The organism is Gilliamella sp. Choc4-2 (assembly GCF_001690355.1).
Taxonomy (GTDB): domain Bacteria; phylum Pseudomonadota; class Gammaproteobacteria; order Enterobacterales; family Orbaceae; genus Gilliamella; species Gilliamella apicola_A.
This window is the reverse complement of sequence record NZ_LZHG01000004.1, coordinates 1-57,671: the sequence shown is the minus strand read 5'-3', so window position 1 is coordinate 57,671 and position 57,671 is coordinate 1. Positions and strand designations below refer to the sequence as shown.

Sequence of the window (57,671 nt, the reverse complement as noted above, 5' to 3'; positions counted from 1 at the left end):
TACTGTGAAACAAATAACAGAATTGAATATTGATCCAACTTTACGTGCTGAAAATCTTACTGTAGAGCAATACTGTCAGCTCGCTAATGCATGGATATAATCGTATGGCAAACCTACTTATCGGCGATATTCATGGATGTTATGATGAATTTATGCGATTACTTGAGAAAGTCAATTTTTCATCATCAGATGTATTATGGTTGACCGGAGACTTGGTAGCAAGAGGCCCTAAATCACTTGAAGTTTTACGATTTGTTAAACAAAATAATCAACAGATTCGTTTAGTATTAGGTAATCATGATCTACATTTACTATCCATTTATGCTGAAATTACGTATTCTAAAAAGAAAGATAATCTTAATGATGTAATTGCAGCTCCCGACTATGATGAATTGATGAATTGGCTGCGAAAACAACCTCTTCTTCAAATAGATGAAAACTTAAAGCTCATTATGACCCATGCAGGCGTTTCACCACAATGGGATCTTGAAACACTAAAAAAATGTGCCCATGACCTAAATGTTATGTTATCAAGTGATTCTTATCCTCTTTTTCTTGATAAAATGTATGGTAACTTCCCAAATGAATGGTCATTAAATTTAAAAGGGTTTGATCGATTACGTTACGCTAGCAACGCTTTAACACGTATGCGATTTTGTTATGAAGATGGCCAGCTTGATTTCTATTACAAAAAACATCCTGACCAAGCCCCTGCAAAACTGAAACCATGGTTTTTAATGCCAAGAAAAATTCCTGATGAATATCATATTGCTTTTGGACATTGGGCTGCATTGAATGGTAAAGGAACGCCTGAAAATATTTATGCTCTTGATACAGGATGTTGTTGGGGAGGAAAATTAACATGCTTACGGTTCGAAGATAAAAAATATTTCAAAAAAAGAAACATTGAAACGAAGAATTTAGATAAACTTCTATAAAAGGATCACATTTATTATGTCTTTTTTATCTGTCATTAAATCTATTTGGAAAGTAGTCAACTTTATTAGGGAAGTCTTTCTAAACCTAGTGTTCTTAATTATCCTTATTCTCATTTTTAGTGGTATTGCATTAATTAAAGAAATACAAAAAGAAGATACTACTCCCAAACACGGTACTTTAGTTTTAGATCTTGAAGGTATTATCGTAGATAGTACACTTTACAATGATAATATCTATGCTTTACAAAATAAAATTTATGGAAAAAAGGTAAATCTTGCTCGTGAAAATAGCTTGTTCGAATTAACACAAAAAATAGATCAAGCAGCCGCTGACCCCAATATTAAAAATATGGTATTGAAATTAGATCACTTTGTTGGTGCCGATCTTAGTTCGCTACAGTATGTAGGTAAATACTTAGCTAAATTTAAAGCAAATAAAAAGCCTATTTATGCTATTGGTACAAACTTTAATCAAAGCCAATATTATTTAGCAAGCTATGCCGATAAAATCGCTTTGACACCACAAGGAGCCGTTAATTTATATGGTTTTGCTGCAAATAATCTGTATTATAAAACATTACTGGATAATTTAAAAATTAATACTCATGTTTTCCGTGTCGGTACCTACAAATCAGCTATTGAGCCATTTATCCGAGATGATATGTCGGAAGAAGCAAAAAGTAACACTACCCATTGGTTGACACTTATGTGGAATAATTATCTAAATGATATATCTAAAGAACGAAAAAAAGCTACAACACAATTAGTTCCACCTTCTAATATTATGTTATCAGAATTAAAAGCAGTTAATGGCAGTATGAGCCAGTATGCTTTATCAAATGGCTTAGTCGATGTTGTAACATCAAATTATGAATTTGAGAAAAATTTCTTTGAATCCGTTATTCAAAAAGAAGATTTGCCTGAAATTAGTATTTATGATTACAAACTAAAAGCTGAAAACAAGCCAATTAATAAAAACATCACAAAACCACTTATATCTGTAGTCTTTGTCAATGGCGCTATTGCTGAAGGTGAAAATAATAGCAATATTGCAGGAAGCCAAGAAATAGTTACACAATTAAAAAATATTCGTGAAAACATTAATACTCAAAATATTCAAGCTGTTGTTCTGCGAGTAAATAGCCCCGGCGGAAGTGTTGATGCCTCTGAAGCTATACGTAGTGAGTTAGAATCATTACGTGATTATCAAGTTCCTGTTGTTGTTTCAATGGGCGGAATGGCGGCTTCCGGAGGATATTGGATTTCAACAGCTGCCGATTATATTGTTGCTAGTCCAAATACTATAACTGGCTCTATTGGTATTTTTGGTATTATTCCAACATTTGAAAATTCACTTTCGTACATTGGTGTTCATAGCGATGGTGTATCAACATCCCCATTAGCAAATAATAATTTTGCTAAAAATTTACCAGATGAAATGAAGCAACTTATTCAAATGAATATTGATAACGGTTATAGCACGTTTATCTCTTTGGTAGCAAAAGCACGAAACATGACAATAGAGCAAGTCGATAAAATAGGACAAGGCCAAGTATGGTTAGGCGCGGAAGCTTACAGAAATGGTTTAGTCGATAAATTAGGAGACTTTGATGATGCTATTGAAATGGCTGCGTCGCTAGCTAATCTTACTGATTACAGAATTGACTGGCAAAAACCTGAAACAAACTGGTTTAATGCTTTTTATTCAGACATGATTGCTATGTTACCTAAATCAACAGCAGAAGTTTTGTTTGAAAAATTACCTAGCGTTAAACAAATCCAACAAAAAGCATCTTTATGGGATAAATTTTCTGATAAGCAAAATCGTTATATTTATTGTTTAAACTGTGCAGATGTGCATTAATACTATTCAATTTTAGCCACCTTTTTGGTGGCTTAATTGATCTCTTTTTGCTATTTTGATAAAAATAACACATATTATTTATCAGATCATGGATGTATGGATAACACACTGTTTCGTCAATTTCATAATTATATGAGTCCATATAATGGTTAATACCCATACGATTAACAAGATAAATATTACTCAGTTCGAATAGCGTAAGAATTATAATTTGAAATCAATAACCAATTTCTATCTTTTATTGGGTTAAATAAAATAATCCCTTATATCATCTCCATAAACATATAATACTTCATTAATGATGGTATTACATCTTCATGATTTGTTAATTTATGGCGATTAACCTAAAGCTTTTTAGATTGTGCTCCCCACAATAATAAAAAGGCCTTTTTGTTTGTCAGTAATTACTATCTAAAATTTTAAAAAATAGCACATCTAGGTAAAATTCTAATAGAAAATTGGCAAAAAAAAAGCTCTATATAGAGCCTTTTAATATTATTAATATATGGTTATCGACGATCTGCAAAAACTCTTAATAACATAATGAATAAATTTATGAAATCAAGATAAAGTGTCAATGCACCCAAAATGACAAAACGTCTAAATACATTCTGATCGTCTTGAGGTAAATCTTGACCAAATTCTTTAAGTTTTTGAGTATCGTAAGCTGTCAAACCAGCAAAAACAAATACGCCAATATAAGTCACAGCCCACATTAATGGAGCGCTTTGCAAAAATATGTTAACTAAAGATGCAATAACAATACCGATTAGTCCCATAAATAAGAAACGCCCAAAACCTGATAAATCTCGTTTTGTGGTATAACCATAAAAAGCCAAAGCACCAAACATCCCTGCAGTAATAAAAAAGACGCTTGCAATTGAAGATGAAGTATAAACTATAAAGTAAATAGAAAAAGTACATCCATTTAAAACTGAATAAATCATAAATAATGTGGTTGCTGCAGCTCCCGACAAACGATTAATAAAACCAGAAATAACAAAAACTAATCCTAGTTCAGCAATCAACAGAACCCACATACCTCGATACAAAATTTCCAAAAGCTGTATACTATTAGATGCATACCATGCTACCAAGGCTGTTAAAAGTAAACCAACTGTCATCCAACCATAAACATGGCTCATATACGTTTGTACACGGCTATTAGATTGTTCAATAATTGAACCGTTAGGGGTGTAACTCGTCATTCCATACCTCTCGAATTAAATGTATAACAAAAACTATCACTATTATATATTAAATAATAATTAATACCATTTTTTCAATGATTCTATATCCGATTTTTTTGCATCAATCCATACGTCACCATTTTCTGTTCGTTCTTTCTTCCAAAATGGAGCTTGATTTTTTAATACGTCCATAATAAATTCAGCTGCTGCAAATGCATCAGATCGATGCGCACTACTCACACCAACAAATACAATTTGTTCATTAACACTGATCTCACCAATTCGATGAATAACGGCAATACGACTCAATTGCCATCTTTCTCTAGCTTGAGAAATAATATTAGTTAAAACTTTCTCTGTCATTCCTGCATAATGTTCTAAAAAAAGGCTCAACATATGTTTTTCAAAACAGCGAACTTTTCCCATAAAGGTTACCACGGCTCCATCTTGTGACAATTCAGAAAGCCAATCAATTAATTTTTCAGTATAAATCGGTTCATTACTAACTTTAATGATATCCATATCATCCGCCTGTTACTGGAGGAAAAAAAGCGATTTCATCACTAGATTGAATAATATAATCAAAATCAACAATACATTGATTTACAGCACATAATACTGTTCTTTCTTTTAATGCTAATGACCATTTATCACCAAGTTTACTTAACCGCTCAATCAGAAGGGAAACCGAGAGTTGATCTGCATCTAACGTAACTTTATCAATACCCACTAATTCTCTAATCTGAGCAAAAAAAATGACATTATTCATTTTATCTCTATACATTTATTCGGCGATAAAATCACCGGATTTACCACCTGTTTTGTTTAATAATCTTACTTGCTTAATTACTATATCTTTTTGAATTGCTTTGCACATATCATAAATAGTCAAAGCAGCAACAGATGCAGCAACTAAAGCCTCCATTTCAACGCCTGTTTGTCCATTTAAACGGCAAATTGACTGAATTATAACACATTGTTTAGTAATATCAGCTTGAATATTAACCTCAATTTTAGTCAATAATAATGGATGGCAAAGCGGAATAAGCTCCCAAGTTTTTTTGGCTGCCTGAATTCCAGCGATTCTTGCAGTTGCAAAAACGTCTCCTTTATGATGTTTTCCTTCAATAATCATATTAATTGTTTCAGCATTCATTATTACTAACGATTCAGCCCTTGCTTCTCTCGTAGTTATTTGTTTATCTGAAATATCAACCATATGAGCATCACCGCGCTGATTAATATGTGAAAATGACACTGGTATTTTGTTCCTTTTAAAATGATCATTCAATCCATACAATCAAGATAACAAATTTTACAAGTAGATACCACCTTTCTATTAATTAGAAATTTTCAACAAAGATTTAAAAAAGTTAATTGGGACAGCCACTTTGCGAGTTAAGCAAAAACTGCGTACAATATAGCTTTCTTTAGTTATATTGTGATAGTTTAATGTTTATCGCTCATATTGCTTTACCTTTACCACTTTACCAGCTTTTTGATTATCAATTAATGACACCTGCAGAAGTCGGAATGCGGGTAAAGGTTCCTTTTGGAAAACGAGATGCAATAGGCATTATTGTTAGTATTGACCAACACACTAATTTTGATATTAAAAATTTGAAAAAAATTACCGCTATTATTGATACTGTTCCTCTTTTTACACCTTCAATATGGCAGCTATTAAATTGGGCAGCAAGCTATTATCATTATCCTATCGGTGAAGTACTATTTCACGCTATGCCAACTTTATTGAGACAGGGGCGCCAAGCGGCTAAAGATGAAATCAAACATTGGCAATTAACCGAATTGGGACAACAATTTGATTTAGCGTTATTAAAACGTGCCCCCAAACAACAATTATTACTTTCATCCTTAAAAAATAATACTGTGCAGGAAAATCATTTTGGTGCAACTATTTATTATGAATTACATAAAAAAAAATTAATTCAACAAATCAGTTACCGACCTGATAGCGTTAAATGGCAAATTAATTTCTCAGTAAATTGTAGTCCAATTCAGTTAAACAAAGAGCAATCTTATGCAATTAATACAATCAATGAACAAACTGACCAATTTGGTGTTTTTTTATTAGAAGGAGTAACAGGCTCGGGAAAAACGGAAGTTTATTTAAATATCCTAGCTAATGTATTATCAACAGGCAAACAAGCATTAGTGCTCGTACCAGAAATTAGCCTAACACCACAAACGATTGAGCGTTTTAAACAACGTTTTAACGCACCTATAGACATTTTGCATTCTGGTTTAACTGACAAAGAAAGGCTTAGGGTCTGGCTACAAAGTAAAAATGATGAAAATGCAATTATAGTTGGTACTCGGTCTTCACTTTTTAGCCCATTCAAAAATTTGGGAATGATTATTATCGATGAAGAACATGATAGCTCTTATAAACAACAAGAAGGATGGCGTTATCATGCTCGAGATTTAGCTATCATGCGTGCTAAAATTGAAAATATTCCAATTTTATTAGGCTCAGCAACACCATCACTTGAAACACTAAAAAATGCTCAAAATCATAAATACCAATTATTACAACTTACTGAAAGAGCAGGTAATGCATCTCTTGCCAAGCAGTCAATTTTAGATATTCGCGGACTACCGCTTATAGCTGGGCTATCACAATCTTTAGTTGACCAAGTAAAAAAACATTTATCTAATAATAATCAAGTAATGTTATTTCTAAATCGTCGAGGGTTTTCACCACAATTACTTTGTCATGACTGTGGTTGGATTGCTGAATGCCCCCGTTGCGAACATCCTTATACTTATCATCAAAAGCAACATAAATTAAGTTGTCATCATTGTGATACCCCGAGATCAGTCCCTGAGCAATGCCCTAAATGTGGATCAACTCATTTAATACCAATAGGCGTAGGAACTGAACAACTTGAAAAACAGCTTGAAATTCTATTTCCTAATATCAAAATTAGCCGTATTGATCGTGACACAGTAAGTAAAAAAGGAGCTTTAAACAATTATTTGTATAATATTCAACAAGGTGGAGCTCATATTTTAGTGGGAACACAAATTTTAGCCAAAGGTCACCATTTTCCGGAAGTCACTTTAGTCGGAATTATTGATGTTGATGGCGCTCTATTTTCAAGTGATTTTCGAGCAACTGAACGATTTGCGCAACTCTACACTCAAGTTTCAGGAAGAGCCGGACGTGAAGCAAAAGCAGGAGAAGTGATTTTACAAACATATCATCCGGATCATCCATTACTTAATATATTATTAACAAAAGGCTATCGAGCATTCGCTAATGCAACTTTACAAGAACGGCAACAAACACAATTACCCCCTTTTAGTTATCAAGTACTGATTCGTGCAGCAGATCGTAATAATTGCTATGCACCTACATTTTTACAACGAATTCATGAATGGCTAAAAGAAAATGGTGCTCCAGAATTATGGCAGCTTGGTCCTATTCCTGCCAATCAACCTAAAAAAGCAGACTACAATCGTTGGCAATTGCTTTTACAACATACTAATCGTCAATTGTTGCAAAAAATATTAAATCAACTCGTTATCGAAATTGGAAAATGGAGTGAAATATCAAAAGTAAGATGGAATATTGATATTGATCCTATCGATAATTAATATTGATTATCCACCGAAAATAATCGGTGGATAATCAAATTATAATGTTATTTTTCCAGCATTTTTGTCCAATGTAGCCTGACCAATACCGGAGACCTCCTTAAGTTGCTCAATTGATACAAATGCACCAAATTTTTCACGATATTCAATAATCTTACGAGCCTTGTTAATACCAATTCCTGTTAGAGCTTTTGTTAACTCCTCAGCGGTAGCAGTGTTAACATTTACCTGAATAACTTGTTTTTGTTCTTGTTTCACAGACTCTTGTTTAATCGTTTCTGTAACTGATGAATCAGCGAAACTCAAAGATGAAAAAGTAATACTAAATAAAAAAATAAATAATAGTGAAAAAAGTTTCATTTAATTAACCTCTAAAATAATTACGCAAGTAAATTTGCTTTATCACTATCTCACCTAATTAAGCAAAAAAATTTTAAATATGCGAAAAATGAGAAAAGCCACCAAGGTGGCTTTTCTTTTTCATCCAATTTTACTTTATTATTCGAGATATATCACAAATTAGCATCTGGCATAATTTCAATCTTAGCTTTAGAGCGAATATCATTGATTAAAAAGTAATAAGTGCTTTCATTAATGAAAGGGAGCAATTCAGACGAAATATCTCTCTTTAATTCTGGATTTTTGAATTTTGTTAATGCCATAATATAAGCATTCTTATAATCTAAATATTCAACACCATAAACACGCTTGTTAGTTGCTGAGGGTACCAAATCAAAAACCATGCGAACTACTTTCGGATCAAATTCTTTAGATTCTCTACTCAAATTATAATTTTGAGTAAATTGTATATGTTCAGATTTCCCTTTTTCATTTAATTCAGTCATAAAACTATCTACAGTAGATTTAAAACGGCTCTTAGCTATATCATCATACAGCTTTTTATTGATGATATCTTGAACTTCAGCAAACTGAGCAATACCATCAGATTTATAGTCAATAACTTGTATTACAAAATCTTTAACATTAATATCGTTTCCAACAGGAATCATATCAGAAACTTTATTTGTTGCCTTCCCATTAGCAACCATTTCATTACTAAACGCAACATCTCTAACTTCAGGATAACGCAAAATAGAATCGTTATTATTGTAATAGGTCCAGTCTGATTCTTTTAGCTCTAATCCTACTTCTTTAGCTACTACCTCTAAATCATTTGGATTGTTACTAAGTGCAGACTTAATCTTATTTTCTGTATTTATGAAAGCTTTCTCTGCTTTTTCATTTTGTAGTTTAGTTTTGATTTTATTTTTTACATCATCAAAATCTGTTACTTTTGATTTTTTTAAATCATCTAATTTAACAATTAGATAACCACTTTCAACTTGTATAGGTTTTGAAATTTCGCCGATTCGGTGTAAATTGGCATCTTTAAATGCTTGTGGTAAAGAGTCATCATCAGCAAACCAACCTAGTGAACCATTTTTACCGTAAGGTGATATTTCACTACTTTGGTTCATATTCTTTATGACATCAGTAAAATCAATGCCAGATGAAAGATCTTTTATAATATTATTGGCTTGTTGATTATCAGCTGTAAAAATGACACTAAAAGCTTTTTTGGCAGGGAATGTGTAATCTTTAATATTATTATTAAACTCTCGTTTTACTTCTTCATCACTAACGGAGATTGAGTCAAAATAATCTTCCTTATTATTAGCAATATACTTAAATTTTACCCTTTCCTTCCTAAAAAATTCATTCTGATGTTCATCATAATATTTTTGTTCATCTTCTGTTGATATTTTCACATCATTCATACTAACTATAGAAGAGTTTATTGTAGCAGCATAAACTGTTCTTGTTTGATCTTTTAATAATGATATTTCAGAATCAACTGGTAATACAAAACTACTGTCAACTAGCGCACCAATCAATTGTTGTTGTTGTAGCAATGCTCTTAAAGATTCAGCATATTTATCTGGAGTATAGTTATTAGCAGAAAGTAAATCTAAATACTTTTTATTATTAAATTTACCATTTTCAAAAAAGACAGGTTGTTTTCTGATATAATTTTTTATTTGATCATTAGAAATAATAGTATTAACTTCCTTTGACAATTTATAAACTAGAGCATTATTTACTTGATAAGACAATATATTACGGCGAAGTTGCTTAATAAAAGCACTATCTCCTCCTGCATTGGCGGTTTGGGCTTTAGCTTGAGCTTCAAACTCTGCTCGACTAATTCCTTCACCATCTACTTTTGCAATATATTTCTGTTCATCATGTGAACTACCACCAAACCCTAAATAACCGACACCGGTAAAGATAAAACTAATAATGATTACTGCAAAAATAATTTTAACAGCAATATTATTTGCCGCATTTCGGATTGTTTCCATCATTTCTTGCGATTCTCCATAAAAAGAAAGTTGAATTTCGCAAGTATAGCATATTTAACTAAATTGGCTATTATAGGAATGTTAAAGGATAAAAAAAGATCAACATTAAGCTGATCTTTTTATAATAAAATAATCAATTTAAACGAGTAGATACGCCAACATTATTTTTTACCTTTTTGATTGTTTTTTTAGCAGTTTGCTTTAATGATACTTTTTCAGCTACTGGCTCTATACCAAATGGATTGTTTTGTAAAGCAATAGTAATTACCTCATCAATCCATTTGACGGGACGAATATCAATTTCTGCTTTAACATTATCTGGTATTTCTTCCAAATCTTTAATATTATCAATTGGAATAAGTGCAATTTTAATTCCACCTCGATGCGCAGCTAGTAACTTCTCTTTTAGCCCACCTATTGGTAAAACTTCTCCACGTAATGTTATCTCACCAGTCATAGCAACATCAGAACGAACAGGATTACCAGTTAACGTTGAAATGAGTGAAGTACACATTGCAATACCTGCACTTGGTCCGTCTTTTGGAGTTGCCCCATCAGGTACATGCACATGGATATCACGTTTTTCGTAAAAATCGCTATTTATACCTAATTTTTCTGCACGAGCCCGTACAACAGTTAATGCCGTTTGAATAGACTCTTGCATCACATCACCGAGTGATCCTGTATAAGTTAATTTACCTTTACCTGGCACACTGGCAGATTCAATAGTTAGTAAGTCTCCACCTACTTCTGTCCAAGCAAGGCCAACCACTTCTCCAATACGATTTTCATTATTTGTTTTACCATAATCAAAGCGCTGCACACCTAAGTAATCTTTAAGATTATCTTGAGTAATTATCACTTTTTTCAACTTATTATCCAAAGCTAATTGTTTAACAACTTTACGACAAATTTTTGCAATTTCTCTCTCTAAGCTTCGAACCCCTGCTTCTCGAGTATAATAACGAATAATGCCGATAATAGCAGAATCTTCAATACTAATTTCTTTTTGCTTCAAACCGTTATTTTCAAGTTGTTTTGTAATTAAATGCTGTTTGGCAATATTCAACTTTTCATCTTCTGTATAACCAGAAAGGCGAATAACCTCCATACGATCCAATAATGGCGCAGGAATATTCATTGAATTTGCTGTAGCAACAAACATTACATCGGATAAATCGTAATCAACTTCTAAATAGTGATCACTAAAAGCATTATTTTGCTCAGGATCAAGTACTTCTAATAAAGCTGATGCGGGATCCCCTCGCATATCAGATGCCATTTTGTCAATTTCATCTAATAAGAATAATGGATTTTTAACCCCGACTTTAACCATTCGTTGAATTAATTTTCCCGGCATAGAACCAATATATGTACGTCTGTGCCCACGAATTTCAGCTTCATCACGTACTCCCCCTAACGCCATTCGAACATATTGGCGGCCTGTTGCTTTAGCAATTGATTGACCAAGTGAAGTTTTACCAACACCTGGAGGTCCAACTAAACATAAAATTGGACCTTTAACTTTATTTACTCGACCTTGTACTGCTAAGTACTCTAAAATCCGGTCTTTTACTCTTTCAAGGCCATAATGATCTTTATCTAATACTTTTTTTGCACCTTCTATACTTTTCTTGACTTTACTACGCTTATACCAAGGCACTTGTATCATCCAATCTATATAACCACGCACAACAGTTGCCTCAGCTGACATTGCTGGCATCATTCTCAATTTATTTAGTTCTGCCAAGGCTTTATCTGTTGCTTCTTGAGGCATTTTTGCTTTAGTAATTTTATTTTTTAATTCTTCATATTCATCAGGTTTATTATCTATATCACCTAACTCTTTATGAATTGCTTTGATTTGTTCGTTAAGATAATATTCTTTCTGTGCTTTTTCCATTTGTTGTTTAACACGTTGCCGAATATTTTTTTCAACTTGTAACAAATCGATCTCAGCTTCCATCATTGCAATAAGCAATTCAAACCGTTTTTCAAGATCAGCTGTTATTAAAATTTGCTGCTTTTGTTCAACCTTCAAAAATAAAGTTGCAGCAATCGAATCAGATAATTGTGAAGGTTCTTTAATTAATCTAATGGAATCAACTACTTCTTGGGTAATTTTTTTATTAAGTTTTGAATATTCTTCGAAATTAGATAGCACTACACGAATTAATGCTTCATTTAAATCCTCTGGATTTTTCTTTTCTCTAAGAGGTTTAATATTTGCTATTAAAAAATCATCTTCATCTTGTTCAACAATATCCAAAATTTTAGCACGCTCAACCCCTTCAACTAAAACTTTCACAGTTCCGTCTGGTAATTGAAGTAATTGCAAAATATTAGCCACAGTGCCGATTTCATATAAATCATCAACATCAGGGTCATCTTGAGATGGGTTTTTTTGTGTCACAAGAAAGACTTGTTTATCCATTTCCATTGCACTTTCAAGGCAACGTATTGATTTATTTCGTCCGACAAAGAGAGGAATTACCATATGAGGGAACACGACAACATCGCGTAATGGTAAAATAGGCATAATCATTTGTTTAGTTTGTTTTGTTTTCATTTTTTTCTCTCTAGTAGTACAACCCCATTTGATAGATATTGGGATCGTTTTAAGGTATTCAAGCCTATTTTTTATTGTTTATAATATGTATTATCCTTAAAACATGGTTGATAAAATCATTCAGAATTTTAATGTTAAATTTCATTATTTATTCTTTACTTACTGCTAACAAAATAGCAGCAAGTAGAGGTATCTAACCAGTAAGTTCTGTATCATTACGATAGACTAATTTTGGTGCTTGAGATTTTTCTACTGTATCTTGTTCAACAACGACTTGTTTAATACTGTTCATTGAAGGCAAATCATACATAGTATCAAGTAAAATATTTTCTACTATTGAACGTAAACCTCGTGCACCAGTTTTACGTTTCATCGCTTTTATTGCTATAGCATCTAATGATTCTTTAGAAAACTCAAGATCAACACCATCCAGTTCAAATAATGCTTGATATTGCTTAGTTAAAGCATTTTTAGGCTCAGTTAAAATACTAATTAATGCTTCCTTGTCCAATTCAGAAAGAGTACCAATAACAGGTAGCCGACCAATAAATTCTGGAATTAATCCAAATTTAACTAAGTCTTCAGCTTCTATCTTAGCTAATAATTCAGATTCAGAAGCCCTTTGTTTAGTACTTTTTACTTCAGCACCAAAACCTATTCCAGTATTAGTTGAAACACGATTTTCAATTACCTTGTCTAACCCACTAAAAGCACCACCGCAAATAAAAAGGATTTTTGAGGTATCAACTTGTAAAAATTCTTGTTGAGGGTGTTTACGACCGCCTTTAGGGGGAACTGAAGCAATAGTTCCTTCAATAATCTTTAACAAAGCCTGTTGAACACCTTCTCCTGATACATCTCTTGTAATAGATGGATTATCTGATTTTCGAGTTATTTTATCGATTTCATCGACATAAATAATCCCACGTTGCGCTTTTTCCACATCATAATCACAATTTTGCAGTAATTTCTGAATAATATTTTCAACATCTTCACCAACGTAACCCGCTTCAGTTAATGTTGTGGCATCAGTCATTGCAAAAGGTACATCTAAAAACCGAGCTAATGTCTCTGCCAATAATGTTTTACCACTACCAGTAGGACCAATTAATAAAATATTACTCTTACCTAACTCGACATCCTTACTGCTAGTATAATTACGTAAACGCTTATAGTGATTATAAACAGCAACAGATAAAACTTTCTTTGCATAATCTTGACCAATAACATATTCATCAAGATGTGCTCGAATTTCATGTGGTGTTGGCAATGGCTTATTGATGAACTCTTCATGTGAAAGAAAGCTTTTTGTTTCTTCTTTTAAAATATCATTACATAATCCGACACATTCGTTACAGATATATATAGATGCTGGTCCAGCAATCAGTTTACGAACTTCATGTTCACTTTTACCACAAAAAGTACAATAGAGTAATTTTTCTGAACTTTCTTTATTCACTTTTACCACCTACCTATATTTTTAAGATCGTTTGTTATATATGGCATCAACCAAGCCATATTCAACTGCTTTTTCAGCAGACATAAAATTATCACGATCAGTATCTTTTTCAATTACACTAATATCTTGTCCTGTATGTAACGATAAAATATTATTTAATCGACTTTTAACCTGTAAAATTTCTTGAGCATGAATTTGAATATCAGAAGCCTGTCCTTGAAAACCACCTAATGGTTGATGAATCATTACACGAGCATTAGGCAAACAATAACGCTTCCCTTTAGTTCCAGCAGTTAAAAGTAAGGAACCCATTGAACAAGCCTGACCAAGACAAATTGTACTTACATCTGGCTTAATAAATTGCATTGTGTCATAAATAGCCATACCTGCTGTCACTACACCACCAGGTGAGTTAATATATAAATAAATATCTTTTTCTGGATTTTCAGCTTCTAAAAATAGCATTTGAGCGATAACAAGGTTAGCCATATTATCTTCGACCTGACCAGTTAAGAAAATAATGCGCTCTTTTAATAACCTTGAATAAATATCATAAGCTCGCTCACCACGAGAACTCTGCTCAACAACCATTGGGATAACACTCATGTATGGTTCTAAAGACATTTTTATCTCCTATTTAAACAAAATAGCCCAAACAGATATTCCTTATTTGGGCTTTATAGTGATCTTATTTAGATTAAATTAAACAGCTAATAATTATGCTACTTGCTGATTCATTAATTCAGAAAAAGAATATTTTTTATCTGTTACTTTTGCACTGGTTAATAATAGATCAACAACTTGATCTTCTAAAGCTACAGAACGAATATTATCCATCGCTTTCTTATCGTTACGATAATATTCTATAACTTCTTTGGGATCTTCATAAGCTGTCGCAATTTCATCAATTAATGACTGAACTCGAGAATCATCCGCTTTAAGCTTATTTTTCTCTATAATTTCACTGAATAATAAACCAATACTAACACGTCTCTTCGCTTCAACTTCAAACAATTCTTTTGGTAATTCGACTGGTTGCTTCATGTTGCCACCAAAACGTGATAAAGCCTGCTTACGCAAGACATCAACTTCACGTTCAATTAATGCTGTTGGAACATCAATCTCATTATGTTTAACTAAACCATCAATAACTTGTGTTTTAATTTTATTACGAATTGTTGCATTAAGCTCACGAGTCATGTTCTTACGAACTTCTGCTCGTAAACTTTCAACAGTACCATCAGCAATACCAAAACGTTTGATAACCTCTTTGGTAAGTTCAGGAAGTTCAAGTTCTTCAATTTTCTTAAGTGTTGCAGCAAAAACGGCTGGTTTACCTTTCAAATTTTCTGAGTGGTAATCTTCAGGGAAAGTAACATTGATATCAAACTTATCACCAACTTTATGTCCAATAATTGCATCCTCAAAACCTGGAATCATTCGACCTTGGCCTAATACTAATACAAAATCATTAGCTTTACCGCCCTCAAATTCTTCACCATCAACTTTACCAACAAAATCTAAAGTAACACGGAATTGTTCTTTAGCATCTTGGTCAACTTCTTTCCAAGTTCCTTGTTGTTTACGTAGCGTTTCAATCATTGTTTCAATATCTGCATCAACTACTTCTGCAACTGGCTTTTCAATTTCAATTTTATCTAGATCTTTAACTTCAACTTCCGGATAAACTTCAAATTCAACAGTAAAAGTATAGTCTTCACCATTTTTATATTCGGTTGGAATATAAGTCGGCGCACCTGCAGGATTCAATTTTTCTTGGATAATTGCTTCAATAAAGTTTCGTTGCATTAAATCGCTTAATGCATCTTGCAAAATAGAAGCACCATAACGTTGTTCAACAATTTTCAAAGGTACTTTTCCTTTACGGAAACCGTCTATACGAACTTTCTTTGCAGTATTAATTAATTCTTTATCAATAGCTTTTTTAATCTCATCGGCCTTAATTGCAATTGACAAACGTCGACCTACACCTTGTGTTGTTTCTAACGAAACTTGCATCTTTATACCTCGGAATTTTTGAATATTCTGCTCTTAATTACATTAAAAGTGATAATTGAGCTAAAAAATTTATAAAATAGGCAGGCATTATACCGACCGAAACCGTTTACGTCGAGACATTTAATAGTTTCTTCTCAAGTGATTTCAAGCGTTTATTTATTTCATCAATATGTAAAACTAAAGAAGCAGTTTTTCTCCATACTTTATTTTCTTGTAAAGGAATACCTGATGAGTAAACGCCTGGTTTAGTTATTGGACGCATTACCATACCCATACCAGTTACAGTGACTTGATCGCAAATCTCCATATGACCATTAAGAACGCTTGCACCACCAATTAAACAATGGCGACCAATAGTTAAGCTTCCAGCCATAATCACGCCACCAGCAATAGCTGTATGATCACCTATTATATCATTATGTGCAATTTGACACTGATTATCGATAATAACTCCATTACCAATAACCGTATCATCAAGTGCACCGCGATCAATTGTTGTTGATGCTCCAATTTCAACATTATTGCCAATAACAACTCGACCAAGTTGAGGAATTTTTATCCATTTACCTTTATCATTTGCATAACCAAAACCATCAGCACCAATAACTGTTCCTGATTGTATTAAGCAATTTTCACCAATTATACAGTTATGATAAATAGAAACATTTGCCCATAATTTTGTACCTTTACCTATTATGGTATTTTTACCTATAAAACAACCAGCTCCGATGATACATTCATCACCTAATACCACACCGCTTTCAATAACAGCATTAGCTCCTACTGAGACATTTTTACCCAATTGTGCCGTTGGATCAATTACTGATGAAGGAGCGATATCTTTAGCTGGATTTGGCGTAGTATCGAGAAATTGAGCTAATTTAGCGTAAGAGAGATAAGGATTTGTAACTATTAAAGCTGCACCATGCCAATGTCTAAGATTTTCTTCTGTTAAGACTACAGCAGAAGCTTTACAATCCAATAAATTATTCCGTAACTTTTTGTCGGACAAAAAAGTAATTTGCCCAGGTACTGCATTTTTCATTGACGCTATACCGGTGATAGTTAAATTACCATCACCATGTAATTTTGCATCAAGATGCTTAGCTAGTTGCTCTAAACGAAAAGCCAACATTAATTTTTGACCTTTTCCAACACTTTTTCTGTAATATCAACAGAATCTGAAGCAGATAAAGCGGCTTCTGCTTTTAAAATAAGATCATATTTTTCTGTTGCAACGATATCTTTAACTGCTTCTTGAATTTTAGCTAATAACTTTTCTGCCTCTTCAGATTCACGTTTACGATATTCATTTGAAAACGCTTTAGCTTTATTTTCAAAATCAGAAATTGTTTTATTTAATTTACTTTTTTCAGACGCAGATAACGTTTGACCTTCTTTTTTCAAGCGTGCACTTGCATTTTTAGCCTTAGATTCAACATCTTGTAATGATTTAATTTTTGCATCAAATTCTTTATCTAATGCTTTACCTACTGCTTCTCGTTGTGGCATGCGTTGTAATATAGACATTACATCTATAACGCCTATTTTTACTTCTGCATTTGCGATACCTGTAAAGAAGAACGTAGCACTAATACCAAGAATTGATATAATTTTTTTCACTTTTTTCACCTATTTGTATTTTTATTTATACAACGCGTATATTACCACGTTGAACCTATATTAAACTGAAATTGTTGAGCTGAATCACCATCAAATTTCTTAAGCGGTTGAGCATAAGAAAAGACCAATGGTCCTAATGGTGACATCCATTGAACAGCAATACCAGCTGATACACGAATATCAGAAGGAGAGCTATAATCTGGCATATTATTACCTTTTAGCTTCCATTCAGAATCCCAAACAGTACCTGCATCCACAAAGAACGATGTGCGAATACTATTAGCATATTTCTCACTCACAAATGGGGTTGGAACAATCAATTCTACACTTGTAAATGCTAATGCATTACCACCTACTGCATCCTTAGACTCTGTACATTTTAGCGTATTATTCAGTCCATCACAGCCTTCATTGTTAAAGTAAATGGCTTTAGGACCTACAGTATTGGATTTAAAGCCACGAAGAACTGTTGAGCCACCAGCATAAAAATTCTCATAAAATGGCAATTGTTTACCTCCAAACCCATTACCATATCCCAAGCGACCACGCGCTAGAAATACCCAGTTATGGTCTGAATCAATTGGATAATAATATGATGCATCAGTAACAATTTTATAGAATCGATTATCAAATAATGGGGCAGTTATTTTAGCATTTGCTGTTATTTTTAGACCTGATGTTGGGAAATAACCTCTATTAAGAGAATTATAAGTCCAATAAGCATTTAACAATAAATCATTCGCATTATAAGTCATTGAGCGTTTGTCTTGCATATTTTCGCCCATTGAATCAAAGTAGCGCCACATACCGTACTGAGCGCGCATATCAGATAATTTATGATTAGTAAATTCAGTACCAAATCGAATAAAGTTATTTTCACTAAGTGGGAAGCCTAAACTTGCTGAAACGCCCCATACTTTACTTGAATAAACAGATTCGTCATCGTCATCATCTGCTTTGTAAGTATTATAATATAAGCTTCCTCCTAAACTTACCCCATCAACGGTGAAATATGGGTTCAAAATTGATATTGAAGCTGTCTTATCAGTATTTGTCGTATTAACATCAAATGACACACTATTACCGGTTCCTAACCAGTTATCTTGTGATATCCCCGCATTAAAGCTTAATCCACTATCAGAACCAATCCCAATACCCAGTTTAATGCTACCAGTATTGCGTTCAACCACTTTATAAGTTACATCAACCTGATCTTCTACACCGGGAACACGTTCTGTACTTACCTCAACAGTATCAAAAAAACCTAATCGGCTTATACGTTCTTTCCCTAACTCAACTAATCCATTGCTTAACCAAGCGCCCTCCATTTGGCGAAGCTCCCGGCGCACAACACCTTCACTTGTCACGGTGTTTCCATCAATATTGATATTACGAACATAATAGCGTTTTCCTACATCAACCATTACGACTAATTTAACAGTATGTGCGGAATCATCCATTTCAGGTTGAACATTAATGCGTGGATAAGCATAACCATAATTTGCAAGTAGCTGTTTAACCTTATCTTCAATTTCAGTTATTTTTTGACCATTATAAAGTTCACCAATTGAAATACGTTCGTTAGCTATTTTGGCAATTGCTTCTTTATGCCCTGCAAAATTACCTCTAAAGTCTAAATTAGATAGCTTATATTGCTCTCCTTCATGAATATTTATAGTAACATATATACCTTTTTTATCAGGGGTTAAGCTAACTTGCGTTGATTCAATATTGAAACGAGCATAGCCGCGATTTAAATAAAAGCTTTGTAATTCATCTAAATCAGCTGCTAATTTTTGTTTTTGATACTTTCGATCACCAAACATATTCCACCACGGAACCTCATCTCGCAATGAAAAACGGGAAACAAGTTCTTCTGGAGAAAAAGCTTTAGCGCCAACTATATTAATCTGATCAATTAAAGCTGATTTCCCCTCAGCTACTACTATTTTTAAATCAACTCGGTTACGAGACAATGGTGTTATAACAGCCTTAACCTGAGCATTATATTTACCCACACTATAATAAAAATCTTCCAAGCCTTTTTCTATTACAGAAAGCATAGTGCGATCTAATGCATCACCTTCTCGAATACCTGAACTGTCTAAATTCTTTTTAAGCATGTCATCTTTAATTGCTTTATTGCCTGAAAAATTAATGCTAGCTATTGTTGGGCGTTCTTGAACATGAACGATTAAACGATCGCCATCTCTAGAAACAGTGATATTGTCAAAGTTTCCACTAGAATAAAGTGATTTGATGATGTGTCCCAGATCTGAATCGCTCACATAATCACCAACTTGAATTGGCATATCAAGTAAAGCAGCCCCTTCAGTAACTCGCTGCAAGCCATCAAATTGAATATCTCGCACAACAAATTCTTCAGCACAAAAGGCATTGGAACTATATACTGCTGTAGAACTGAACAGCAAAGATGCTATAAGTAATTTATTTATTTTCATTGTAAATGTTTATAACCCCATCCCATCACAATCGTAAAAAATCATTAAATAGTGCAATTCCCATTATTACCATTAATAAAACAAATCCAATACGAAAAAATTGCTCCTTTGCTTTATTGGATAGCGCTTTACCATTTATTTTTTCAAATAATAGAAAAATAAGGTGCCCGCCATCTAACATGGGTAATGGAACAAGATTGATAACACCTAAACTTATACTAATAAAAGCTAGAAAATATAAGTAAGGTGTAAAACCATAACTTGCTGTTTGCCCTGCGCTTTTTGCTATAGTTATTGGTCCTGATAATTGATTTAGACCAATAACACCTGTTACCAACTGATAAAGAGAACGTGCAGTTAACCGAATTGTCAACACTGCTTGTTCAATTCCTTTACTAAATCCGTCTAAAAAGCCATACTGCTTAAGTACAGCAGTTGAGGTTGGATATAGTCCCACTATACCTTCGCCATTTTTTTGAATTGCCGGTTTAAGATCAAAATCAAGGATCTCATTTTCTCGCTCAACTTTTAATCTTATTTGTTTACCCTTTTTTATTGTAGCTGCAAAATCATCCCAATTTTCATAGGGGCAACCATCATAGCTTATAATTTTGTCACCTATTTGCAATCCAGCCTTCTCAGCCACCGATCCTGATATAATTCTACTCACAATTGGATAAATTTCCAATGTTTTAGGTATAAATCCAAATGTTTTAATCGCAGATTCTTTTTCAACATCAAAATGCCAATGACTTATATCAACATTTTTTTTGATTTCTTTTCGGTTATTATTACCAACATCTTCTAAATATGAAAGAGAGATACTATCTTTCCCAAGAAGAGATATCAGTACTAAATTCACATCATTCCAACTTTCAATATCAATATTATTTATTTTTTTTAATTCTACACCAGCAGGAATATTAATCGTTGCTGCTGGTGTATTCGGTATCGTACCTTCGATTTTGACAGGATAAGTTACTATGCCCATCAAAAAAATAATCCAATAAAGAATAAATGCTAATACAAAATTAGCTAAAGGACCAGCAAATATAATTGCAGCTCTTTGCCAGATTTTCTTTTCATCATAAGCAAATTTTTTATATTCTACCGATACTGTTTTTACATTTTTATCGAGCATTTTAACATAACCGCCTAGTGGAATCATAGCAATTACAAATTCTGTTCCACTTGAAAACTTATGTGACCACAACTTTTTACCAAAGCCTATAGAAAAACACTCAACACGTACACCACATAACCGTGCAATAAAAAAATGCCCAAATTCATGCACAGTAACTAATATACTGATTGTAATAAGAAATAACAACAGTGACCAAAGCAAAATTTATAACCTTTTTACAATAAATATAAAGAAAAAGTAGCAAAAATTGGAACTGCAGCAGTCAAGCTATCTATCCGATCTAAAATACCGCCATGACCTGGAATCAAGTTCCCACTATCTTTTATGCCGGCTTCTCGTTTAAACATACTTTCTGTTAAATCACCAAGGACCGAAGCAAAAATTGCAAACATAGAACTAATCAAAAAAATAACAAAATTGATCTTAAATATGCCTGAAAGATATGCAATAAAACTGATTACAATGGCAACACTAACTCCCCCTATAAAACCTTCAATAGTTTTACTTGGAGATACTTTAGCAGCTAATTTTCGTTTTCCAAAACTACGCCCAACAAAATATGCCCCCGTATCTGTTGCCCAAACCAAAGCAAAAACATAAAGAAGCCAAAATGCACCTGTATAAGAATTAATAGTGTAATCAATCGCTCTTAGCTCAATCATACCAATAAAGAAGGGAACTATTGTAAAAAAAGCAAATAATAACTTGGCAATTAAAGAGCTTCTCCAATATTTAGCAATACGAGGATAACTAGCCACCAAAGCTAGTGCAACTAACCACCAAACAATGGAGAGTAATAATAATACACTATATAATTTCAATTTTACTTCTGTAGATATCGGAGCCAAATAAAGTAAATTCAATAATAGAACGACAGCTAATGCGAAACATAATTTTGTTTGTTTATTAATAATACCAAAAAACTGTGCCCATTCCCAACCGGCTAATCCACATACAACAATCATTATAAAAACAAATATGGATAATGGAGCTAAAAAAAGCGCTAGAATCACTAAAGGTATAAGTACAATAGCTGCAAATATACGGTGAATTAACATAATTATTATTCCTCTACTAAAATACCACCAAAGCGTCGTTCTCTGGTATTAAATTCATTAATTGCTTCATCAAATAATACCTGATTGAAATCAGGCCACAAAACATCAGTAAAATAAAGTTCTGCATAAGCAATTTGCCATAATAAAAAATTACTAATACGATATTCACCACCCGTACGAATAACAAGATCTACCTCAGGCTGGTCACTCATACACATTTCCAAACCAAATCGATCTTCCGTAATTTCATCTACCATTAATTCACCTTGCATAACCTGCTTTGCAATATTTTTAGCAGAATGCAATATATCCCAGCGTCCGCCATAGTTTGCTGCAATATTCAATACAAGTCCCGAATTATTTTTAGTCAATGCTTCGGAATTAATAATCATCGTTTGAAGCTGATCATTAAAACGTGAAATATCACCTATAATATTTAAACGAATATTATTTTTATTTAACGTTTTCATTTCTCGATTTAACGCATAAATAAAAAGTGAAATCAGTGCTGAAACTTCGCTTGAAGAACGTTTCCAGTTTTCGCTACTAAATGCATATAAAGTCAATACTTTTACGCCTATACTTGCAGCATGCATAACAATTTTACGCACAGCTTTCAAGCCGGCGCGATGACCGACCACACGTAACTGATTTCGTTGCTTTGCCCAGCGACCATTTCCATCCATAATTATAGCCACATGACTAGGAATACATCTTTCTTGTGTCATGTTATATCTCATATCGTAACAATCATTTTATGACTAAGCTCTAGTAATCGTATAATTAACGTGTGCCGTAAACTACAATCGTTTTACCATGTGCAGAAATAAGATGTTGGTCTTCCAACATTTTTAAAATACGTCCAACGGTTTCGCGAGAACAACCAACAATTTGACCTATTTCTTGACGAGTAATTTTGATTTGCATGCCATCAGGGTGTGTCATGGCATCAGGTTGTTTGGCAAGATTTAATAAGGTTTGAGCAATACGTCCTGCCACGTCTAAAAACGCCAAATTACTTACTTTTTCAGATGTAACTTGTAATCTACTTGCCATTTGGCTAGCCAATCGCATTAAAATATCGGGATTAACTTGCACAAGCTGTTTAAATTTTTTGTAAGATATTTCAGCTACTTCACAACTTATTTTGGCTTTAACCCAAGCGCTTCGCTCGGTACCTTCTTCAAAAAGTCCGATTTCACCTAAAAATTGTCCTTGATTTAAATATGACAGGATCATTTCATTGCCTTCATCATCCTTAATTAAAACTGCAACTGAACCTTTAACAATATAATAGAGAGTCTCTGCTTTTTCGCCTTGATGAATAAGGGTGCTTTTTGCTGGATATTTATGAATATGGCAATGAGATAAAAACCATTCTAATGTTGTATCCGATTGTCGCTTACCAAGCATCATTCCTGCCTCTCTATTTTATAAAAAACTTACAACTTGTACACTATAACAAAGTTATGCAATAAATTATATACTCACTAACAAGATAGTCTGCTTTTAATTATGGATAACCCTTTGTTATATTATCTTTTATGCCTATTGAATAATAGCCAGCCTTATTGTCTTAATTATTGTCAATGATAAAATTTTTGAAAGAAAAAATCATAAACATAAAAAAGAGTGGACAATTAATTTTTTAAATTAACCCTTAATTTAATTGCATTAGGACAACTTTATACATCTCAATAATAAAATTTATTCTATTTTTTTAGATATCTTTTAATTCATATCATTATTACTGAAGGAAATTAAAAAATCAGAAACTTCTTTTTGTGTTTTAAAAATTCGAATACTTTGTAAAAGCGCCAAAGCTTGAGGATACTGCTGTCGAAGATAAGCAAGCCATTGCTTAATTCGTGCTGAGTGGTACAAAGGTTTGGCGTCATCAATAGGTGTTGTTGCATAACGAATTAGAATTTGCATAACCTGATTCCAAGGTAATGCTAACTGTCTGAAACGAATTACATTGGCTAAATTAGGAGTATTGAGTATTCCACGACCAAGCATAATATCAGTAGTTAAGCTCTGGGTTATGCAACTTTTAGCATTATCAATCGAAAAAATTTCACCATTAGCAATAACAGGAATATTCAGTTTTTTTTTAATTTTACCTATCGTTTGCCAATCAATTTTATCGGATCTGTAACCATCTATTTTAGTTCTACCATGAATAACAATTTCATTTGCGCCAGCTAGTTGAATAGCATTAGCTATTTCATAACAATACGATTTATCATCCCAACCTAACCGAATTTTCACAGATAATGTGTCAGTAGCTGCAATAGCTTGTCGAACTTGACTGACAATATTAAAAATTTGTTCAGGGTATTGCAATAAATACGCACCGCCTTGGCTTCCAACTACAGTTTTAGCAGGACAACCAAAATTGATATCAACACCGTAAGATCCCAACTCAATCGCTTTCGCTGCATTTTCTGCCATCCATTGCGGTGATTGCCCTAAAAGCTGAATACGAACTGGTGTACCTGATATAGTTTTGCCGCCATGATAAAGTTCAGGACAAAAACGATAAAAAGTTTGATTTGATAATTTATGATGGGTAACCCGAATAAATTCAGTAACACAATAATCAAATTCATTAATTTCAGTTAAAATTTGCCTAACATGATAATCAAGCACACCTTCCATAGGTGCTAAAATGATACGATTAATTTTCATTATTTTATCTGATTTATATTACTAGCACATACATAACAATTAGGTTGTTTTGGAAATGTAACTTGGTTAAATTGCATCGTCATTACATCAACAATAAGCAACCTTCTCACTAAAGGAACACCATAATGAGTTAATACCTTTATTGCTTCTAATGCTTGCATGGAACCAAACATACCAACTAGTGGCGCCAATACTCCAGCTTCAATACAAGTTAACTGATCATTACCGAACAAGCGACTTAAGCAGTAATAACATGGCTCGTCTTGTTGATAAGTAAAGACAGTCAATAACCCTTCCATCCGAATAGCCGACCCCGAAACCAATGGCGTTTTGGACTGAAAACAACAACGATTAATTTGCTCACGAGTGATTAAATTATCCGTACAATCAATCACAATATTATGCTGTTTTATAAGCGAAATAAGATCACTATCATCAAGTTGTTGATTAATGGATTCAATGACAATATCATTATTAATTTTACATAGCGCAAGTTTTGCTTCATCCACTTTATAATGATTAATTGACTTTTCAGTATATAAAACTTGCCTATTTAAGTTTGATTTTGACACAATATCAAAATCCAATAAAGTTAATTTTCCCACTCCTGAGGCAGCTAAATATAAGGACGCAGCACAACCAAGACCACCTAATCCAATAATTAATACTGAACTGCTTTTTAGTATCTGCTGTTTTTCAACATCAAAGCCATGTAGTGTAATTTGCCTATCATAACGTAGCAATTCTTTATCTGTAAGCTCTTGCATAAAGTATTATACTTGTTAAAAGATAAAGTGCATTATAGCAAAAACTTGACCTAATAATGTGCCAAGAAATTAAGATTATAAATCAAAGCTAGACAAAGCAATACATTACCCTTTCGCCATTATAAACTAATCACATCTCACAACCAATAAATTAACACGTTGATAATAAAAAATTAAATGTTATGTATATCAACTTTTTTCGTTTTTAATGAATTTTTTTGAACCACATTTTAATAATAAAGAATAAAACTCAACAAATGCCTTTATAAGGTCTTTATTTGTTTTATAATACTCACTAATTTTTATAGATTGATATTTAAACAGGATATTTTATGCGCTCGATTTATTGTGGTCAGTTAACAGCTTCTCATGTTAATCAAGAAGTAACATTATGTGGTTGGGTCAACAAGCGCCGAGACTTAGGTGGAATGATCTTTATTGATATGCGTGATCGTGAAGGTATTGTGCAAGTTTTTTTCGATCCAGATTATCAACAAGCATTCCAACTTGCAGGAGAACTTCGTAATGAATTTTGTATCCAAATTAAAGGTAAAGTAAGATCCCGTCCGGAGGGTCAAATCAATAAAGATATGGCAACCGGAGAGATTGAAATTTTGGCAACTGAATTGACAATATTTAACCGTAGCGATGTTTTGCCTCTTGATTTCAATCAAAACAACAGTGAAGAGCAACGTCTAAAATATCGTTATATTGACTTGCGTCGCCCTGAAATGGCAATGATCTTTAAAACGCGAGCTAAAATTACCGCATTTGTTCGTTCGTTTATGAACGAACATGGTTTTTTAGATATCGAGACGCCTATGTTAACCAAAGCAACCCCTGAGGGCGCACGAGATTACTTGGTTCCAAGTCGAATTCATAAGGGTGAGTTCTATGCACTACCACAATCGCCACAATTATTTAAACAACTTTTAATGATGTCAGGATTTGACCGTTATTATCAAATTGTAAAATGTTTTCGCGATGAAGATTTACGAGCCGATCGTCAGCCTGAATTTACGCAAATCGATGTTGAAACTTCATTTATGACAGCAGAGCAAGTACGGGATGTTATGGAGAAAATGATTCGTGAGCTCTGGTTACATGTGAAAAATGTGGATTTAGGCAAATTTCCAGTTATGACTTTTACCGAAGCGATGCGTCGCTTTGGTAGCGATAAACCAGATTTACGTAATCCACTTGAAATTATTGATGTGGCTGATTTGGTTAAAGATGTCGATTTTAAAGTGTTTTCAACACCAGCCAATGATCCCAAAGGTCGTGTAGCTTTACTTTGTGTACCAAATGGTGCTCAATTAACGCGTAAACAGTTAGATGAATATACCCAGTTCATTTCTGTTTACGGTGCAAAAGGAATGGCTTGGCTCAAAGTCAATGAACGCAGTAAAGGTTTAGAAGGCATACAAAGTCCTATTGCTAAATTCTTTAATACATCACAAATGGAAGCATTACTTAACCGTGCCAATGCCAAAGATGGTGATATTTTACTGTTTGGAGCTGATAGTTATAAAGTCGTTAGCGATGCATTAGGTGCATTACGATTAAAAGTGGGTAAAGATTTAAGACTAACTGATGAAAATAAATGGGCGGTACTTTGGGTAATTGACTTCCCAATGTTTGAAGAAACAGATGAAGGCTTAAGTGCAATGCATCATCCATTTACATCACCCAAAGATTATACCCCTGAAGAATTGCTTAAAAACCCTGAAAATGCCGTCGCTAATGCTTATGACATGGTCATAAATGGTTATGAAGTGGGCGGTGGTTCTGTCCGTATTCACCGTAGTGAAATGCAACAAGCTGTATTCTCAATTTTAGGAATTAATGAGCACGATCAACGTGAAAAATTTGGCTTTTTACTTGATGCATTAAAATATGGTACACCACCGCATGCTGGCTTAGCTTTTGGATTAGATCGATTAAGTATGTTATTAACTGGAACGGATAACATCCGCGATGTGATAGCATTTCCTAAAACTACAGCAGCAACTTGTTTACTTACTGATGCACCAAGCCTTGCAAACCCAACTGCGTTGGTAGAGCTAGGGATAGAAGTAAGTAAAAAGTAACAAAATTTTGATGCAAAAATTCAAAAATCCTGAATCAGTGCTAGTGGTAATTTACTGCAAAACAACCAACCGCTGCCTAATGCTACAACGCCAAGATGATCCTAATTTTTGGCAATCAGTCACAGGCAGTATAGAAATTAACGAATTGCCATTCAATGCGGCAATTCGTGAAGTTTTAGAAGAAACAAATATTGACATTATCGGACAAAATCTTGAGTTAATTGACGCTAAACATACCATTGAGTTTGAGATTTTTCCACAATTTAGACATAAATATGCTCCGAAAGTTAAAATGAATACAGAACATTGGTTTTACTTACTGCTTTCACATGAGATAACACCAATACTAACTGAACATCTAGCTTATCAATGGCTAATAATTGATGATGCTGCCAATCTTACATTATCACCCAATAATCGTGATGCGATTAACCAAATAGCCAGTATGATTAAAATTAATTAAGGAACAAAAAAATGAATTTAAAAAAAACTATTATTAACTTAATCGGTTTATTATTTTCTATAACAAGTAGCCATGCAGAGATAAGCATTAATAAATGTAAAACGAATGGAAGTGAGTACGTTATTTTTGATGAAAAAGACTCCCAAATTGCCGAAAATATAATTGAGTACCAATTACATAACCAACCTGATTTACGTGAAAATAGCATTATTAAAATCTTTGCTAATGAAAATAACAATGATAGAAATTATTGGATTGCATCTTTCGAGTTTGAAGATCAAGATAATAAATTCCTTTTTTATCAAGTTGATCAAAACAAATTTACTGAAATTGATCAGACACAATTTCAAATTTTACTACCAAAGATTGTTGAATGTAATAATAATAAATTAGTACCCATTTACAGTGAAAACGTTGATGCAGACTAGTCGACATCAATTAATACATTAATTTTATAAAAATTTAAAGTTATCTTTTTAGTTAAATAAAACAAGATAAGTTTTAAATAGAGAGTAACCGATAATGAACTTTTTAAACTTTCGTGATTTTTTAAATTATCTTGAACAGCAAGGTGAATTAAAAAGAATTACTTATCCTATTAATCCCTATCTTGAAATGACCGAAATAGCAGATCGAGTATTACGATCTGAAGGTCCCGCTTTATTATTTGAAAACCCTATTGGTTATAATATGCCGGTTTTATGCAATTTATTTGGTACGGCAAAACGTGTTGCAATGGCAATGGGGCGAGAAGATACCGCAGAATTACGGGAAATAGGCGAACTCTTAGCTTTCTTACGTGAGCCAGAACCACCAAAAGGTATACGGCAATTTTTTAATGTTTTACCCAAATATAAACAAGTATTGAATATGCCTGTTAAACACCGTTCATCAGCACCTTGCCAAGAAGTCATATTCAAAGGTGAGCAAGTTGATTTAACACAATTACCCATTATGCACTGTTGGCCTGAAGATGTGGCACCATTGCTATCTTGGGGGCTAACTATCACGAAAGGTCCATATAAAGATCGCCAAAATATAGGAATTTATCGCTTACAACTATTAGATAAAAATAAGCTAATCATGCGTTGGCTATCACATCGTGGAGGAGCTCTTGATTTCGCAGAGTGGCAACAAGCTCACCCTAATAAAAAATTCCCCGTTAGCGTAGCTATTGGTGCTGATCCTGCAACAATTTTAGCGGCTGTAACGCCTGTGCCAGATACACTACCGGAATATGCCTTTGCTGGATTATTACGAGGCAGTCGCACCGAGGTGGTTAAAGCATTATCAAATGATTTAGAAGTACCTGTAACTGCGGAAATAATTCTTGAAGGTTACATCGATCCAAGCGAGTTAGCACCAGAAGGGCCATACGGTGATCACACTGGTTATTACAATGAAATTGAACAATTTCCGGTCTTTACTGTCACACATCTAACTCATCGTAAAGATGCTATTTATCATTCAACTTACACTGGTAGACCACCAGATGAACCTGCGGTTATGGGGTTAGCATTAAATGAAGTTTTTATCCCTATACTTCAAAAACAGTTTCCAGAAATTGTTGATTTTTATTTACCACCGGAAGGATGTTCATACCGCATAGCGGTTGTCACAATTAAAAAGCAATACCCAGGTCATGCTAAAAGAGTCATGCTAGGTGTATGGTCTTACCTACGCCAATTTATGTATACAAAATTTGTGATTGTCTGTGATGATGATATTAATGCAAGGGATTGGAAAGATGTGATATGGGCTATATCAACACGTATGGATCCACATCGCGATACAACTTTTATCGACAATACACCGATCGACTATTTAGATTTTGCTTCTCCGGTTTCAGGATTGGGATCTAAAATGGGATTAGATGCTACGAATAAATGGCCTGGTGAAACAACTCGTGAATGGGGAAAAATCATCAAAAAAGATCCTAAAGTCATTGCTCATATCGACGAAATTTGGGAAAAACTAGGCTTATAGCCACACACATAAAACTATTAAAACAAGTAAAATTAAATTGTGCATTAATGGCTGATATGTAGGCAAGTAAAAATGAGGCATAACAGACTCTTTTCAATTGCAACAGATTTTGACTTAACATAATATTGAGCTTAATGGAAAGATTAAACATAATAACTATATAAAATAACATTTAATCTAGATGCTAAACAATGTAATATGAAGATATATTTAATATGATCTAAAAATTTATTGGTATATAATTAGTCACAGTTTATTTTTCCATTTTTAGACATAAGGGGTTATAGATGGACAAGGAAAAAGCAACCGCATCATCATTTCAAGATGTACTAGAGTACATTCGTTTATCTCGTCGTTTAAATAAATTAAAACGCGAAATATCAGACAACGAGAAAAAAATTCGAGATAACCAAAAACGCGTATTATTACTTGAAAATTTAAGTGATTATATTAAACCAGATATGACTTACGATGAACTTCAGGCGGTTATTGCAAATATGAAAAGTGATTATGATGATCGTGTTGATGATTACATTATAAAAAATGCAGAAATTTCTAAAGAGCGCCGAGAAATCAGTAAAAAAATGCGTACTTACAGATCAAACTAACTTTAGTTTAGCGATACGACCACTTCAACCATGGTCGCATCGCTTATCAGCAATAGGTTTATCCACCTACTAATTTAACTTTAAATCCTTTATCTTCAAGCAATGATTTTAATAAATCACGTTTATCGCCCTGAATTTCAATAACCCCTCCTTTTAAAGATCCTCCGCAACCACAACGCTTTTTTAATTCAGTCGCTAAATGTAATAATTGGGTATCATCAATATCAAATCCAGAAATAACACAAACTCCCTTTCCTTTACGACCCGACGTTTGTCGTTGAATTCGAATAATACCATCACCTTTTGGACGTACAATAGTTTGCTCTGTTGGTTTAATCCGACCAAGATCGGTCGAATAAACAAGCGGATTATTAGACATATTTAATTAACCTTTGGTTACATCAAGTGTGGATAAAATAGCTTGTAAAGCTGCTTTTGGATCTTCTGCTTGCGTAATCGGTCTCCCAATTACTAAATAATCAGAACCGGCAGCTTGTGCACGTTGTGGCGTCATAATTCGACGCTGATCATCAGGGTGCGAACCTGCAGGCCTAATGCCTGGCGTAACTAATTTAAAATCACCACCTAAACGAGTTCGAAAACTTTGTACTTCTTTCGCGGAACACACAACACCATCAAGTCCGCAATTTTTAGCAAGCAAGGCTAATCTTGTTGCTTGCTCTAACGGAGAAATATTAATACCGATTTCTTGAAGATCGGAAGACTCCATACTAGTTAATACTGTTACCGCTATTAAAATCGGAGCCTCTTTGCCATAAGGGTAAAGTGCATCTTTTGCGGCTTCCATCATTCGAGAACCACCACTTGCATGAATATTTGTCATCCACACACCTAAATCAGCCGCTGAAGCTACAGCTTTGGCAACGGTATTTGGAATATCATGAAATTTAAGATCTAAAAAAATGTCAAAGCCTTTATTCATGACCTGCTTGATAAAATCAGGACCGGCATGAGTAAATAACTCTTTACCTATTTTCAAACGACAATCTTTCGGTTCAACCCGATCAATAAAATTCCATGCTGATTTAACATTAGCAAAATCAACAGCAACGATAATTGGTGATGACATAACAAATTTATTCCTTTTATAAAAATTAATAGCCTATTTTTTTCTAACAAATTCATTTAAATCAGTATAAAAGATTTTGGCACTTTCTTTATAACCTTGTAAAGTCTGATGTACTAAATCTGGACGTGCTAATCCTTGAGCCAACCATTTTTTCACAGAATATCGCCCACCCATCGCAGCTTGCCAGTCCCAAAACAATGTTTTTTCGGATCTTGCTACCTGCTTTTGAATATTTTTAATCGTCGAAAATAATTTAGGTATCTGCTTTTTATTAACCATTGTATCTGGTGGAGAGATAAGCAATACAGCTGCTTTTGGCAATAATTTACGTATTTGACGAATATTTTTAACTAAATTACTTCGATACTCATTAACATCTAATGTTTCATCAAAGCTCTCATTTGTACCATACTCAAGAATAACCAAATCACTTTGGGATAACGCTAATTCTTTAAACCAATTTGGGCTCCATTTTTGCCATATTGCCTGTTTAGCACCATTTGTTCCTATAGCAGAAACAACGACACCTGACTGCCGATAGCGAGTTAACCAAATACCACCTATTTCAGTATTTTCATTTCCATTAATCTCAATAGGTAATTTAGATTTAAAAGAAGTTGTTTGCCAAACATTGGCTTTAGGAATAGTACTTAAATAAATTTTATGATTATTATCATCATAAACTACAAGCGGATTAGGTGTATTTTTAACCATTTTAAATGTCAATTTAACTTGCCAGATTTTATTATCTAATACTTTTGGTCTAATTTGAATTTTAGCGTTATTTTTAATAGGCTTTGCAATAAACCCACCCATAGGAAAATCAATATCACTCAAAGCTCTACTGCTTAATACTTCCCAATTTGTTGATTCCCAACTTACGCCAATATGATTTTGACCTTTAATAAATACAGGTGTTACCCAACCAATACCAGCATCACCATATTCAGCTTGCATTAATGTTCTAAATTCACCAGTAAAAAAATCAGCAGCAGTATGCGAATCACCAAATTGAGTAATTTTTACAACTTGTTCAGTATGTTGGTTAATGCTCAACGATTTTAATCGACTCGCAAATTGCTCAGCATTTGGATCACCAAAATCAACAATGCCTGATACAATCTTGGTTTTACTTTCAGCCATACAACAACAGGCAGTGATTACTATCGTAAAAACTGGAATAATATACCTTATAGATTTAATCAATGTGAGAACCCTCTAATTCGCTAAAAGTAATTAGTTTAATAATAGCTTTAGCCAAAATCTTTTGACCTGTTGACGTAAAATGAATACCATCATCGGATCTTACTTTAATTTTTTCTTTCCCCATTTCAATGAAACTACTGAACTCTTGGTAAGTACAACCCAATAACATATTAGTTTTTAAGAAATATTGCCTAGCTTTTTCGACTTCTGATTCATATAAACTACTCAAATAAATCATTCCATCATTTAATTTTGATTTACGCATACAAGGAGGTGCAAGCCAAAGCACTTGCACATTATGTTTTTTAGCACTCTCAAAAATAGTTCCTATACGTAAACGATAGTGTTCTTCCCACAGTTCAGATTTAAACTTAGCATACTTGGTATATCCTTTAACCGGAAAATCCCAAGGATCATTAGGACCTAAAAAAATAATCAATAATTTAATAGAAGGATCAGCAGCTAAATATTCATTAATGGTATGTGGCCAATTAAAAGCCTTTGGATAAGCAAGCCCAGTACTTTGCTTACTTAAATCAAGGCTTTCTATACTATACTCCTTAAATAGCATTTTTTTAACATAAGGCGCAACACCTTGCATTAAAGAATCACCAGCTAAAAATACTTTATCATTTTTAGACAACACAATAGGCAAAGTCACTAAATTTTCTGAATGCTCTACTTGATCCACTTCTGATCGCTCACCAAGTGATAGAGGCAAAACACGCTCATTATGTTCAATATAATTTTTAACGCGTGGCAAATCTGGATAGACAACTACTTTTGTTTTTTCTTGATTATTGCGCTTTTCACTCTGATCTGGAGCCGTAACTGCGATTTGTATAGCTTCATGTGATAATAGTTTGCTTTTCAAAAATGAGGGAAGAGATTCCTTAGGAAAAGCAAAATTTCCCATATCAACAATTGGCAATGCTTTAAACTTAATTAAATGCTTCTGAGTCGCTCCTACCTGCTCTTCAACTAAATTATCTTGAACAAAGATTTTTCCAGAATCAAAAAGATCTGTATGATAGGTTTGTTGCCAATAAATTAGTATTGATTTGTAATATATTGCCATTAATGAGATTGCAATAATAAATAATAGCACCAATACATAGCGAGCAGACAAAGGATTATTATCAAGATGATTAGTTTTCTTTCTTGTATTATGGGATGATTTAGCCGGCACACCTTTATTCAGCGCTCTATAACATTGTCGTTTTAAGTCCGATTCAGATTTTACTTTGTTTTCTGAAAATGTTTTTTTATATATCATCATAATTAAAAACTAGCATAAATAAACTGTGGCATACCGGAAGGAGCACAATAAATAACCGCCCATAAAATAAAAACAAACACAAATGGTAAAAAAACTTTAGATATTTTATAAAGTTGCCTAACAAACCAGTCAGGAAAGTTTTTGCAAACTGGATATAAAAAATAGATAAAAGCTATAACTAAAAAAGCAATAGCATAATGTGGCTCAATCAAAAAGTTATGTGTTAGTGCTGTTAAATAATCCATTGCGTCCGATAAACTTTCACAATGAAAAAATAGCCAAGTAAAACAAATATAATGCCACGTCAATAATCGTGCAATAATTGGGGAACGTGCTGTTATCCACCCTCTACCTAAAAAGTGATCACCAAGGTTAAGTACAATAATACCAAAACCATGACATGCGCCCCAGATAATAAAATTAGCCCCCGCACCATGCCATAATCCAGACAACAACATGGCTAACATAACATTAATTTGTGTTCTAGCCAAGCCACGGCGGCTACCACCAAGTGGAATATAAATATAATCACGAATCCAATGAGATAAACTAATATGCCAGCGTCCCCAAAAATCTCTTAAATTCAATGCCAAATAGGGAAAATTGAAATTAATGGGTAAACGAAAACCTAATAATAGCGCAATACCGGTCACTAAATCAGTATAACCAGAAAAATTTAAATAAATTTGTATTGCATAACCATAAAGACCAACCAGCAAATCAAGAACACTAAATTCTAAAGGATTAGCAAAAATCGGGTTAACCCATTCCTCACAGATAAGCCCACCTAAACAATACACCTTAATTACAGACAAGATAATCAATGTAAATGCTCTATAAGGCTCTAAAATTTCTCTAGGCTGATTTACCGAAATTTGAGGTAAAAAATCTTTAGCACGGTTTATAGGGCCAGCAATAATACTTGGGAAAAAAGATAAAAATAGAGCAAAATCCCAAAATTTAACAATCGGCAGTTCCCTTTTTTTTATTGAAACTAAATAACTTATTGAATGGAATGTGTAAAACGAAATACCTATGGGAATAAAAACAGTCAAAACAGGTAATAAAATAGGTAAATTTAATAAATTGAGTAATGCCTGTAACTCTGAACGGAAAAAATCAAAATATTTGAATAAAGCTAAATTAATTATGGATAAGCATAGCCCCAAAAACAACCAATGCTTTGCATAACGCCTTGAACGAGTGATCATAACTGAAAAACAATATATCACACATGTATAAGCAAAAAGAATAAATGCAAATTGCCAACTGTAACTACAAACGATTAGATAACTAGATATTAATAATAAATGATTTTGTAATTTTGGGGTCAACCGGCATCCCCAATATAACCCGAAAAAAGCGATAAAGAGCAAACCAAATTCAATAGATAAATAACTCACTCACTACAATCCTTTTACATCAAAGTATGCCTAAAACTGAAAATTCTACACCATTTTAATTAGTCTATTGACAATTAATTAACTCTGATTGGGCAAGAACATTATAAATAATTAATTCTTTATTTAACCCTGTTACTGAAAGTAATTGGCGTCTAGCCTGTAACCACAGATCATAAAGCGCATTAATCTTTTCATTACTTAATGTTGCAAGCAATCTAACTAAAGGTACTTGATCACGATTAACAATAAATCGCCCAGCTCTTTGTTTAGCCTTTAACGCATCACTTAACAAAGCACAAAACCAAATAACACGCTCAACAAATTGCTCATGCTCAAAAGTATCTGCCAAAAACCAATAATCATTTTCAGGTAATAACTTTAACAAATTTTCGCAAAATGTTTTTCGTTGTTGCCACTTTTCGGGGGCTAATAAAGCAACTGCTGATAATGGCGCATTTTCGCTCAATAATAGTGCACAGGCAAGTTCATTATCACTATATGGCTGACTGTGCTGTTTTTTCACCCACTCCATAGATTGTTCAAGTGTCGGAATGGGTAAAAAATAGGAAAAACAACGACTACGAATCGTTGGTAACAAATTGCTATTATGCTCATCACTTAAAATAAAATAGGTATTTTCAGGAGGTTCTTCTAAAGTTTTTAGCAATGCATTAGCAGCCGCTTCTGTCATTGAAGCAGCATATTTCACCCAAATAACTTTATTGCCCCCCTGCTGTGATTTTTCATAAATCTTACTTGAAATATTACGTACTTGATCGATACCAATCGACGGCTTACCCAACTCATTAGAAATCACGTAAAAATCAGGATGATGACGTGATAAAAACAACTGACAACTATGACAATTCAAACAAGGCTCTAAATTTACTGAAGCTTGACATAACAAACGGCTAGCTAATTTATAGATAAGTTCATCCTCACCACTACCTTGTACATAACGGATTAACAAAGCATGATGAGCTCGATTTTGAATTATGCCATCGGCCAATTGCTGATAAGGTAATAATAGCCAAGGATAGTCATTTAAAATCATGTAATATTAACCTGTGTTGATAACCATAAAGTTAAAATTTGTTCAATTTGCTCAGTCACCATATTGATTGGTTTTGTTGCATCAATAGTAATAATAGCTTCATCTTGCTTGGCTAGTTCTAAATAACGCTGACGAATTCGCTTAAAAAATGGTAATGATTGCTGTTCAATGCGATCAAGTTCACCACGAGACCTTGCACGTATTAACCCAACTTCGGGGTCGACATCCAGATATAAAGTTAGATCAGGCTTAAAATTTCCTAAAACTTGTTCTTTTAATGTTTCAATAAAAACTTGATCTAATTGACGGCCACCGCCTTGATAAGCTTGCGTCGACAAATCATGCCGATCACCAATAACCCATTTACCTACTTCAAGTGCCGGTTTAATCACATTATCAATTAACTGAATACGCGCTGCATATAGCATAAGAAGTTCAGCTTTATCGGTTAAAGGCTCATGATCCAAACCATTTTTAATCATATTCCGTAATGCTTCTGCAATTGGTGTACCACCCGGTTCACGCGTAAATCGTAAATCGTAAATATTATGTTTATTTAAAATTTGAGCAACAGTATTAATTGCCGTGGTTTTACCTGCCCCCTCAAGACCTTCGATGACAATAAATTTACCTGTCATGCTTAATTTCCTAACTTATTTATGATGACCACACAGTTAATATTGCATATTGTACGCTATTTTTACCAAATTTATTAGCTCCTATCACAATTAGCAGCTTAATAATGAATAGAAAAAAAATCAAAAATGGGAAAATTTTCATCAGATCCCACTAAGTGAATTAATTATATATCTAGATAATATATACAAAACCTGTATCATAATTGGCACTAACAAAATAGTTAAATATTTACTCTCTTTCTAAATATGAGCAATTTACCCGTGTTTAACGTTTATAAAATTTGCACATATTTAAGAGAAACACAATAATTAAAAAATCATTAGGATTTAAGTTAATGAACGATTTCATTCATTTTTATGACCTATTAGCAATAATTTTAAGTCCATTTTTATTTATTGCTATACTTAACTTGCTATTACCAAAAAGCATAAAAGAAAATGTAAGCAAAGATGAGAATAAATACACCTCTATCGACGGTTTGCGTGGTATCTCTGCTATTTTTGTATTTATATCTCATTCATTATTATCGTGGCGGTATTTTTTTGTGGATGGCGGTTGGATCAACAACACACCGCTTTTAATTTTTGATAAAAACTTAAATGAACAAATCGCAATAGGTTTTCTATCTTTAGGAGGATTAGGTGTAAGTTTTTTCTTTATGATTACAGGGTTCTTATTTTTTGACCAATTGCTTAGAAATAAAGGAAAAATAAACATCATAAAATTTTTTATTAAGCGTTTTTTTAGAATCGCTCCTTTATATTACTTTGTTATTGCTCTAGTTTTTATTACAGTTTTTTTAACAGGGATTCCAGAGTTTCCAACACTTAAAAAAGAGATACAAGCCTTTTTATCATGGACAACATTTGGGTTATCAAATATTAAAACCATATCGGCATTAATACCTACATCATTAGTTGTTGCAGGTGTGTTATGGACATTAGCCATTGAATGGAAGTTTTACGCATGTGTACCTATCTTAAGCATATTCACTCGAACAAAATTAACGGCAATTTTATTTGTTTTTTGTGGGATAGCTATCACAATTGTTTTATTTAATCTTGGCAAAATAAAAGACATTAGATTGTTTTTACCTTTCTTCTTTGGAATGCTAGCAAGTTTATTTGTTAATAACTATTTAATTCCATTAAAATCAGGTATTATCAAATCGCCTATTACCTCACTATTTATATTAGTGTTTTTCCTCTTTGCTGTATTTAAACTACAATTTGGGTATTCAGGGTTAATATTTCAAAGTGCATTAGGACTAATATTTATTCTCATTGCAAGCAACAATAGTGTATTTGGACTACTCAAATCAAAAATCTTCATAACATTAGGTAAATTAAGCTACAGTTTTTATCTAATACATGGGCTTGTTTTATTTCTAATAAACGGCGTAATAATGAAAAGCGGAAACTTTTTATTAAATAGCCTTGTATCCATGTTGATAACATTATTGATTAGCATTTTTACCTATTACTTCATTGAAAGAATAGGCATTAATTTTGGTCATAAAATAACTAAAAACTAAAATAGATAATGTCCCTTTGTTGACATGACTATTAATAACAACGGTTTGTTTATTATTAAGAATAGCAAAACGACAACCTCTAACGATGTTTTGTGCGGTTTTAATTTCAGGCATTTCAAGCATTGAAGAAAGAAATAGCATTAATATTTCAAACACCTAAAACCGCACTAAAAATTTTAAGGTTTGCAAGGCCAAATTATTGCCATTTTAGAGCAACTTTAACTAATGTTGTTTAGAATTTATCCCTGTGTAAACAGGGAACAAGTTTGTGGTTTTGACTCATAATATACCTAATTACGGTTTATCCCTGTGTATACAGGGAACACTTAAAGTTGTGGTGCAGTTTGTTATCAAATAGCGGTTTATCCCTGTGTATACAGGGAACACATCCGTGACAGATTTACCGATATCGTCAATCTCGGTTTATCCCTGTGTATACAGGGAACACTCCAAATGTAGCTATTTGTTTTATTTAGAGTTATAGCAATGAATAAATTCTACCAGGTTTTTGAAAATTTTAAAAAAATTTAACCTATTGATTTTAAACAGGTAAAAAAGAAACTAATCTTAACCCATCCAGATCTACCGGAACTCTTCTATTTGTACCATAAGTTTGGAAATCAAATCCAGATTCGGTATTTGTTGCCCACGCAAGGACAACATTGCCTTCTTCAGCTAGTTCAATGATTTGCTGCCATATCATTTCCCGAATGGGGCGAGGTACATCACCAATATAAACACCAGCTCTAATTTCTAATAACCATACAGCTAAACGACCTCTTAATCGAGGTGGTACATTTTCGGTAACCACAACGCACATACTCATAGTTAGTAACTCCTAAAACCACTATCAGCAAGTGATTGTGGTTCGGGGATAGCAGGGGGTTGTATGTCATCAGGTGGAAGGGGTGGTTCAATCCCCCCTGCAGATAGTACTTCTTCAATTAGAGGAATTAAAGTTGCCAATGTTTTTTGACTTCTAAAAATTTCACGGCAAGCTATTCGTACTTGGCGATCAGGGTCAATTTTGTTTTTAGCTGCAATTTCAAAAGCGATAGGAACTACTGTATCAAATTTGATTATATCGGCAATATCATATACAAAAGAAAGTGGCTTTCCGCTGTGCACAAAACCAATTGCAGGCGCATAACCAGCAGCTAAAATTGCCGCTTCAGTTATACCATATAAACAAGAAGTTGCTGCACTTATGCATTGATTAACCGTATCCCCCTTTTGCCAATCTTTAGGATCATATTTTCGTCCATACCATTTTACATGATAGCGTTTTGCCAATAATGAATAGGTTTCACGCACACGTGAACCTTCAATCCCTCGTAATTGCTCAATCGAGCGTCGACTAGGAGCCGGTTCACCAAATCGTAATTCAAACATCTTTTTAACGACTTTTAAGCGAAGATCATCATCTAGTGCCAATTTTGCTTGGTAAAGTAATTTATCGGATCGCGCGCCACCAGGTTGACCTGATGAATACATCCTCACGCCGGCTTCCCCCACCCAAACGAGTAATGTTCCCACTGTTGCCGCTAGTTTTACGGCAGCATGTGATACTCTTGTACCTGGCTCTAACATAATACAGGCAATAGAACCCACTGGAATATGAGTTCTAATACCGGTTTGATCTATCAAAACAAACGCCCCGTCTAACACATCAATTTGTCCATATTGCAGAAAAACCATTGATGTTCTATTTTTTAAAGGGATAGGGTTAAGTGGAACATACACCATATTACATGCCCTATTGATAGCGTTTTATCAAGAATAATCCACAACCAAAGCCTTTACTTTTACCAATGCCTTGATAAAGCGTTTCCAAAAATAGTTTAGGATCAGTGACAATTAAAACTCCTTCAAAATCAACACTACTATACCTAATCGGCTTAAGATTTTTTGCCTTATTTAAAAGGTTTAGGTTATAGCTAGTAATAGCACAATTAATTGTCTGATTGTCGTTTTGCTTTAAGGAAAAGCCACGTTTTTCTCCCTGCCGAATTAGCCAATCAAGTGCAGCTTTATTTTGATAAATTTTTATATCATTACTAGATAGATTTTTTTCCTTATCCTCAGCTTTAGCAATGTACTTAGCGTTCATCATGACATCACAACGTTTACCATTTTTAACAACAACTGGATTAGCACGTAAGGAAAAAATTAACTCTAATCCTGATGTCAATTGTGGCGAATAGGGTTTTGTTTCCACAAAAAATAGTTCGTGCTCAGCTAGTGGCGCAACATTTGATAATAGATAATACTGTCGACCTTTGTTTGTTTGCTCTTCGCGAAATAAAAACGAACGCTTATTTTGATTAGGGAAGAGTTGCCATAACCATTGATGAAGTGCATAAGAACCAGCAGATTGCATTTTTTGTTGCATCGGATAAGAAAGCCGATCTAACTTTAGGGTAACTCGGGAAAAATACATCTATTCGCTCCTTTTTAAATATCCTACATACTGTCGGCGATTTTCAAATTGCCAACGCTGCCGATTAATCGGCTGATCTTGACGAAGCTGAATTTTAATCAAATCAAAATTAGCCTCTTGATCGGCATGTTCCCAATAGTATCCATCAGCAACGCTTTCGATTAAATCACGAATAACAGGATCGTTGTGATGATGTTGTCGATAATATTTATCTGCATAAACAAAAGCATCGCTGAGCGTACCTTCATAGATAACAGGCGATAAAGGTAACGCTAGTGGTGAATTTTTCCTGCCTATATAAAGTGGAAATTCTGGCGTTAATAATGCCTGCTGTATTTGCTCAACACAATAAGGTGCCTTTTCGGTTTCAGTCATTACAATTTGATAATAAACATCATTATAATATTCGCGATGCGTAAGCAAAGTTTCTAACTCTTTCGGATTTCGGCGAATTTCATCAAAACGGGTATAAAGGGGTTCTTTTTTATTAGCCCTTGGCGCCTGAAGAGTATGAAAATCCCTGAACCAACTGTTATTGGCAATAAAAGGGCGAATAGCAAAATGATAATGCCGATTAAAGGTTTCGATATGCTTATCATCGCGCCGAATACCTAATGCTGCCGACGCTAAGCCCAATAAAGCAGAGCGGGAAGGAATAATATTGCTGTGGCGTACTTCACCAACAGCATGTTCTCCCCACGAGGTTAAAGGCGCATAAATTTGAAAAATAAGATGTTTTATCACCTTGTCTGCTCCTTATTTTTGCACAACAAAATCTAATGCATCGGTTAAGGTTCCTGTACCTGTTTCAGTGTTAAGCACATATCGGCTATCAGCACATTGACCATATACCTTATCAAACTTATCCAGTTGTTGTTCTAAACGCGTAATAGCGTCGTTAACCAAATCTTCGCTACAAATAGCTTTAAAATAAGCCACAGCAAGCGATCTAGGTTGCTGCGTTCCTTTTTCAATGAGTAAATAAGAAGTATAAGCACGAGATGCAAAGCTGTTTTGCAAACCCAATGGTGCTACTTTTGTTGCAGATTCAGTTAAGGCTTTAAGTGTTTTTTCAACCAATGCTTCATCGCCATTTAAATTTTCAAGTAGCAGATCACGGCTTATACAGATATAAGTGTAAAAGAGTGCTGAAGCAAAAGCACGCTCTCCTAAATGAGCCGATCCTGCATCTACATCTTTGTTGTTTAAATCATCGACAGCAGTAAAAAAATCATCTTCAATGGCAACGGAACTTACACCTAAAGCATGAGAAACTTGGCACGCAGCTTCCACACTAAACGATGGGCTGTCAGCTAACATTCGTCCAAATAGCGCAATATCAATACTACTATTTTGTTTACGTAATAATTTTACTTCGTCATCAGTTGGTACTCTTTTTTCGTTGATCAGCTGTTCAACCAATTGAGCTATCGCTCGTTGTTCATCGTTACTAATATGTACCAATTGTTCAATATCCAAATTATCCAATGGATCTTTTGGAGTTTTCTCTTTTTTTAATTTACCAAATTGCTCCGCTATTTTAATGGCACTTTCTTTGGCTATTTTATCAACAACACCCTGTTCAACCATCGGTTTGTAAACCAATTCTCTTGCAAATCGTCGAGAGCGAATACCGATGTTATCGCTTAAAGATTGATAAAAGTATTCCGATGTTCGCCATGCTCTTTTTAAACTTTGTGATGAAATACGTAAACGATTACTATTCCCCATTTTGGCCGTTTTTGGTCGTCCTAAATCGTCACGATTCAGATTAGAAGGCGCATAAGCAGTTAATAAATGTAATTGAATAAATGTACTCATAATAGTTATTCCTTAGATTGTTTTTTAGTTGAGTTGTAATCCATTGCCCAACGAACAGAAAGACGTTTAAATGGATCAGTATTACGTAGTAAATTTTGCTGACGATCGTGCCACTCTTGCATCCATAAAAAGATGCCATCAGCCAGGGAAAAAAGATTTACGCCTTTTTCACCCCTCATTTTTACAGCACGAATTAAGCGAATGCAAAATTCTTCAGGTGTTTGACTTGCTAAAAGTTGTTCAAAACGCAAACAAGATAAAAAATTACGTTCTCCACTCTTAACTCTTTCACTTAGTTGTGCGGCAAAAGTCCCCTTTCCATTATTTGCATCAGCAAATGCAGCAACCCTCGTAAATTGAGCCAATGCCTGGTGATAAATCGGTTTTGAGGCTAATGCACTACTTTCATTAAATAATGCATTAGCTAAAATCATATAGCCTTCTTGTAACATTACTGCGTAAAGTGACGATGATCGACGTAATTCTGAGCGAAGCTTTCGCCCATTATAAGTGCCACCGTTGAAGTTATATAGCCGTTGTTGTAGCATCGAAAACCATTCATCAATAATTTTTTTATGGTTTTCATTAAGTACAATTGGTTTTTGGATAAGGCTGTTTGACATATTGTTCTCCATTTCTACAAGCAAGACTATTTGCTTTCTTTAATTTTTTTAAAATATTTAAGTTTATTAAAATCTGTGAGCAATCTTTCTCTCGCACTAATTTGGCAAAACACCTTTTGGTTGCTATTGTTATCTTTAATAAATTTAAATGTCTGATCAGGATCACCAAAAGCGGCTTTATCATAAGTTTGAGTAATATAAGTTAGCAAAGTCTTTGCCCAACTATTCAATAAAGGTAGCCGACCTTCTGGATTATCTTTTTCGGCAATAAGCTGTTTGACCAATTGATAGAATGGAAATTCTGTTTCCTTCCAATAAGCAATATCTAAGTAACTTGACTCTTTTTTTATACTAGTCATGGCCTTACGCAATATCGGCAAGGTATCTTTACTAAGATCTAATGCCCGCTCAATTAATTCTTTGATATCAGAATCAGGATCAGCTAAATCAAGATAAAAAGGGAAAGTATGTTCATACCAGCAACGTACTTTCATATTCTCAAAATCATAACCAAAACACCATAAATGATATTTATCACTCGATTGTAATCTACGACCATAATGCGTGGATATCACTCTGGCTGATTGCATATTATCATTTATACTGACCATACCTAACCAATCTCGATATATTAAACCACCCGGTTGCCCCTTTATAGCAATCGGTGCACCTGTTTTGATGTCAGTCCGATAAGGAGTTAACGGATGTCGCCAATTTTGATATTGAGTACCGTAATTTTTAGTTTGGTATTGAGTAATAAGTGTAGATGAAGCCGCTCCACAAAGATCACATTGTCCTTGTTCGGTTTGTTCAAAATCAAGCTCTATTCGACGCGGCATCCCCCAGTAGGCTTGACAATAATTGGCTTGTTCAGGAAAAACACTTAAATTTCCTGGTGCTTCACTGGTTTTTGTAGCACTGAGCCAAGGGAAGACCGAATCATCAAATTGTTGTGGTTTTTCTTCGTCATCTAATGGTATAACGTTTAACCATAATTTTTTCCATAATGGGGTAGATTGATTACATTCTGGCATTATTAAGGTAGTGATAGGTCCACCACCACGCAAACTAACACGATGCCCAACCCCACCAGATGGTGCATTAGTTTGTAAAGTAAATAGCGCAATTACCGCACAGTGCGGACAAATACCTTTAACAAAATCACGTTTAATAAAGTGATCGGTATTTTTCTTTAATGCATTTTCACCTGGCGCTTCAACTAACAAGCCAGCTATCGATACCTTACTGCCTTTTAACTTATTAAAGTCTTGCATAAAAGCTGGTTTAGCTGCCCCAAATTGCATAGCAAGCTCAGCAGGTTTAAAAGCTGAGTCTAATTGAGATTGTTTAATACCATTATCCCAATATTCATACCACTCATCATTATCGTCTGGAGCAAAAGTAGTTTGTAGCAAACCGATAAGAAATTGATAAGCGGCACCTTGAAAATCGGGTCTGAAATAGGCTAAATCTGAAATGGTTTCATCAACTAACTGGCAGGGACTTATTTTACTAATATGACCATCAAAATGAACAACCGGTATCCATTTTTCGTCTAATAAAGATAAAGTAGACAAATTATAATACTCCAAATAAATACTTACAGCTAATAATTCATATAGGTTATAAATATAATACATTTTAAATTTTTTTACATTTAATTTTCATAAAAAAATTTAAAAGATGAAGCACATAATGCGTAACATTACCCTATTAAAATCTATATAATTATTAGCTTAGTATTAGTGATTTCAAGTCAAGTAAGCATTATAATTGCAAACTATAAGCGCTACCGTTATAAACGACATTTAATTACTGATCACAGATAAATAAAATGTAATGTTGAGAAAGTTATGAATCAAAAAGGTAACGATAAATACCCACTAACAGATAACCAAGGCAGCATAGATACGCCTTCTAGCTCTAGCACTAATCACATAGAAACTAAAATGCATTTGTTTTTTTCAATCTTTATCAAGTTAACTCCCTTTTCGATGATTTGGGTTAGTTTTGTTCTAACCTATGGCGTAATTTGTATGTACACTAATGCCGCTGGGCAAGATGAGTTTTATCGATTCATCTTTTTTTTGCAAAAACCCATTGTGATTATACTTAATAGTGTTGCGTTACTATTGGCGCTAGCGCATAGCTTAATGTGGTTTAAACAGATGCCTAACCTATTAATGTTTAAAAGTAAACCTCAATCCTTTTTACTTATTGCTAGCTTATGGTTAATAACAATAATGGGATCGGCATGGTTAATTATAGTGGTATTAAGTTAAGTAGGTTAAATAATGAAAATTCAAGAAAAACAAAAGCAATGCTCAAGAAATCGTATTATCCAAGGGTTATTTAATTTAGGTAGCACATGGGCAGCTATTTTTGTTCCAGTTGTAATTATTATCATGGGATTTATTATTCCTTTAGGTGATGCTAGAACCCGTTCTTATATTTTAAAATTAGCAAATACTGACTTTGGCAAAGTTTTTTTATTATTAATGATTTCATTACCAATCTGGTATGGATTGAAGCAGATTTTAACCATTTTACACCATTTTAAAATCTCCCCTAAACGCGAAAACTTTCTAGCATATGGCATCGCATTGGCTTGGACTTTACATGCAATCTATATTTTGTTTGTTAGAGTATAACTGTTTGTTTTATGGCTAAATGGAAATGAGCGTTATTCCTAAAATAACGCTTATTAATTAGAAAATTTAATAATAAGTCACTTTTCTAATAATATTTGCCTGTTTATTATTTTGATCTTTCCTTACTTTACTGGCTGTTAACCAATCGTTTTTATCGTTAAAGGTTAAGAAATTAGTTGCATAATGGATCGATCTTTTACCAGATGAAGAGTAAAAAGACTGTATTGCGCTTAAGCGGTGATTATTATCATATTGGTATAAAAAATCACTTTCACTTTTCAAATCCTTACCAAATTGAGAGACAAATTTAGAAAGTTTTTGATCTTGATAGTTATAAGTAAAAACAGAGTTACCTTTTAAAGCTTTATCAGTATATTGACCATTGATATCGGTTTCTTTAAGTTGCCATCTTACCTTTTTATTAATCAAGCAATTGTTGCTGTCATATTGATAACTATCGTTTTGAATAAAAATAAAATTAACAGCTTTTTTCACTTGATGCGACTGAATAATTTTACCTTGTGTATCTGTAGTGAATTGAGTGATGCTGTTAGTTTTATCTTCAAAATCTTCAATAATGTTTTCCCAGCCTGTATCAATCTTTTGCAAATGTTCGGAATACAGCTGCTTATTATTATCCGAATAAAGTTCATAGTGACTTTGTATAATTAGTCCATTTGGGTCATAATCCAATGTATGATTTGCTATTGTTTGATTTGTATTTTCGTCTTTTGTGATTGTCGTTGTGGTTTCTTGCTTAATACCTTTTACAGGCAAATCAATATAATCAAATAGTTGAAAAATATAATTGTTTGCTTCAACAGTATTTTGATCGGCATTATCACCACATGATAATGCCATTGCATTTAACGAAATCAAAGATAAACACGGTATTAATAATAAAGAGAGTATTTTTTTTTGCATAATTTTCCGATATATTTATTTGGTTAAATCAGTTATCAACACATCATTATTGATTTGCTTTATTCCTTACGCATTAACAGCGCATCACCCCAATTTATTTTATTTTTCTGTTTTTTATCATCTTTATCCTGTTGTTCATTGGTCTTATCAGAATAAATAAATGTTTTATTTTTTGCTTTTAAGAAAAACGACTTATCTAAAAATGACAGTAATGTTTTAGTATATTCACTTTCTGGTTCAAAAAAGATCTTATCATGCGAGCCTTGCTCAATAACTTTACCGTCTTTCATGACTATCACTTGATGACACATTGAGCAAACCACAGCTAAATCATGACTGATGAATATATAACTTAACTGATACTTCTCTTGCAATGATTTAAGCAGATTTAAAATTTGCTGTTGCATTGTATGATCTAAAGATGAAGTAGGTTCATCTAAAATTAATAACTCAGGTTTCAAAATTAATGCTCTTGCAATGGCTATTCGTTGACGCTGCCCACCTGAAAACTCGGTTGGATAACGATAACGAATTTGCGGATCTAAGCCAACTTCTTGCATAATATCAACTACAGCTTGCTCACGTTCGGATTTGCTAAGTTTTTTATGAGTTTTTAACCCTTCACTAATAATTTGCTCAACATTAAGACGGGGATTAAGAGAAGAAAATGGATCTTGAAACACCACTTGGATACGACTACGAAATGGTAACAATTTTTTTCCCGTTAAATTTTGTATTGGATGACTATCAAATACGATTTCACCTTGAGAGTTTATCAGACGTAAAATAGCCAACACTGTTGTGCTTTTTCCTGAACCTGATTCCCCAACGATACCAAGCGATTCACCTTGGTGCACTGAAAAGCCAACGTTGTCGATAATTTTCTTTTTTTTATTACTAAATAGCCGTTTTTGAGTAATCACCTCGACATTAAGATGATTAACATTAAGTAGTATACCCGGTGTATCTGGCAGTGACACTGGATCGCCACTAGGCTCTGAATTCAATAATGTTTGTGTGTAGGTATGCTGCGGGCGTAAAAAAATACGCTGTTTATTATTGTATTCAACAATTTCGCCTTGTTGCATAACAGCTACTTTATCAGCTAGTTTTTTCACAATACCAAGATTATGTGAAATAAACAGCATGCTCATATTCAATTCTTTCTTTAACTCTTTTAATAACTGAATAATTTGCGCCTGAACAGATACATCAAGTGCTGTTGTCGGTTCATCAGCAATCAATAATTTAGGGTGCGTTAATATAGCCATGGCAATCATTACACGCTGCCTTTCGCCACCAGATAGTTGATGAGGATAAGCTGATAATTTACTTTTTGATTCCCTAATGCCTACACGATCAAGGTATTGCAAAATCTCACTACGTGCATTCTGGCGGCTCATACCTCGATGCAATGCAAGGACTTCGTAAAGCTGTTTTTCAACTGTATGTAAAGGATTTAATGACACCATCGGTTCTTGGAAGATCATACTAATTTCATTACCACGAACTTTCCGAAGTTCTTTGTCTTGCGCATGTAACAATGATTTTTCTTCAAACAAAATATCGCCCGTCGGGTATACCACCTGTTCTTTACCTAATAAACGTAAAATAGATAGCGCAGTAATACTTTTTCCAGAGCCAGATTCACCCACTAGCGCAAGTGTTTCTTGCTCATTAATATCAAAACTAACATTACTTACTACTTGCGATAGTAAATGCGTACCACGTTTAAATGCAACACTTAAATCCTGAACGGATAATAAAGGAGAACTCATTAATACACTCCTTTGTTTGGATCAAATGCATCTCTTACTGCTTCACCAATAAAAATAAGCAGTGACAGTAAAGTTGCAATAACTAAAAATGAACTGATGCCAAGCCAAGGAGCTTGTAGATTGTTTTTACCTTGTAGTAATAATCGTCCTAGTGATGGCGAATCAATCGGTAAACCAAAACCTAAAAAATCTAGCGCTGTTAGTGTTGTTATCGAGCCACAAAGTATAAAAGGTAAAAAGGTTAATGTTGCCACCATGGCATTAGGCAAGATATGACGAAACATAATTTTACTGTCACTAACTCCCATTGCTTTAGCTGCACGAATATAATCAAAATTGCGAGTACGCAAAAATTCAGTACGCACTACACCTACTAAAGCCATCCAACCAAATAATACGGTAATACCTAATAACCACCAAAAATTAAGCGGTAAAATACTAGCTAATAGAATAATAACAAATAGCTCTGGTAACCCACTCCATATTTCTATGAAACGTTGACCGATTAGATCAATTTTACCTCCATAATAGCCTTGTATTGCCCCAAAAATGACACCAATAATTGAAGTGAAAATCGTCAAGAAAATCGCAAAAAACATAGATATGCGAAAACCATATAAAATATTGGCTAATACATCGAAACCTGCATCAGTGGTGCCTAACCAATGTGATGCCGAAGGCGGCGTTGGAAACGTGTTTGATGTATCATAAATTAATGTATTGTAGCTATAACGAAATGGCGCCCATAAAATCCAGCCATTAGCTTCTATTTTATTTTGTACAGCAGGATCAAGAAAGTTAGTTTGCGTGGCTAATTGTCCACCAAATTCCGTTTCTGGATAAAAATGAAAAATCGGCGAATAGTAATTATCCTGATATTTAATAAAAATGGGTCTATCGTTAACAATAAAATCAGCAAATAAGCTAATCACAAAACAGATCATAAATAACCAAAGTGAGTAATAACCACGACGATTCTGTTTAAATCGTTGCCAACGCTGTTGATTAATAGAATAATGGGTGGTCATTAGTTGCGAGCCTCAAAGTCAATACGTGGGTCAATCATCATATAAGATAAATCAGATAATAATTTAGTAATAAGGCTGATTAATGTAAAGATATACAATGAACCAAAAATCACTGGGTAATCGCGTTGTATAATTGCCTCATATCCCAATAGCCCAATTCCATTAAGCGAAAAGATAATTTCAATCAATAATGAACCAGTAAATAAAATACCAACAAAAGCTGCAGGAAAGCCTGATACAATCAGTAATGTTGCATTGCGAAAAACATGTTTATATAAAATTTTTCTTTCACTTAATCCTTTAGCACGTGCGGTTATTACATATTGTTTGCGGATTTCATCTAAAAATGAATTTTTAGTTAGCATGGTGAGTGATGCAAAACCGCCAATAACCATTGCAATAGTGGGTAAACAGATGTGCCATGCATAGTCTTTTATTTTGCCCCAAAAATCGAGTTGATCAAAATGGTTTGATATTAGCCCACGTAGAGGAAAAATATCCCAATAACTACCACCAGCAAATAATACGATCAATAAAACTGCCAATAAAAAAGCAGGTATCGCATAGCCAATAATAATTAATGTACTTGACCAAAAATCAAATGCAGAACCATCTTTCACTGCTTTGCAAATGCCTAACGGGATTGAAATGAGATAAACAATCAAAGTACTCCATAATCCCAATGAAATTGAAACAGGTAAACTTTTGGCAATTAAACCTAGTACCGATTCACTTTTAAAAAAACTATTACCAAAATCAAATAATATATATTTCTTTAGTGTTTCGATATAACGTTCAAATATCGGTTTATCAAAGCCGTACTGCTTTTCTATCATTGCGACAACTTGGGGATCAAGTCCGCGTGAACCGCGATAATTTGATTCATTTTTATATTGCTGCACTGGCGTAGATGAGCCACCACTCCCAGGCAATAGCCCTTGCCCTGCTTGCGGTCCGTTTTCAATCATAGCAAGAGCCTGATCAACGGGTCCACCAGGCGCAACTTGTACAATAAAAAAGTTGATAGTTAAAATCACAAACAATGTTGGAATAATCAACAACAAGCGGCGAATAAGATAATTTAGCATATTAATGTTCCCGATTTTTAGGCAGGCTAGCTGCTTTATTAGCATCATACCACCAGCTATCAACACCTATTGCATAAGTCGGTTGTATAGCTGGTTGCCCAAATTTATTCCAGTATGCATAATACGTTTTACTGTTATACCACATTGGAATCATTGGATATTCTTGCGTTAAAATACGATCAAGCGCTCGTCCTAACGGGACTAATTCTTCTTGATTATCCACATGCTTGGTGATTTCAGCAATAATGGCATCAATCGCCTTGTTATGCAAACCCGATGCGTTCCAAGATGAATTAAGATACTCGCTCCCCCAAAGTATCTGCAAATTAGAGTTTGGGTAATTGACGGCATAATAATCACGTGCAACCATATCATAATCACGTTCACGAACACGTCGTAATTGTTGTGCTGAATCTAGTAAGGTAATATTCATGGTGATCCCCAAACGCGCTAAATTTTGTTGAAAGGGAATGGCATATTTAATATCACTACCAAGGTAACTGATTAGTTCAAATTCAAATGGCTGATGTGTTTTAGTGTTAATCAGCTTACCGTCTTTAATTTCCCAGCCCGCTTGTTTTAGTAATTCAGCTGCCTTTAATAAATTATCACGATTAAAGCCCTGACCATCGCTTTTTGGCAAATAATAGGCATTACCGAAAGCACGTTTTGGAATAATATCTTTATAGGCATTAAGCCATTTTAATTCTTGCTCGCTAGGTGTACCAGTTGCGGCATAAATGGTATTTTCAAAAAAGCTATAAGGTCTTTTGTAACTGTCATAATAAAAGGCATGATTTAGCCATTCAAAATCAAATGCTAAGGTAATTGCTTCACGAACTTTAATATCTTTAAATAGATCTTTTTGTAAATTAAATGCAAGCCACCGAGTATCGGTAGCTGTTTGAACTGGTTTTTCTTGTTTAATAATATAATTAGAATCAAAATACCGACCTTGATATTGAGTAAACCAGTTTTTAGGTTGATCTTCAGCACGCAAATCATATTCACCTGCTTTAAAGGCTTCTAGTGAAACATTATCATCCATATAATAATCAATGCGTTTTTCGTCAAAATTATCTAAGCCTTTATTAATGGGTAAATCACGCGCCCAATAATCTGGATTACGTCGATAAACAACATATTGCCCTAATTTATAATCACTAATGTAGTAAGGACCACTACCAATAGGTGGCGTAATTAATGGTTCAGAAAGATCATGATCTTTCCAAAAATGTTTAGGCATAACGCGCATACTACCAACAAACGAAAGGAGTTTTTCACGATCGGAATCGGGAATATCAACCCGCACATGCTCATCATCTATTGCCTTAACTGTAATACCTTTATTATAAACACGATACTGAGGCACACCTTCAGTCATAAATTTATGAAAGGTAAACTCAACATCATGGGCAGTTATTGTTTTTCCATCTTGAAAACGAGCGTTGGAATTAATAGTAATTTCTGCCCAACGATAACTATCAGAATAAGTTATTGACGTCGCAATAAGTGGATAAAAACTGGTAATATCATCAGCCGTATTGGTAAAAAGCGTGTCATATAACGCGCCTGAGTTTCGTTCAGGTGCCCCACGGCTAGCATAGCGATTCAAATTATCAAAAGCCCCAACTTCAGCCATTTTAATTACGCCACCTTTAGGTGCATTAGGATTGACATAATCAACATGTTGAAAATTATCAGGATACTTTGGTTGACCTGAAAGTGAAAAGACTGTTTTATAATAAATTTTTTCGCTCGGCTGTACTGGTTGTACTATATTATTTAAAAGCTTTAGCTCTTCATTAGCGAAAACAGGGGAAGAAAGAATAGCAAATCCACTCATGCAACTTAAGATGAGTATCGCTTGTATTTTTGGTTTAATTCGATTAATCACTCTAATTTAATCCCTGTTTAAAACATAATATTGCACAAATACTAATTGCATAACCCTATTAATTTACTTAATAAACACGAAAAACAATATTAATTCTACTTATTTAATTCGCTCTATTTTGCCAAACTTCAACTAAATGAGCAAAACCTAATTGATAAAATTAATGTTAAATAAAAATGTTAGCAAAAAACCGCTTTATATTTTTACATAAACAACGCTATATTAAGCAACTGATATACCATGATTAACTTTTAACTTTTAACTTTTAACTTTTTATCAAGCATAATCTAAAATAAGATAACTTAAATTGAGTCTTATTAATAATAGCCAATTAATACCCAAAAATTAGATTAATAAAAAGTTAAAACTTAATTTAATTAAAGTTTATATTGCAATACGTTATCGTTTAAAAGTAACACCGAATAAAAGTTATATAGGAATAAAAAGTATAATGAGTGAGCTGTATTATCAATATTGGGGAAAATGTCATCAAAGTTCTGATAGCGATAGTTATCATTTACTTGCTTATCATAATTTAGATGTAGCGGCTTGTGGATATCAAATTGTAAAACAAAATTATTTCAATTCTGCTGAACTTTTTGAACAAATTGGTTTCTCCCAAGAAGATAATGAAAAGAGCGCACTTTGGTTTGCCTATTTTTTATCTTGGCATGATATTGGCAAATTTGCTAATGGATTTCAGCAATTATTTAAGCATAATAACCCAATGCTTGTAGCCGCCGATCCAACTAAACAATACACAACCAGACATGACTCACTTGGTTTTTGGTTATGGAATGAATTTCTTAGAAATAAAACAGAAATTCTGCTTGATAACCATAATCGAGATATCACCCTGTTTTTTGATATCTGGTTACCCATTATGACAGGGCATCATGGCAAGCCGCCATTGATTAGTGCAAATGGTAATTCATCTTTTAATAAACAAGACAAACAAGCATCACTTGAATATATCAACGCGATTAATCAACTATTTATTATTGATAATAAATTAAATCACTACCCTTCTTATTTTTTTGATAAAACTATACGCAACAGGCTTAAACAAACTAGTTGGCTAATTGCAGCCTTAACAGTTATTAGTGATTGGTTAGGATCTAACAAACAATTTTTCCCATTTTGTTCAAACGCAATGCCACTCACTCAATATTGGCAAAACCATGCCATTATTCAGGCAGAAAAAGCCGTAGCATCCTTACCAAAATCATCACCAATTGCACCTTTCACAAGTATTAAAACCTTATTTCCATTTATTGAAAAACCAACACCACTGCAACAACAAGCATTTTCTTGTCAATTATCTGATCATGGTGCGGAATTATTTATTATGGAAGATGTGACTGGAGCAGGCAAGACCGAGGCATCGATGATCTTAGCGCACAAACTCATGTCGGCAAAAAAAGCACAGGGGATTTATATTGGCTTGCCAACGCAAGCAACTGCAAATGCGATTTATCAACGTATGGCAAGTGTATATGGACAGTTATATCAACCGGATAGTCATCCTTCTCTTGTTTTATCCCATGGAAACAGCGATATGAACCCGAACTTTACTGATTCGATATTAAACAGAGACGAGAATAGCGAACAACACTACCCAAAAGGTGAGCAAACAATTAGCGCTGAATGTAATGAATGGTTTGTCGACACGCGCAAAAAATCCTTATTAGCTGAAGTTGGTGTCGGTACATTAGATCAAACCTTAATGGCGGTGATGCCATTTAAACATCAATCATTACGCTTATTAGGTTTACGACACAAATTGCTTATATTAGATGAAGTCCATGCGTATGACAGTTATATGGTTAAATTATTGGAAGTCTTATTACATTATCACGCTTTACAAGGTGGCAGTGCTATAATTTTGACGGCTACCTTACCTTATTTTTTACGTGAAAAACTGCTTAATGCTTTTTATAGAGGATTAACTAACAATAAACAAAGTATAATGTTAAACCCAACCTTACCTTTTCCACTAATGACACAACTTAATCATCAAGGTTTAACTGAACAAGCCATTGCCACAAGAGAAGAAGTTAAACGTCAGGTAAATATTGACTGGATCAGCAATACCGACGCAGGAATAAGTAAAATACACCAAGCATTAGCACAAGGAAAAATCATTTGTTGGATCAAAAACAGTGTCAGTGATGCCATTACTTTGTATCAACAACTTCAACTTGAATTAAATTTAGATACCAACGCTATTTTACTATTCCATAGCCGTTTTGCTTATTGTGATCGAATCGAAATTGAACAAAAAACCTTGCAATGGGCAGGCAAAACATCTAATCATCAGATTCGATCAGGAAAAGTAATCATCGCCACACAAGTGATTGAACAATCCTTAGATCTTGATTTTGACGAAATGATTAGCGATATAGCCCCGATTGATTTACTCATTCAACGCGCAGGTCGCTTGCAACGTCATATTCGTGACAGCCAAGGCAATATCAAACCGTTTAATAAAACTAAGCTTGAAGATGATCGTGATAAACCAACATTAACAATACTAGCCCCAACTTGGCAAGAAGAGCCTAATAAAGATTGGCTCGATGATGCACCTTTCCGCAATACTAGCTACGTCTATTCTGATCATGCCTATTTGTGGTTTACCCAAAACATTTTGCGCAAACAAAAGGTTATCAAAATGCCAGAAGACGCACGATTGTTAATTGAGTCAGTCTATAGTGAAGATAAAATACCACCAACAGGTTTACAAGAAGTGCATGATAAAGCAACAGGACGGAAATATAGCGAATCATCTATCGCCAAACAAAGTGTCTTAAAGTTTAACGACGGTTATAGCCGTGGCAACCTAAGTCAAGAATGGGATAAAGAAGTTGAACTCTCCACCCGCTTAACAGAACCTAGTGTTAATCTCTATTTAGCTTATAAAGAACAAGACAAAATAATACCGTACTGCACTAATAGTGATAAATACGCATGGGAACAAAGTCGTATTGGAATTAGCCTTAAAAAATGGGAAAAAATAAAAAAAGACATCCCCCAACTAGACCAACAGAGCTTAGCAAAACTAAGGCAACAAATACACAGACCAACGGCAATTATTGTGCTAATGGATAAAGATAAAGACTCATCCTTTTATTCAAAAACATTAGGGTTTTATGCATATTAACAATTGATACGAAACAATATAAAACAAATTAAAGCCAAGCGATAATATTAATAACATTTAGTCTATTATATCTTGGATAAAATCACTGGTTATAAAAAATCAAGTTCCCCACTATTTAACCAATTTTAGCCTGCTTATATCTAATTAAAAAGCGGGATACCTCTTCTTTGTGGTTTTCTTTAAGCTATAGATTTTTAATAAAAGATACTTTCCATAAATAAACTAAATCGAAATATTAAATAAAAGTAAATATTGCAAAATAGGTAAAAAAAGTGTAATTTTTGCGTTTTTAATTATCATTGCTGATAATTGAAATATTATAAGGTCAGTAGTAAGCGTAAGGTTAATAGAGTTGTTGATATATCGATTTCACTCATTGTGCAGCATTGTATTGATTAATTTGAATACTCTTATACATAATAAACTTTATTTTTTCCCTTTATGGTTTGGCTTATTAATTAATTCCAAGCTATCGCTATACAAATTCGATACTCATCATTTTTATATTAAATACTATTTTATTAAAAATATTTCAAAATACATCAGCAACAGTAAATTGGATAAAAAAGAAATATTACTTTAAATGGAAAAAAGGAAATATATAAGAAATAATGATTTTTGAATTAAATAATACCAACAACTTATCTAAATATCGTTACTTATTGGTTGATAACATCGTCGCCCTTAACCCAGTTGAACCATTATCAAAAGAAGGGTTAATAGACCTATTTGGTGAAGGCCACCCATTTAGCGAAAAAAAACTTACGCAAGTTTTACGTTCGGATTTAGATTATGACCCAAGCGTCTGCCCAACACTGGTTAAACTTGCCGAACCCGATGAATTTTTAGAAAGCCCAATATTGGATAGAATTGGCTTTGAAGCAGCAAACGAATGTTTTGAGTCAAAGCGTTATATTTGTGCTTATATTGTTACAGACCTTAAACCATCGGTACTGGCAAAACAACTAATCAATATTGGCAATACCATTGCCAATGCATTGCATCGGCGTTATTACCCCTTTTTTGAACCATTTCGAATGCAATTTCTGCAAGAAGTAGCGAGCAAAGAAGACAACGCATGGCTAAAATCACAATTAACCCAAATTGCAAACTACTACTACCCATCGATTCATGGTGGGCA

At 33.7% G+C, this 57,671-nt stretch carries 50 protein-coding genes and 2 pseudogenes (1 of these 52 running past the window's edge); 14 read left to right on the top strand and 38 right to left on the bottom strand.

Translation table 11 applies throughout. From position 1 onward, the window contains the following. The 3 genes in view from rsmA to sppA are tightly spaced (at most 16 nt apart) and all read left to right on the top strand, a layout consistent with a single transcriptional unit that may run on beyond the window. On the top strand, nt 1–100 hold the end of the coding sequence (gene rsmA / locus A9G34_RS00650; protein WP_065568571.1) for a 16S rRNA (adenine(1518)-N(6)/adenine(1519)-N(6))-dimethyltransferase RsmA. 698 nt of this gene lie to the left of the window's left edge; the window shows 100 of its 798 coding nt (coding positions 699–798); its start codon lies beyond the left edge, outside the window; the stop codon is at nt 98–100. Between the two features lie 4 nt (nt 101–104). Further along, nucleotides 105–938 (top strand): bis(5'-nucleosyl)-tetraphosphatase (symmetrical) ApaH, encoded by an 834-nt coding sequence (gene apaH, locus A9G34_RS00645; RefSeq protein WP_065568643.1) that lies wholly within the window; start codon nt 105–107, stop codon nt 936–938. A 16-nt stretch (nt 939–954) separates the two neighbouring features. Beyond that, the gene (gene sppA / locus A9G34_RS00640) at nt 955–2,802 is read left to right on the top strand and encodes a signal peptide peptidase SppA (RefSeq protein ID WP_065568570.1); all 1,848 of its coding nucleotides are present in this window, start codon (nt 955–957) and stop codon (nt 2,800–2,802) included. A 509-nt stretch (nt 2,803–3,311) separates the two neighbouring features. Here sppA and A9G34_RS00635 read toward each other — a convergent pair. Genes A9G34_RS00635 through moaC form a run of 4 tightly spaced genes read right to left on the bottom strand, consistent with a single transcriptional unit; the run spans nt 3,312 to nt 5,250 of the window. Further along, nucleotides 3,312–4,010, bottom strand: coding sequence for a Bax inhibitor-1/YccA family protein (locus tag A9G34_RS00635; RefSeq protein WP_034944395.1), 699 nt, complete (start codon nt 4,008–4,010; stop codon nt 3,312–3,314). A 60-nt stretch (nt 4,011–4,070) separates the two neighbouring features. Then, complete coding sequence (moaE, locus tag A9G34_RS00630; protein WP_065568569.1) at nt 4,071–4,514, bottom strand: molybdopterin synthase catalytic subunit MoaE; 444 nt, start codon at nt 4,512–4,514, stop codon at nt 4,071–4,073. A gap of 1 nt (nt 4,515) precedes the next feature. Beyond that, the gene (moaD, locus tag A9G34_RS00625; protein WP_034944853.1) at nt 4,516–4,761 is read right to left on the bottom strand and encodes a molybdopterin synthase sulfur carrier subunit; all 246 of its coding nucleotides are present in this window, start codon (nt 4,759–4,761) and stop codon (nt 4,516–4,518) included. Nucleotides 4,762–4,776: 15 nt separating this feature from the next. Further along, nucleotides 4,777–5,250, bottom strand: coding sequence for a cyclic pyranopterin monophosphate synthase MoaC (gene moaC, locus A9G34_RS00620; protein WP_034944399.1), 474 nt, complete (start codon nt 5,248–5,250; stop codon nt 4,777–4,779). 194 nt (nt 5,251–5,444) lie between these two features. Here moaC and priA point away from each other — a divergent pair, with 194 nt between their 5' ends. Further along, nucleotides 5,445–7,613, top strand: a complete 2,169-nt coding sequence (priA, locus tag A9G34_RS00615) for a primosomal protein N' (RefSeq protein ID WP_065568568.1) — start codon at nt 5,445–5,447, stop codon at nt 7,611–7,613. 39 nt (nt 7,614–7,652) lie between these two features. On the opposite strand, the gene A9G34_RS00610 is transcribed toward priA, so the two are convergent. The 15 genes and pseudogenes from A9G34_RS00610 to A9G34_RS00540 all read right to left on the bottom strand — a co-directional run bounded on the left by A9G34_RS00610 (nt 7,653) and on the right by A9G34_RS00540 (nt 25,768). Next, nucleotides 7,653–7,973 carry a ComEA family DNA-binding protein gene (locus A9G34_RS00610; protein ID WP_065568567.1) on the bottom strand — a complete coding sequence of 107 codons (321 nt, stop codon included), beginning with the start codon at nt 7,971–7,973 and terminating at the stop codon, nt 7,653–7,655. Between the two features lie 152 nt (nt 7,974–8,125). Continuing rightward, nucleotides 8,126–9,979 carry a SurA N-terminal domain-containing protein gene (locus tag A9G34_RS00605; protein ID WP_081295223.1) on the bottom strand — a complete coding sequence of 618 codons (1,854 nt, stop codon included), beginning with the start codon at nt 9,977–9,979 and terminating at the stop codon, nt 8,126–8,128. A 208-nt stretch (nt 9,980–10,187) separates the two neighbouring features. Beyond that, a pseudogene (gene lon, locus A9G34_RS00600) lies at nt 10,188–12,545 on the bottom strand (endopeptidase La); the annotation flags it as partial. 193 nt (nt 12,546–12,738) lie between these two features. Continuing rightward, nucleotides 12,739–14,013, bottom strand: coding sequence for an ATP-dependent protease ATP-binding subunit ClpX (clpX, locus tag A9G34_RS00595; protein ID WP_034944412.1), 1,275 nt, complete (start codon nt 14,011–14,013; stop codon nt 12,739–12,741). A 12-nt stretch (nt 14,014–14,025) separates the two neighbouring features. Further along, entirely contained in the window at nt 14,026–14,628 is a 603-nt protein-coding gene (gene clpP / locus A9G34_RS00590; RefSeq protein ID WP_034944420.1) for an ATP-dependent Clp endopeptidase proteolytic subunit ClpP, read from the bottom strand. A gap of 93 nt (nt 14,629–14,721) precedes the next feature. Beyond that, nucleotides 14,722–16,023: a trigger factor gene (tig, locus tag A9G34_RS00585; RefSeq protein ID WP_065568565.1), complete on the bottom strand. Its 1,302-nt coding sequence runs from the start codon at nt 16,021–16,023 to the stop codon at nt 14,722–14,724. Nucleotides 16,024–16,129: 106 nt separating this feature from the next. Then, nucleotides 16,130–17,158: a UDP-3-O-(3-hydroxymyristoyl)glucosamine N-acyltransferase gene (gene lpxD / locus A9G34_RS00580; protein ID WP_034944425.1), complete on the bottom strand. Its 1,029-nt coding sequence runs from the start codon at nt 17,156–17,158 to the stop codon at nt 16,130–16,132. Beyond that, nucleotides 17,158–17,646: an OmpH family outer membrane protein gene (locus A9G34_RS00575; protein WP_065568564.1), complete on the bottom strand. Its 489-nt coding sequence runs from the start codon at nt 17,644–17,646 to the stop codon at nt 17,158–17,160. The genes lpxD and A9G34_RS00575 overlap by 1 nt, the downstream gene beginning before the upstream one ends. A 41-nt stretch (nt 17,647–17,687) precedes the next feature. Beyond that, nucleotides 17,688–20,108, bottom strand: coding sequence for an outer membrane protein assembly factor BamA (gene bamA, locus A9G34_RS00570; RefSeq protein WP_034944427.1), 2,421 nt, complete (start codon nt 20,106–20,108; stop codon nt 17,688–17,690). Between the two features lie 25 nt (nt 20,109–20,133). After that, a complete protein-coding gene (gene rseP / locus A9G34_RS00565; protein ID WP_176701462.1) occupies nt 20,134–21,453 on the bottom strand; it encodes an RIP metalloprotease RseP in 1,320 nt (439 codons plus the stop codon). Nucleotides 21,454–21,467: 14 nt separating this feature from the next. Then, the gene (locus tag A9G34_RS00560) at nt 21,468–22,310 is read right to left on the bottom strand and encodes a phosphatidate cytidylyltransferase (protein ID WP_065568562.1); all 843 of its coding nucleotides are present in this window, start codon (nt 22,308–22,310) and stop codon (nt 21,468–21,470) included. Between the two features lie 5 nt (nt 22,311–22,315). Further along, entirely contained in the window at nt 22,316–23,038 is a 723-nt protein-coding gene (locus A9G34_RS00555; protein ID WP_034944441.1) for an isoprenyl transferase, read from the bottom strand. A 55-nt stretch (nt 23,039–23,093) separates the two neighbouring features. After that, the gene (gene crp, locus A9G34_RS00550) at nt 23,094–23,726 is read right to left on the bottom strand and encodes a cAMP-activated global transcriptional regulator CRP (protein WP_034944444.1); all 633 of its coding nucleotides are present in this window, start codon (nt 23,724–23,726) and stop codon (nt 23,094–23,096) included. A 315-nt stretch (nt 23,727–24,041) separates the two neighbouring features. Next, on the bottom strand, nt 24,042–25,001 hold the full coding sequence (gene dusC, locus A9G34_RS00545) for a tRNA dihydrouridine(16) synthase DusC (protein ID WP_081295221.1): 960 nt from the start codon (nt 24,999–25,001) through the stop codon (nt 24,042–24,044). Next, a complete protein-coding gene (locus A9G34_RS00540; protein WP_034944449.1) occupies nt 25,001–25,768 on the bottom strand; it encodes a molybdopterin-synthase adenylyltransferase MoeB in 768 nt (255 codons plus the stop codon). The genes dusC and A9G34_RS00540 overlap by 1 nt, the downstream gene beginning before the upstream one ends. A 332-nt stretch (nt 25,769–26,100) precedes the next feature. On the opposite strand from A9G34_RS00540, the gene aspS reads away from it, so the two are divergent. The 5 genes from aspS to tmaR all read left to right on the top strand — a co-directional run bounded on the left by aspS (nt 26,101) and on the right by tmaR (nt 30,915). Then, on the top strand, nt 26,101–27,858 hold the full coding sequence (gene aspS / locus A9G34_RS00535) for an aspartate--tRNA ligase (protein WP_034944452.1): 1,758 nt from the start codon (nt 26,101–26,103) through the stop codon (nt 27,856–27,858). Between the two features lie 10 nt (nt 27,859–27,868). After that, complete coding sequence (gene nudB / locus A9G34_RS00530; protein WP_034944454.1) at nt 27,869–28,321, top strand: dihydroneopterin triphosphate diphosphatase; 453 nt, start codon at nt 27,869–27,871, stop codon at nt 28,319–28,321. An 11-nt stretch (nt 28,322–28,332) separates the two neighbouring features. After that, nucleotides 28,333–28,749 (top strand): hypothetical protein, encoded by a 417-nt coding sequence (locus tag A9G34_RS00525; protein WP_065568560.1) that lies wholly within the window; start codon nt 28,333–28,335, stop codon nt 28,747–28,749. 94 nt (nt 28,750–28,843) lie between these two features. Next, the gene (gene ubiD, locus A9G34_RS00520) at nt 28,844–30,307 is read left to right on the top strand and encodes a 4-hydroxy-3-polyprenylbenzoate decarboxylase (protein ID WP_065568559.1); all 1,464 of its coding nucleotides are present in this window, start codon (nt 28,844–28,846) and stop codon (nt 30,305–30,307) included. A 287-nt stretch (nt 30,308–30,594) separates the two neighbouring features. Then, complete coding sequence (tmaR, locus tag A9G34_RS00515; RefSeq protein WP_034944469.1) at nt 30,595–30,915, top strand: PTS system regulator TmaR; 321 nt, start codon at nt 30,595–30,597, stop codon at nt 30,913–30,915. A gap of 58 nt (nt 30,916–30,973) precedes the next feature. Here tmaR and yciH read toward each other — a convergent pair whose 3' ends face one another. The 7 genes from yciH to tmk all read right to left on the bottom strand — a co-directional run bounded on the left by yciH (nt 30,974) and on the right by tmk (nt 37,585). Continuing rightward, on the bottom strand, nt 30,974–31,294 hold the full coding sequence (gene yciH, locus A9G34_RS00510; protein ID WP_034944472.1) for a stress response translation initiation inhibitor YciH: 321 nt from the start codon (nt 31,292–31,294) through the stop codon (nt 30,974–30,976). A 6-nt stretch (nt 31,295–31,300) separates the two neighbouring features. Beyond that, the gene (pyrF, locus tag A9G34_RS00505) at nt 31,301–32,005 is read right to left on the bottom strand and encodes an orotidine-5'-phosphate decarboxylase (RefSeq protein ID WP_065568558.1); all 705 of its coding nucleotides are present in this window, start codon (nt 32,003–32,005) and stop codon (nt 31,301–31,303) included. Between the two features lie 33 nt (nt 32,006–32,038). Beyond that, nucleotides 32,039–33,148: a GDSL-type esterase/lipase family protein gene (locus A9G34_RS00500; RefSeq protein WP_141670300.1), complete on the bottom strand. Its 1,110-nt coding sequence runs from the start codon at nt 33,146–33,148 to the stop codon at nt 32,039–32,041. Nucleotides 33,149–33,203: 55 nt separating this feature from the next. Next, nucleotides 33,204–34,487 carry an SGNH/GDSL hydrolase family protein gene (locus A9G34_RS00495; RefSeq protein WP_176701461.1) on the bottom strand — a complete coding sequence of 428 codons (1,284 nt, stop codon included), beginning with the start codon at nt 34,485–34,487 and terminating at the stop codon, nt 33,204–33,206. Between the two features lie 5 nt (nt 34,488–34,492). After that, nucleotides 34,493–35,893, bottom strand: a complete 1,401-nt coding sequence (locus tag A9G34_RS00490; protein ID WP_065568555.1) for an MBOAT family O-acyltransferase — start codon at nt 35,891–35,893, stop codon at nt 34,493–34,495. 64 nt (nt 35,894–35,957) lie between these two features. After that, nucleotides 35,958–36,947, bottom strand: a complete 990-nt coding sequence (gene holB / locus A9G34_RS00485; protein ID WP_065568554.1) for a DNA polymerase III subunit delta' — start codon at nt 36,945–36,947, stop codon at nt 35,958–35,960. Then, a complete protein-coding gene (tmk, locus tag A9G34_RS00480) occupies nt 36,944–37,585 on the bottom strand; it encodes a dTMP kinase (RefSeq protein ID WP_034944483.1) in 642 nt (213 codons plus the stop codon). The genes holB and tmk overlap by 4 nt, the downstream gene beginning before the upstream one ends. 335 nt (nt 37,586–37,920) lie before the next feature. On the opposite strand from tmk, the gene A9G34_RS00475 reads away from it, so the two are divergent. Next, nucleotides 37,921–39,120, top strand: a complete 1,200-nt coding sequence (locus A9G34_RS00475) for an acyltransferase family protein (RefSeq protein WP_034944485.1) — start codon at nt 37,921–37,923, stop codon at nt 39,118–39,120. Between the two features lie 541 nt (nt 39,121–39,661). On the opposite strand, the gene cas2e is transcribed toward A9G34_RS00475, so the two are convergent. The 7 genes from cas2e to casA are packed head-to-tail and all read right to left on the bottom strand — an operon-like array spanning nt 39,662 to nt 45,581. Continuing rightward, on the bottom strand, nt 39,662–39,946 hold the full coding sequence (cas2e, locus tag A9G34_RS00470) for a type I-E CRISPR-associated endoribonuclease Cas2e (protein ID WP_034944488.1): 285 nt from the start codon (nt 39,944–39,946) through the stop codon (nt 39,662–39,664). Nucleotides 39,947–39,948: 2 nt separating this feature from the next. After that, the gene (cas1e, locus tag A9G34_RS00465; RefSeq protein ID WP_065568553.1) at nt 39,949–40,866 is read right to left on the bottom strand and encodes a type I-E CRISPR-associated endonuclease Cas1e; all 918 of its coding nucleotides are present in this window, start codon (nt 40,864–40,866) and stop codon (nt 39,949–39,951) included. 10 nt (nt 40,867–40,876) lie between these two features. Next, nucleotides 40,877–41,560 (bottom strand): type I-E CRISPR-associated protein Cas6/Cse3/CasE, encoded by a 684-nt coding sequence (gene cas6e, locus A9G34_RS00460; RefSeq protein ID WP_065568552.1) that lies wholly within the window; start codon nt 41,558–41,560, stop codon nt 40,877–40,879. Then, nucleotides 41,561–42,304: a type I-E CRISPR-associated protein Cas5/CasD gene (cas5e, locus tag A9G34_RS00455; protein WP_065568551.1), complete on the bottom strand. Its 744-nt coding sequence runs from the start codon at nt 42,302–42,304 to the stop codon at nt 41,561–41,563. Between the two features lie 12 nt (nt 42,305–42,316). Further along, nucleotides 42,317–43,381: a type I-E CRISPR-associated protein Cas7/Cse4/CasC gene (cas7e, locus tag A9G34_RS00450; protein ID WP_065568550.1), complete on the bottom strand. Its 1,065-nt coding sequence runs from the start codon at nt 43,379–43,381 to the stop codon at nt 42,317–42,319. 5 nt (nt 43,382–43,386) lie between these two features. Then, entirely contained in the window at nt 43,387–44,004 is a 618-nt protein-coding gene (casB, locus tag A9G34_RS00445; protein WP_176701010.1) for a type I-E CRISPR-associated protein Cse2/CasB, read from the bottom strand. Between the two features lie 26 nt (nt 44,005–44,030). Next, nucleotides 44,031–45,581 (bottom strand): type I-E CRISPR-associated protein Cse1/CasA, encoded by a 1,551-nt coding sequence (gene casA, locus A9G34_RS00440; RefSeq protein WP_065568641.1) that lies wholly within the window; start codon nt 45,579–45,581, stop codon nt 44,031–44,033. A 276-nt stretch (nt 45,582–45,857) separates the two neighbouring features. Between casA and A9G34_RS00435 the strand changes: the two genes are divergently transcribed. Beyond that, nucleotides 45,858–46,286, top strand: a complete 429-nt coding sequence (locus A9G34_RS00435) for a hypothetical protein (RefSeq protein ID WP_034944508.1) — start codon at nt 45,858–45,860, stop codon at nt 46,284–46,286. Nucleotides 46,287–46,298: 12 nt separating this feature from the next. After that, nucleotides 46,299–46,655, top strand: a complete 357-nt coding sequence (gene frdD, locus A9G34_RS00430) for a fumarate reductase subunit FrdD (protein WP_051825096.1) — start codon at nt 46,299–46,301, stop codon at nt 46,653–46,655. A gap of 66 nt (nt 46,656–46,721) precedes the next feature. Here the strand turns inward: frdD and A9G34_RS00425 are convergent, their stop codons facing one another. Genes A9G34_RS00425 through A9G34_RS00405 form a run of 5 tightly spaced genes read right to left on the bottom strand, consistent with a single transcriptional unit; the run spans nt 46,722 to nt 53,319 of the window. Further along, nucleotides 46,722–47,579, bottom strand: coding sequence for a hypothetical protein (locus A9G34_RS00425; protein WP_065568549.1), 858 nt, complete (start codon nt 47,577–47,579; stop codon nt 46,722–46,724). A 59-nt stretch (nt 47,580–47,638) separates the two neighbouring features. Beyond that, nucleotides 47,639–49,357 carry a microcin C ABC transporter ATP-binding protein YejF gene (gene yejF, locus A9G34_RS00420; RefSeq protein WP_065568548.1) on the bottom strand — a complete coding sequence of 573 codons (1,719 nt, stop codon included), beginning with the start codon at nt 49,355–49,357 and terminating at the stop codon, nt 47,639–47,641. Then, entirely contained in the window at nt 49,357–50,385 is a 1,029-nt protein-coding gene (locus A9G34_RS00415) for an ABC transporter permease (RefSeq protein WP_065568547.1), read from the bottom strand. Before A9G34_RS00415 ends, yejF begins: the two co-directional genes overlap by 1 nt. Then, nucleotides 50,385–51,473: a microcin C ABC transporter permease YejB gene (locus A9G34_RS00410; RefSeq protein WP_065568546.1), complete on the bottom strand. Its 1,089-nt coding sequence runs from the start codon at nt 51,471–51,473 to the stop codon at nt 50,385–50,387. The genes A9G34_RS00415 and A9G34_RS00410 overlap by 1 nt, the downstream gene beginning before the upstream one ends. Nucleotide 51,474: 1 nt before the next feature. Next, the gene (locus A9G34_RS00405; protein WP_065568640.1) at nt 51,475–53,319 is read right to left on the bottom strand and encodes an extracellular solute-binding protein; all 1,845 of its coding nucleotides are present in this window, start codon (nt 53,317–53,319) and stop codon (nt 51,475–51,477) included. 502 nt (nt 53,320–53,821) lie between these two features. Here A9G34_RS00405 and A9G34_RS00400 point away from each other — a divergent pair. Further along, nucleotides 53,822–56,530, top strand: coding sequence for a CRISPR-associated helicase/endonuclease Cas3 (locus tag A9G34_RS00400; RefSeq protein WP_065568545.1), 2,709 nt, complete (start codon nt 53,822–53,824; stop codon nt 56,528–56,530). Between the two features lie 611 nt (nt 56,531–57,141). Further along, nucleotides 57,142–57,671, top strand: a pseudogene (locus A9G34_RS00395) (hypothetical protein); the annotation flags it as partial.

Bases quoted from the DNA above. Each gene is read 5' to 3' on its own strand.
- apaH (WP_065568643.1), top strand. From the start codon at position 105: ATGGCAAACCTACTTATCGGCGATATTCATGGATGTTATGATGAATTT.
- sppA (WP_065568570.1), top strand. From the start codon at position 955: ATGTCTTTTTTATCTGTCATTAAATCTATTTGGAAAGTAGTCAACTTT.
- A9G34_RS00635 (WP_034944395.1), bottom strand. From the start codon at position 4,010: ATGACGAGTTACACCCCTAACGGTTCAATTATTGAACAATCTAATAGC.
- moaE (WP_065568569.1), bottom strand. From the start codon at position 4,514: ATGGATATCATTAAAGTTAGTAATGAACCGATTTATACTGAAAAATTA.
- moaD (WP_034944853.1), bottom strand. From the start codon at position 4,761: ATGAATAATGTCATTTTTTTTGCTCAGATTAGAGAATTAGTGGGTATT.
- priA (WP_065568568.1), top strand. From the start codon at position 5,445: ATGTTTATCGCTCATATTGCTTTACCTTTACCACTTTACCAGCTTTTT.
- A9G34_RS00610 (WP_065568567.1), bottom strand. From the start codon at position 7,973: ATGAAACTTTTTTCACTATTATTTATTTTTTTATTTAGTATTACTTTT.
- A9G34_RS00605 (WP_081295223.1), bottom strand. From the start codon at position 9,979: ATGATGGAAACAATCCGAAATGCGGCAAATAATATTGCTGTTAAAATT.
- clpP (WP_034944420.1), bottom strand. From the start codon at position 14,628: ATGTCTTTAGAACCATACATGAGTGTTATCCCAATGGTTGTTGAGCAG.
- tig (WP_065568565.1), bottom strand. From the start codon at position 16,023: ATGCAAGTTTCGTTAGAAACAACACAAGGTGTAGGTCGACGTTTGTCA.
- lpxD (WP_034944425.1), bottom strand. From the start codon at position 17,158: ATGTTGGCTTTTCGTTTAGAGCAACTAGCTAAGCATCTTGATGCAAAA.
- bamA (WP_034944427.1), bottom strand. From the start codon at position 20,108: ATGAAAATAAATAAATTACTTATAGCATCTTTGCTGTTCAGTTCTACA.
- A9G34_RS00560 (WP_065568562.1), bottom strand. From the start codon at position 22,310: ATGTTAATTCACCGTATATTTGCAGCTATTGTACTTATACCTTTAGTG.
- A9G34_RS00555 (WP_034944441.1), bottom strand. From the start codon at position 23,038: ATGACACAAGAAAGATGTATTCCTAGTCATGTGGCTATAATTATGGAT.
- crp (WP_034944444.1), bottom strand. From the start codon at position 23,726: ATGATGCTTGGTAAGCGACAATCGGATACAACATTAGAATGGTTTTTA.
- dusC (WP_081295221.1), bottom strand. From the start codon at position 25,001: ATGAAAATTAATCGTATCATTTTAGCACCTATGGAAGGTGTGCTTGAT.
- A9G34_RS00540 (WP_034944449.1), bottom strand. From the start codon at position 25,768: ATGCAAGAGCTTACAGATAAAGAATTGCTACGTTATGATAGGCAAATT.
- aspS (WP_034944452.1), top strand. From the start codon at position 26,101: ATGCGCTCGATTTATTGTGGTCAGTTAACAGCTTCTCATGTTAATCAA.
- nudB (WP_034944454.1), top strand. From the start codon at position 27,869: ATGCAAAAATTCAAAAATCCTGAATCAGTGCTAGTGGTAATTTACTGC.
- A9G34_RS00525 (WP_065568560.1), top strand. From the start codon at position 28,333: ATGAATTTAAAAAAAACTATTATTAACTTAATCGGTTTATTATTTTCT.
- ubiD (WP_065568559.1), top strand. From the start codon at position 28,844: ATGAACTTTTTAAACTTTCGTGATTTTTTAAATTATCTTGAACAGCAA.
- tmaR (WP_034944469.1), top strand. From the start codon at position 30,595: ATGGACAAGGAAAAAGCAACCGCATCATCATTTCAAGATGTACTAGAG.
- yciH (WP_034944472.1), bottom strand. From the start codon at position 31,294: ATGTCTAATAATCCGCTTGTTTATTCGACCGATCTTGGTCGGATTAAA.
- pyrF (WP_065568558.1), bottom strand. From the start codon at position 32,005: ATGTCATCACCAATTATCGTTGCTGTTGATTTTGCTAATGTTAAATCA.
- A9G34_RS00500 (WP_141670300.1), bottom strand. From the start codon at position 33,148: ATGGCTGAAAGTAAAACCAAGATTGTATCAGGCATTGTTGATTTTGGT.
- A9G34_RS00495 (WP_176701461.1), bottom strand. From the start codon at position 34,487: ATGATATATAAAAAAACATTTTCAGAAAACAAAGTAAAATCTGAATCG.
- holB (WP_065568554.1), bottom strand. From the start codon at position 36,947: ATGATTTTAAATGACTATCCTTGGCTATTATTACCTTATCAGCAATTG.
- tmk (WP_034944483.1), bottom strand. From the start codon at position 37,585: ATGACAGGTAAATTTATTGTCATCGAAGGTCTTGAGGGGGCAGGTAAA.
- A9G34_RS00475 (WP_034944485.1), top strand. From the start codon at position 37,921: ATGAACGATTTCATTCATTTTTATGACCTATTAGCAATAATTTTAAGT.
- cas2e (WP_034944488.1), bottom strand. From the start codon at position 39,946: ATGAGTATGTGCGTTGTGGTTACCGAAAATGTACCACCTCGATTAAGA.
- cas1e (WP_065568553.1), bottom strand. From the start codon at position 40,866: ATGGTGTATGTTCCACTTAACCCTATCCCTTTAAAAAATAGAACATCA.
- cas6e (WP_065568552.1), bottom strand. From the start codon at position 41,560: ATGTATTTTTCCCGAGTTACCCTAAAGTTAGATCGGCTTTCTTATCCG.
- cas7e (WP_065568550.1), bottom strand. From the start codon at position 43,381: ATGAGTACATTTATTCAATTACATTTATTAACTGCTTATGCGCCTTCT.
- casB (WP_176701010.1), bottom strand. From the start codon at position 44,004: ATGTCAAACAGCCTTATCCAAAAACCAATTGTACTTAATGAAAACCAT.
- A9G34_RS00435 (WP_034944508.1), top strand. From the start codon at position 45,858: ATGAATCAAAAAGGTAACGATAAATACCCACTAACAGATAACCAAGGC.
- frdD (WP_051825096.1), top strand. From the start codon at position 46,299: ATGAAAATTCAAGAAAAACAAAAGCAATGCTCAAGAAATCGTATTATC.
- A9G34_RS00425 (WP_065568549.1), bottom strand. From the start codon at position 47,579: ATGCAAAAAAAAATACTCTCTTTATTATTAATACCGTGTTTATCTTTG.
- yejF (WP_065568548.1), bottom strand. From the start codon at position 49,357: ATGAGTTCTCCTTTATTATCCGTTCAGGATTTAAGTGTTGCATTTAAA.
- A9G34_RS00415 (WP_065568547.1), bottom strand. From the start codon at position 50,385: ATGACCACCCATTATTCTATTAATCAACAGCGTTGGCAACGATTTAAA.
- A9G34_RS00410 (WP_065568546.1), bottom strand. From the start codon at position 51,473: ATGCTAAATTATCTTATTCGCCGCTTGTTGTTGATTATTCCAACATTG.
- A9G34_RS00405 (WP_065568640.1), bottom strand. From the start codon at position 53,319: ATGAGTGGATTTGCTATTCTTTCTTCCCCTGTTTTCGCTAATGAAGAG.
- A9G34_RS00400 (WP_065568545.1), top strand. From the start codon at position 53,822: ATGAGTGAGCTGTATTATCAATATTGGGGAAAATGTCATCAAAGTTCT.